Annotated in this window: 50 protein-coding genes and 1 pseudogene (1 of these 51 running past the window's edge); 9 read left to right on the top strand and 42 right to left on the bottom strand. The window is 38.5% G+C overall.

Translation table 11 applies throughout. The annotated features are described in order from the left end of the window. Positions 1-17: 17 nt before the first annotated feature. The 4 genes from AC3WJG_RS08530 to AC3WJG_RS08545 form a co-directional block, all read right to left on the bottom strand. Positions 18-1391: a sigma 54-interacting transcriptional regulator gene (locus AC3WJG_RS08530; protein WP_492588129.1), complete on the bottom strand. Its 1374-nt coding sequence runs from the start codon at positions 1389-1391 to the stop codon at positions 18-20. A gap of 219 nt (positions 1392-1610) precedes the next feature. After that, complete coding sequence (locus tag AC3WJG_RS08535; RefSeq protein ID WP_102813226.1) at positions 1611-4163, bottom strand: cyanophycinase; 2553 nt, start codon at positions 4161-4163, stop codon at positions 1611-1613. A gap of 92 nt (positions 4164-4255) precedes the next feature. Next, on the bottom strand, positions 4256-5428 hold the full coding sequence (gene iadA / locus AC3WJG_RS08540; protein WP_337133370.1) for a beta-aspartyl-peptidase: 1173 nt from the start codon (positions 5426-5428) through the stop codon (positions 4256-4258). Between the two features lie 63 nt (positions 5429-5491). Then, positions 5492-6913, bottom strand: coding sequence for a YfcC family protein (locus AC3WJG_RS08545; protein ID WP_098433718.1), 1422 nt, complete (start codon positions 6911-6913; stop codon positions 5492-5494). A 434-nt stretch (positions 6914-7347) separates the two neighbouring features. Between AC3WJG_RS08545 and AC3WJG_RS08550 the strand changes: the two genes are divergently transcribed. Further along, positions 7348-8418, top strand: a complete 1071-nt coding sequence (locus AC3WJG_RS08550) for an isocitrate/isopropylmalate dehydrogenase family protein (RefSeq protein ID WP_337133371.1) — start codon at positions 7348-7350, stop codon at positions 8416-8418. A gap of 39 nt (positions 8419-8457) precedes the next feature. Next, positions 8458-9396 (top strand): nucleoside hydrolase, encoded by a 939-nt coding sequence (locus AC3WJG_RS08555; RefSeq protein ID WP_098248912.1) that lies wholly within the window; start codon positions 8458-8460, stop codon positions 9394-9396. Between the two features lie 85 nt (positions 9397-9481). Here AC3WJG_RS08555 and AC3WJG_RS08560 read toward each other — a convergent pair whose 3' ends face one another. The 8 genes from AC3WJG_RS08560 to AC3WJG_RS08595 all read right to left on the bottom strand — a co-directional run bounded on the left by AC3WJG_RS08560 (position 9482) and on the right by AC3WJG_RS08595 (position 17168). Continuing rightward, positions 9482-9646, bottom strand: coding sequence for a hypothetical protein (locus tag AC3WJG_RS08560; protein ID WP_164797590.1), 165 nt, complete (start codon positions 9644-9646; stop codon positions 9482-9484). Positions 9647-9649: 3 nt separating this feature from the next. Further along, positions 9650-10081 (bottom strand): MarR family winged helix-turn-helix transcriptional regulator, encoded by a 432-nt coding sequence (locus AC3WJG_RS08565; RefSeq protein WP_098332358.1) that lies wholly within the window; start codon positions 10079-10081, stop codon positions 9650-9652. A 189-nt stretch (positions 10082-10270) separates the two neighbouring features. Further along, a complete protein-coding gene (locus tag AC3WJG_RS08570) occupies positions 10271-11254 on the bottom strand; it encodes an agmatinase family protein (protein WP_337133372.1) in 984 nt (327 codons plus the stop codon). Beyond that, positions 11229-12518 carry an imidazolonepropionase gene (hutI, locus tag AC3WJG_RS08575; protein ID WP_337133373.1) on the bottom strand — a complete coding sequence of 430 codons (1290 nt, stop codon included), beginning with the start codon at positions 12516-12518 and terminating at the stop codon, positions 11229-11231. Before hutI ends, AC3WJG_RS08570 begins: the two co-directional genes overlap by 26 nt. A gap of 16 nt (positions 12519-12534) precedes the next feature. Next, a complete protein-coding gene (hutU, locus tag AC3WJG_RS08580) occupies positions 12535-14196 on the bottom strand; it encodes a urocanate hydratase (protein WP_337133374.1) in 1662 nt (553 codons plus the stop codon). Positions 14197-14246: 50 nt separating this feature from the next. Then, positions 14247-15758 carry a histidine ammonia-lyase gene (hutH, locus tag AC3WJG_RS08585; RefSeq protein WP_098248917.1) on the bottom strand — a complete coding sequence of 504 codons (1512 nt, stop codon included), beginning with the start codon at positions 15756-15758 and terminating at the stop codon, positions 14247-14249. A 356-nt stretch (positions 15759-16114) separates the two neighbouring features. After that, entirely contained in the window at positions 16115-16939 is an 825-nt protein-coding gene (locus tag AC3WJG_RS08590; protein ID WP_060747550.1) for an aldo/keto reductase, read from the bottom strand. Positions 16940-16976: 37 nt separating this feature from the next. Next, positions 16977-17168: a hypothetical protein gene (locus AC3WJG_RS08595; protein WP_034275619.1), complete on the bottom strand. Its 192-nt coding sequence runs from the start codon at positions 17166-17168 to the stop codon at positions 16977-16979. A 306-nt stretch (positions 17169-17474) separates the two neighbouring features. Here AC3WJG_RS08595 and AC3WJG_RS08600 point away from each other — a divergent pair, with 306 nt between their 5' ends. Next, the gene (locus AC3WJG_RS08600) at positions 17475-17948 is read left to right on the top strand and encodes a YbaK/EbsC family protein (protein ID WP_060747549.1); all 474 of its coding nucleotides are present in this window, start codon (positions 17475-17477) and stop codon (positions 17946-17948) included. Positions 17949-18829: 881 nt separating this feature from the next. Here AC3WJG_RS08600 and AC3WJG_RS08605 read toward each other — a convergent pair. From AC3WJG_RS08605 to AC3WJG_RS08660, 12 genes and pseudogenes are all read right to left on the bottom strand, one after another. Further along, a complete protein-coding gene (locus AC3WJG_RS08605; RefSeq protein WP_337133375.1) occupies positions 18830-19138 on the bottom strand; it encodes a DUF5634 family protein in 309 nt (102 codons plus the stop codon). Positions 19139-19368: 230 nt separating this feature from the next. Further along, positions 19369-20164 (bottom strand): annotated as a pseudogene (gene map, locus AC3WJG_RS08610) (type I methionyl aminopeptidase). A 194-nt stretch (positions 20165-20358) separates the two neighbouring features. Continuing rightward, the gene (locus tag AC3WJG_RS08615) at positions 20359-23937 is read right to left on the bottom strand and encodes a glycoside hydrolase family 32 protein (protein WP_337133376.1); all 3579 of its coding nucleotides are present in this window, start codon (positions 23935-23937) and stop codon (positions 20359-20361) included. Positions 23938-24023: 86 nt separating this feature from the next. Continuing rightward, a complete protein-coding gene (locus tag AC3WJG_RS08620; RefSeq protein WP_013056298.1) occupies positions 24024-24851 on the bottom strand; it encodes a mannose/fructose/sorbose PTS transporter subunit IID in 828 nt (275 codons plus the stop codon). 26 nt (positions 24852-24877) lie between these two features. After that, positions 24878-25687 carry a PTS mannose/fructose/sorbose transporter subunit IIC gene (locus AC3WJG_RS08625; RefSeq protein WP_028408130.1) on the bottom strand — a complete coding sequence of 270 codons (810 nt, stop codon included), beginning with the start codon at positions 25685-25687 and terminating at the stop codon, positions 24878-24880. Between the two features lie 12 nt (positions 25688-25699). Continuing rightward, entirely contained in the window at positions 25700-26194 is a 495-nt protein-coding gene (locus AC3WJG_RS08630) for a PTS sugar transporter subunit IIB (protein ID WP_160203412.1), read from the bottom strand. Continuing rightward, complete coding sequence (locus tag AC3WJG_RS08635; RefSeq protein ID WP_253352568.1) at positions 26191-26631, bottom strand: mannose/fructose/sorbose PTS transporter subunit IIA; 441 nt, start codon at positions 26629-26631, stop codon at positions 26191-26193. Before AC3WJG_RS08635 ends, AC3WJG_RS08630 begins: the two co-directional genes overlap by 4 nt. 254 nt (positions 26632-26885) lie before the next feature. Further along, positions 26886-29672, bottom strand: a complete 2787-nt coding sequence (locus AC3WJG_RS08640; RefSeq protein WP_253352567.1) for a sigma-54-dependent transcriptional regulator — start codon at positions 29670-29672, stop codon at positions 26886-26888. A gap of 352 nt (positions 29673-30024) precedes the next feature. Then, positions 30025-31476 carry a glycoside hydrolase family 68 protein gene (locus AC3WJG_RS08645; RefSeq protein WP_253352565.1) on the bottom strand — a complete coding sequence of 484 codons (1452 nt, stop codon included), beginning with the start codon at positions 31474-31476 and terminating at the stop codon, positions 30025-30027. A gap of 591 nt (positions 31477-32067) precedes the next feature. After that, positions 32068-33528 (bottom strand): protein adenylyltransferase SelO, encoded by a 1461-nt coding sequence (locus tag AC3WJG_RS08650; protein ID WP_102813240.1) that lies wholly within the window; start codon positions 33526-33528, stop codon positions 32068-32070. Positions 33529-33800: 272 nt separating this feature from the next. Next, positions 33801-35258 carry a glycoside hydrolase family 32 protein gene (locus AC3WJG_RS08655; RefSeq protein WP_028408126.1) on the bottom strand — a complete coding sequence of 486 codons (1458 nt, stop codon included), beginning with the start codon at positions 35256-35258 and terminating at the stop codon, positions 33801-33803. A gap of 21 nt (positions 35259-35279) precedes the next feature. Next, positions 35280-36521, bottom strand: a complete 1242-nt coding sequence (locus AC3WJG_RS08660) for an MFS transporter (RefSeq protein WP_028408125.1) — start codon at positions 36519-36521, stop codon at positions 35280-35282. A gap of 327 nt (positions 36522-36848) precedes the next feature. On the opposite strand from AC3WJG_RS08660, the gene AC3WJG_RS08665 reads away from it, so the two are divergent. Both AC3WJG_RS08665 and AC3WJG_RS08670 read left to right on the top strand, forming a co-directional pair. Beyond that, the gene (locus AC3WJG_RS08665; protein ID WP_028408124.1) at positions 36849-37832 is read left to right on the top strand and encodes a LacI family DNA-binding transcriptional regulator; all 984 of its coding nucleotides are present in this window, start codon (positions 36849-36851) and stop codon (positions 37830-37832) included. A 90-nt stretch (positions 37833-37922) separates the two neighbouring features. Then, the gene (locus AC3WJG_RS08670; protein ID WP_013058452.1) at positions 37923-38132 is read left to right on the top strand and encodes an alpha/beta-type small acid-soluble spore protein; all 210 of its coding nucleotides are present in this window, start codon (positions 37923-37925) and stop codon (positions 38130-38132) included. An 89-nt stretch (positions 38133-38221) separates the two neighbouring features. Here AC3WJG_RS08670 and AC3WJG_RS08675 read toward each other — a convergent pair whose 3' ends face one another. From AC3WJG_RS08675 to AC3WJG_RS08685, 3 genes are all read right to left on the bottom strand, one after another. Beyond that, complete coding sequence (locus AC3WJG_RS08675; protein ID WP_028408123.1) at positions 38222-38422, bottom strand: hypothetical protein; 201 nt, start codon at positions 38420-38422, stop codon at positions 38222-38224. Between the two features lie 155 nt (positions 38423-38577). Then, a complete protein-coding gene (locus AC3WJG_RS08680) occupies positions 38578-38799 on the bottom strand; it encodes a hypothetical protein (RefSeq protein WP_013056286.1) in 222 nt (73 codons plus the stop codon). Between the two features lie 156 nt (positions 38800-38955). Next, a complete protein-coding gene (locus AC3WJG_RS08685) occupies positions 38956-40341 on the bottom strand; it encodes an amino acid permease (protein ID WP_337133377.1) in 1386 nt (461 codons plus the stop codon). Between the two features lie 461 nt (positions 40342-40802). Here AC3WJG_RS08685 and AC3WJG_RS08690 point away from each other — a divergent pair, with 461 nt between their 5' ends. After that, positions 40803-41534, top strand: a complete 732-nt coding sequence (locus tag AC3WJG_RS08690; RefSeq protein WP_337133378.1) for a ZIP family metal transporter — start codon at positions 40803-40805, stop codon at positions 41532-41534. 96 nt (positions 41535-41630) lie between these two features. Here the strand turns inward: AC3WJG_RS08690 and AC3WJG_RS08695 are convergent, their stop codons facing one another. The 4 genes from AC3WJG_RS08695 to AC3WJG_RS08710 all read right to left on the bottom strand — a co-directional run bounded on the left by AC3WJG_RS08695 (position 41631) and on the right by AC3WJG_RS08710 (position 44123). Continuing rightward, a complete protein-coding gene (locus AC3WJG_RS08695; RefSeq protein WP_028408120.1) occupies positions 41631-41855 on the bottom strand; it encodes a hypothetical protein in 225 nt (74 codons plus the stop codon). Positions 41856-42003: 148 nt separating this feature from the next. Further along, complete coding sequence (locus tag AC3WJG_RS08700) at positions 42004-43590, bottom strand: DNA-binding protein (protein WP_337133379.1); 1587 nt, start codon at positions 43588-43590, stop codon at positions 42004-42006. A 181-nt stretch (positions 43591-43771) separates the two neighbouring features. After that, complete coding sequence (locus AC3WJG_RS08705) at positions 43772-43918, bottom strand: hypothetical protein (RefSeq protein WP_157842256.1); 147 nt, start codon at positions 43916-43918, stop codon at positions 43772-43774. Between the two features lie 64 nt (positions 43919-43982). After that, entirely contained in the window at positions 43983-44123 is a 141-nt protein-coding gene (locus tag AC3WJG_RS08710; RefSeq protein WP_169305218.1) for a hypothetical protein, read from the bottom strand. 218 nt (positions 44124-44341) lie between these two features. Between AC3WJG_RS08710 and AC3WJG_RS08715 the strand changes: the two genes are divergently transcribed. Next, entirely contained in the window at positions 44342-46015 is a 1674-nt protein-coding gene (locus AC3WJG_RS08715; RefSeq protein ID WP_028408118.1) for a ribonuclease J, read from the top strand. Between the two features lie 226 nt (positions 46016-46241). Continuing rightward, the gene (locus AC3WJG_RS08720) at positions 46242-46394 is read left to right on the top strand and encodes a YpzG family protein (RefSeq protein ID WP_014460817.1); all 153 of its coding nucleotides are present in this window, start codon (positions 46242-46244) and stop codon (positions 46392-46394) included. Between the two features lie 43 nt (positions 46395-46437). Here AC3WJG_RS08720 and AC3WJG_RS08725 read toward each other — a convergent pair whose 3' ends face one another. From AC3WJG_RS08725 to AC3WJG_RS08735, 3 genes are all read right to left on the bottom strand, one after another. After that, positions 46438-46578, bottom strand: coding sequence for a hypothetical protein (locus tag AC3WJG_RS08725; protein WP_013082476.1), 141 nt, complete (start codon positions 46576-46578; stop codon positions 46438-46440). Positions 46579-46648: 70 nt separating this feature from the next. Further along, entirely contained in the window at positions 46649-47992 is a 1344-nt protein-coding gene (locus AC3WJG_RS08730; protein ID WP_098332351.1) for an amino acid permease, read from the bottom strand. A 119-nt stretch (positions 47993-48111) separates the two neighbouring features. After that, positions 48112-48735 carry a LysE family transporter gene (locus AC3WJG_RS08735; protein ID WP_028408116.1) on the bottom strand — a complete coding sequence of 208 codons (624 nt, stop codon included), beginning with the start codon at positions 48733-48735 and terminating at the stop codon, positions 48112-48114. A 174-nt stretch (positions 48736-48909) separates the two neighbouring features. Here AC3WJG_RS08735 and AC3WJG_RS08740 point away from each other — a divergent pair, with 174 nt between their 5' ends. Next, positions 48910-49146, top strand: a complete 237-nt coding sequence (locus AC3WJG_RS08740) for a hypothetical protein (RefSeq protein ID WP_028408115.1) — start codon at positions 48910-48912, stop codon at positions 49144-49146. Between the two features lie 137 nt (positions 49147-49283). Here the strand turns inward: AC3WJG_RS08740 and AC3WJG_RS08745 are convergent, their stop codons facing one another. The 8 genes from AC3WJG_RS08745 to AC3WJG_RS08780 form a co-directional block, all read right to left on the bottom strand. Further along, a complete protein-coding gene (locus AC3WJG_RS08745; RefSeq protein ID WP_028408114.1) occupies positions 49284-50132 on the bottom strand; it encodes an MBL fold metallo-hydrolase in 849 nt (282 codons plus the stop codon). 153 nt (positions 50133-50285) lie between these two features. Further along, positions 50286-51725: an aldehyde dehydrogenase family protein gene (locus tag AC3WJG_RS08750; RefSeq protein WP_034653242.1), complete on the bottom strand. Its 1440-nt coding sequence runs from the start codon at positions 51723-51725 to the stop codon at positions 50286-50288. 316 nt (positions 51726-52041) lie between these two features. After that, positions 52042-52332: a putative quinol monooxygenase gene (locus AC3WJG_RS08755; protein WP_028408112.1), complete on the bottom strand. Its 291-nt coding sequence runs from the start codon at positions 52330-52332 to the stop codon at positions 52042-52044. 203 nt (positions 52333-52535) lie between these two features. Beyond that, positions 52536-53201 carry a type 1 glutamine amidotransferase domain-containing protein gene (locus AC3WJG_RS08760; RefSeq protein WP_337133381.1) on the bottom strand — a complete coding sequence of 222 codons (666 nt, stop codon included), beginning with the start codon at positions 53199-53201 and terminating at the stop codon, positions 52536-52538. Positions 53202-53459: 258 nt separating this feature from the next. Beyond that, the gene (locus AC3WJG_RS08765; protein WP_028408110.1) at positions 53460-54680 is read right to left on the bottom strand and encodes an MFS transporter; all 1221 of its coding nucleotides are present in this window, start codon (positions 54678-54680) and stop codon (positions 53460-53462) included. Between the two features lie 354 nt (positions 54681-55034). Beyond that, on the bottom strand, positions 55035-55499 hold the full coding sequence (gene hutP / locus AC3WJG_RS08770; protein ID WP_013056267.1) for a histidine utilization transcription antiterminator HutP: 465 nt from the start codon (positions 55497-55499) through the stop codon (positions 55035-55037). Between the two features lie 210 nt (positions 55500-55709). After that, positions 55710-56669, bottom strand: coding sequence for an L-threonine 3-dehydrogenase (locus tag AC3WJG_RS08775; RefSeq protein WP_028408109.1), 960 nt, complete (start codon positions 56667-56669; stop codon positions 55710-55712). Positions 56670-56706: 37 nt separating this feature from the next. Then, positions 56707-57671, bottom strand: partial view of a glycine C-acetyltransferase gene (locus AC3WJG_RS08780; protein WP_102813249.1) — the 3' portion only. Its footprint extends 226 nt past the window's final position; only the last 965 of its 1191 coding nucleotides appear in the window; the start codon falls outside the window, past its right edge — the gene reads right to left on this strand; it ends in the stop codon at positions 56707-56709.

Consider the following 57671-nt stretch of genomic DNA (forward strand, 5'->3'; position numbering starts at 1 on the left):
GCAAGGTGGTAAATGGGTTAAGCGCAGACTCCCATCTCTTGTCTAAGGAGATTCTCTATATGCCCGTATGGGCGCACACCAATTTCATCCAGGAAGATCGTACCTTTATCAGCGCTCTCAAACAGCCCTTTTTTGCCGCCTTTTTGGGCTCCTGTAAAGCTGGCTTCTTCATACCCAAACAGCTCACTTTCTAGCAATGTATCGGTCATGGCACTGCAATTCACGGCTAGAAACGGTCCGTTTTTACGTGTAGAATGATTATGGATAGCCTGAGCAAACAGCTCTTTTCCTGTACCGGTTTCTCCTTGAATTAAAATAGGGTACTCAGTAACCGCCATTTTCCGGGAAATTTCAATCGTTTTAAGCAAAGCTGGGTGTTCTCCAATAATATCTTGATAATCATACTTAGCAGAAAAACCGTTTTTTCTAAGTTCCGACTGCGCTTTTCCTTCTATTTCAACAGCTTGATTCACACTTTTAAACGTTGCTACCGTAGTATTGCTTTCCTGAATCATAGACTTATAGATAACCATTTCGTATCCGTTTACGTTAAAGTACTGATTTTTCTCGTCGGACGATGTAATAAACTCCACAAGGCCTTCGTTAGAAATGACATGTTGAATTTCACGATCTACAACATCAGAAGAAGATAGCTGAAACAATGATTCTAACCTTTTATTAAATAACGTAATTCTTTTATTGAAATCCACGGCCAGGATCCCATCTTCTACTACATTTACAACACTCTTTACATGGAGGTGAAGTTCTTTCATTTGCCCTTCTGCTTCTATTAGCTTTTTTTGCAGCTCAATAATATTTCGCAAATAGCGATCCCAAATAATTGAATGATTAGACTGATGAAAACCAAATGATTTTATAAGTTCAAAAATGGTCGCCATATCAAAAAGCCTAACGCCTATATCAATTACATGTTTTACATATGGCGGACATAAGTGAATCTCACCTGGAGAAACAGCAATTTCCACACCTTCGTAATAGGTCTTTTGCTTTTTAAAAGGAATAAACTGAACATGATTAATACCTACTTGATAGAGAGATTCTATTAATTTAAGGGTTTCTTTATCGTCATCGTTTACAATTAATACTTTTGTATGGGCAGGGATTTGCAGCAATTCATTTATATGTTTATGGTGAATTGTTCTATTTCCTACAATTTCATGTGCATGCTGAACGTCTAATCTGTCCTTCATTTCGTGCTTTATACTCTCTGATGAGTAGAGTACAACATCGCCATCAATTTCACCCGGTAATTCTTCGTCAATCGCAAAGCATTCAATAAAAATGTAATCGTCTAGCAGCTCTTTTAATTGATTGTGCAAAATGATTCTAGTTTGCTTGCTTCCTGTTATTAAAACTAATTTCTTTTTCATCGTATGAACACCTTTCTACAGGCCTTTAAATTTGCTTGCCTTCAGAGATTAGTCTTGGGATACTGTACCTATCATTTTATACGTTGCCCTCCATTTCATCTAGCGGACGTTTGTCCCTATTGTAAATAAAAACAAGTAGAAAAAAGTGCCTCCGCTTTAATAGGTGGAGGCACAATATGCTAAAGTGCTAGATGCATTGAATTACTGTCTGTTCTCTTTTTATTTAATAGCTACTTTTATTGGTTTGATATCTAAGGCTACCTTTACAATGGAATAATCGTCTTTTTGACCGTCTGTATAAGCCCAATAACCATTGCTTTCGGGGCTTTTTCGGAAGGTAAGCTCAAATCCTTTGTTTTGGTTAAACGCATAGCTCTTTATTTCTTTGCTCTGAGCGTTATCAATAAGATCGTAAGCTAAAAACTTTCTTAATACACCGTGTGGAGAGAAAAGACCTGTATTTGGTCCAACCTTTTCACTGTAGTATTCATTTTTTCTAGTAGACGTTTTAGCTGGGTTTATGACGATTTCTTTTGTTGTGATATTTACTTTATCGCCTGGAGTAATACAAGAGATAACAATATTTTTGTAATCACTCGGAAATTTGTCATTTGTCTGTACCTTCGCTAAGTCAACTAGCGTAATACCGCCTCTTCCCACAACTTCTATTTGTTTTTCTTTATTATTTACCACCATAGCAGTATCTTCATCAATTCCGTATGAAAGCTGATTTTTATTTCCTTTTTCATATGCTGTTGCAATAAGCCGTCCCAATCTTGCTTTGTTGTCAAAATGCTGATCTACAAGACCGTATTGAAAGAAGCCAAGGCCTTTTTCCAAATAAGCAGGCCCTTGTTCTTGCTGAGTCATATCATCATATGTGTCTGTAAACCCGTACGAAAGAGCTCCGTAGCTATCCCCGCCAGCGAGCATAGTATTACTCATAATTGCAGCTCCGGCGCTCGTACCGCCAAGTACTGCTCCCTTTTTATACGTATCCCATATAGCTTGTAAGACTTTTGAGTCTGAACCATTTTCATTACGCAAGGAGCCCGTAATCAAGGTTTGATCTCCTCCTACAAACCAAATGCCCGTTAGCCCTTTAACTTTTTGCGCTAGTTTATCACTGTTCATATTTGTTTTCCAGGTCGACTCATTTTCAGAAGTTCCTTTAAAGTCATGGTTCGAAATAGGTAAAATCTCTATATTTTCTGCTTTCACTCCGTATTTAATTAAATCACTTTTAAACTGATTAGAAGAGTCGAACTTAGTACTCGCTGCAGGCACAATTCCTATTTTGGCTTGTTTTCCTCCTGCAAGATTAATAAACTTGTTATACACGCTTGAATTGCTGCTGCCAAGCGCTCCGCCTGCAATTAAAAGATTACCTTTGATCGAATCGTATGCAGGACTTTCAGATGAAGAAAAAGTAGATTTTTTATACGTTAAACTAGTTTTTTTATCCGGCTGGAATTTGACGGTTTTGGGCGTAATATCCATTCTTACATTTACAATGGAATAGTCATCTTTTTGTCCGTCAGTATATCTCCAGTAGCCGTTTGTATCATTCTCCTTTTGAAAAGCAATTTCGTAACCAGACCCTCTACTGTCATAAACATAGCTGCTAGCAGATTTCATCGATTCATTGTCAACAAGAGAATAGGATAAATAAGCCTTTAATCTTCCATAGGGTGTAAAAACACCCGTAGCAGGCAGCGCGTTAAAGGAATTATATTCAAATCCCTTCGTTTCTACTTTCTCTTTTGGAAATTCAAATGATTTTAAATGATAGTCAATTTGATCTCCAGGAGATAAGTAACTAACTTTTATGTTCGCTAAGCCTGAACGAGCTTTCTGCTTAGATACAAGCTCAGCTTTGCTCATATCCAAGACGGCTACTCCGCTTCGTCCAACAACTTCAATCTTTTGATCTTTATTGTTAACAACCATAGCTGTATCTTCGTCCACACCGTATGCAAAGTTTTTTTCTTTGTCACGTTCAGAAGTATATGCAGCTACTGCAAGTCGCCCAAGTCGTGCTCGTTCATCCATGTGCTGATCAATTATGCCGTGTTGGAAAAACCCCAGCCCCTTTTGAACTGATAAAGGCTCGTACTCTTTTTTACCATCTTCCCCTTCATTTACATGCTTATTTGCCTTGTTTCCTATACTTTCTTTTAAAGCTCCTAGACTGTCTCCCCCCGTAATCATGACGTCACTCATAATCGCAGCTCCTGCACTTGTACCTCCGATTACTGCACCTTTACGGTATATATCCCAAATAGCTTTTAACGCTTCGGAATCGCTCCCATTATTTTGCCGAAGGGAATCTACAATTTTTGTTTGGTCTCCTCCTACAAACCAAACTGCCGTTAGTCCTTTAATTGTAATGGATAACTTCTTATCGTTTACTTGACTCTTCCAAGTTGATTCATCTGTTTCTGTGTCAGAAAAATCGTGATTTGAAACGGGAAGTATTTGAATAGAATCTGAGTTTGCTCCGTATTTCACGAGGTCTTCCTTAAACTTTTCAGAAGACTGCAGCGTGGTGCTAGCAGCTGGAATAATCCCTATTCTGGCTTTTTCTTTTCCTCCAGCAAGCGAGAGGAATTTTTCATATATGTCGTCATTGGATGTTCCTACACCTCCGCCTGCAATAACAAGGCTGCCTTTAATGTCTCCAGTATTTTCTTGTGCTTTTGCAAGCAGCGGTGTACTCAAAGAAGAAAGTAATGTAAAGCTGATAAGACATGAAACAAGTTTCTTTTTCATTTGAAAGATCCTTTCCACGCAAATTTTAATACCTTTTTCTAATTAGCTCGTATCCTTCCGCGATACTTTCGTTAAATGATGTTTAAAACCTGTTATTCAAACGTTCCTTTCACAACAGGGACACCGTCTTTTACCATTACTTTACCTTGAGCAAAAACTGTTTTAATTGTTAGTGTCTCTTTGTCTAAAAGGACTAAATCTGCATCTTTTCCAGGTTGAATATGCCCTTTATTGTCCAGTTTTAATACTTTGGCAGGATTAGACGTAATGACTTGAAGAGCTGTTTCTAACGGCACTGATTCTTCTAATACTGCATCTCGTACTTCTTGAAATAAAGAAGACACTTTTCCAACTTGAAGCCCTTTATAGTCTCCGTTATCATCAAAAAACGGCAGGCTCGCTTGTCCATCGGATGAGAACGTAATGCTCGAGATTGGAACTTCTTCTTCAAGCATGATGCGTAACCCTTTGCTGCACTTCACTTCCCCTTCTTCTAAAAAATGGGGAATGGTGCTAGTCGTCAAATCTACATATCCGCCTCGTTTTGCAAATTGAATTCCTTCTTTAAAAAGTTCTTCATTTCGATTAATATGTGTAGGATGAAACTGACGTATTGGCAGATCTGTTTTATCTGCGATTTGATTTAATAAAGATAATTTCCGTTCCCCGTCTCCTACATGAACTTCTAATATTCCGGCTTTCCCTGATAAAATCCCTCCATTGCGGGCAGCAGAAGCCGCCTTTACCAGTTCTTCAAATGTCGGTTCAGAGGAACGGTGGTCAGAAATGGCAATTTCACCTACTCCGATAATTTTATCAATTAAAATAAGATCTTCTTCGATGCTGGTAGTTAACGTTTTTACTGGTATTTGATAAGAACCTGTGTGAATAAAGCAGCTAATTCCTTCTTCTTCTAATCCTCTTGCTTTAGCAAGAAGACTTTCCATTCTTCTTGTTGTACCGTCTGTTCCAAGTACACCTACAATAGTTGTAACACCGGCAGTCGTTGCATCGGTTAACATTAGTTCAGGCGTGCGTGTTTTATATCCGCCTTCTCCTCCTCCGCCAATAATATGAACATGTGAGTCAATAAAGCCTGGAGCTATAACATCATTAGCAGCGTCTACAACATGAATAGGAATGGACGTATTTACATGATCAATACAATCCTCTATAAGGATGATTTTGCTGTTTGCAAGCAATACGTCTTTTTTCCCTAAATACTCTGGTGCATATACTTCTGCGTTTTTGATTAAGGTTAACAACTTCTATTCCTCCTACTAGTAAGCTCAACTTACGAATAACATTTTTCTATATAATTTTAATGCTTAAAATGGTCCGTAATTGATAAAATAAGCAATCACAACGGCGATTAAACCAATCACATATTGAATAAGGACTAACGGCAGCACCCATTTTGCCCACTTTGTCCATGAAATTCCCGCAATCGCTAAGCCAGCCATTAATGTTCCAGCTGTCGGGAAGATAATATTTCCAATGCCGTCTGCAAAAGAAAAAGATAATACTGCTGTTTGCCTTGTAATATCAAGTAAATCTGCAAGAGGCGTCATGATTGGCATCGTCAGCATCGCATGACCTGTTCCAGATGCTAAAATAAGATGAATCAGCGCTTGGAAGTTATAGATTCCGATGACGCTTAAATATCCCGGAATATGCTGAATAGCTCCAGATACTTGATGAAGCATAGGGTCTACAATATGTCCTTCATTTAAAACAACAAGAACAGCACGAGAAACTCCGATAACAAGCGCTCCTCCAACTAGTGCTGCTGCCCCGTTTGTAAACGACTTAACCGTATTTTCAACAGAGAGCCTTCCAATAATCCCAATTACAACTGTCAAAATGACAAATAAAGAGGCAATTTCAGTAATGTACCATTTGTACTTAATAACGCCAAAAGCAAGAATTACATAGTTAACAAGAAATGCTGCCATAATCCATTTATGCTTTCTAGTTAACTTGGCATCCGAGTTTAAAAGTTTATTTGCGCTGGTTATGCTGTATTTTCCGTACGTCCCAATAGAAGGACTTTTTTTCACTTTCATCGCATATCGGTAGACAAACCAAACTGAAACAGCGTAAACAACTACAAACAAGATGAGTCGAAAGCCCATTCCAGAAAACATAGGAAGCTCTGCTACTCCTTGTGCAACACCCACTGTAAATGGATTCATAACTGCCGTAGTAAAACCAGCCGATGCGCCAATTAAAACAATAGCAGTCCCTGTTAATGCATCGAATCCAAGAGCAAGTGCCAGGGGAATTAAAAGAGGAATATAGGCTAGCGTTTCTTCCGCCATCCCCATTAAAGAACCGCCTACTGCAAAAAATAGCATCATAACAGGAATTAATAATTTTTCTCGGGTAGCAAGCTTTTTAGCCATCGTTGTAATTAATACATCTACTGTCCCTGTAGCGCTTAGTACACCAAAGAAACCGCCGATAATTAATACAAAAAAGATAATGTCGGCTCCTTCTACCATTCCTGTATGTATTGCTTTGACCATATCAAAGAATCCAACAGGTGTAGAATCAATCCATTTAAACGATTGAGGATCTACCGTTGTTCTCCCGTCTACTTCTACACGCGCATATTCTCCAGCTGGCAAGATATACGTTAAAATGGTAGCAATCACAAGAAAGCCTAACAATAAAGCAAAAACGTTTATTTTCCTCTCTTTTTTTCGTACATGATTTAATGAACTCATTTCCTTTTGCGGTTCACTCATCCTTCTTCTCCCCTTCATTGTGAAATAATAACTTTAAACAGACATCTCGTTCTTTAAAAGCAGCTTCCTTATCTGCGACTACATATTGCTCCTTTCTTTTGTATTCCTCATATACAGTACAAGCAATTTTCGTGCCAACGTAGAACCGTTTAATTTTCTGAATTATGATATAATTAAATCGTGTTTTAGGTGTTAATTGGGTGTTTTTAAAAAATCAACAGCGCCAATTAAGATGTTGGTTGATAGAAAATCTGAAGCACGAAGCATTAGCTAGTTCTTTTTTTAAAAAGCCACAAAAAGAAAGATAAAAGAATTTAATCTATAAACATAAAAAAATATTATTTTATTATTGTCTTTTCTTTAAGTAGATTAATACTATAAACCTTCAATCTATTTATAAAAGCATTGCGCATAATGAAAGGGTGTTCAAAACAATGACTGTTTATCGTTTCGGGGTATTGGGGGGTGATGGCATCGGGCCGGAGATTGTCGATGCCGCAGTTAAGGTAGTTAAAAATGCTTCTTGCAAAGCAGGAGTAAAAATGGAGTGGATTTATCTGCCGATGGGGTGGGAAGGAATTAAACAATATAACGATCCTCTTCCAGAAGTAACGATAGATGCTTTAAAACATACGCATGGATGGATACTTGGCCCACACGATTCTGCGGCTTACCCTCTTGAACACAAAGAAAAGCGTAATCCTAGCGGAGAGCTTCGTCACAGTTTAGATCTTTACGCAAATATTCGCCCTGCTAAAACAATGCCAGGCATTAAAAGCGTCGTGAAAGAAGCAGATTTAGTGATCGTCCGAGAAAATACAGAAGGATTTTATGCCGATCGTAATATGTATTCTGGACACGGCGAATGGCAGATTACAAAAGACGTTGTGGTGACATCGGGGGTATTTACGCGAAAAGCCATAGAAAGAATTGCACGTGAAGCTTTTGCATTGGCCATGCAGCGTCGTAAAAAAGTAACAATCGTACATAAAGCAAATGTTTTAAGATTAAGTACCGGACTATTTCTAAACGTTTGTCGAGAAGTAGCTGAGCAATATCCTGAAGTAAAAGTGGACGACTACCATATCGATGCCATGGCTGCTCATCTCGTACGTCGTGCAGCCGATTTCGATGTCATTGTGACAGAAAACATGTACGGTGATATTCTTTCAGATTTAGCCGGCGAGCTTGTAGGAAGCTTAGGATTAGCCGCTTCTCTTAATGCAAATGAACATATCGCTATGGCACAAGCAGCTCATGGTTCTGCGCCAGATATCGCAGGTTTGAACATAGCAAACCCAACCGGTATTATTTCTTCAGCAGCCATTCTACTGAAATGGCTGGCTGAAAAACATGCGGATCACAAACTTACAGAAGTGGCTGCTACAGTAGAACACGCACTTTATCAAACGCTCCAAGCTGAAGTGAAAACGAAAGATTTAGGCGGACATGTCTCTACGTCGGAGTTTACAGAAGCTATTTTAGAAAAAATAAAATCCATGTAAAATTAACAGCAATTTATCCATTCTATAGAGGTGATCATAATGAAAAAAAGAAAGATTATTATGGACTGTGATCCAGGTCATGATGATGCTATTGCTATCATCTTGGCTGCCGCACGACCGGAATTAGATATTTTAGCGATTACAACTGTTTCAGGAAACGCAGAAATTGAAAAAACGACGATGAATGCTTTGAAAGTGTGTGATTTAGTATCGTTACATAACGTAATGGTTTCAAAAGGAGCAAGCGAACCAATGATGCGCAGACGTGAAAACGCGCCTAGTATACACGGGGATTCAGGATTAGACGGCCCTGAGTTCCCGGCTCTCTCTCGCAGCTGGAGCGAAGAACACGGAGTAGATACTATTATACGAATGGTCAAAGAGTCAGAAGATCCCGTTACGCTTTTGCCTACCGGTCCTTTAACGAACATTGCTTTAGCTTTAATAAAAGCTCCAGAAATGAAAGAAAACATTGAAGAGATTATCCTTATGGGCGGTGGAACCTTCGGGAACTGGACGCCAACGGCTGAATTTAATATTTGGGCAGATCCAGAAGCGGCTAAAAAAGTGTTTGATAGCGGCATTCCACTCGTAGTAATGGGGTTAGATATTACGCATCAAGCCGTTGCAACAGATAATGTAATTAACCAAGTGATGAACATTGATAATAACGTAGCAAAAAAGGTGGGTGAATTATTAGCATTTTTTAAATCTACCTATAAGGAAACGTTTGGTTTTGATGGCCCTCCTGTTCACGATGTATTAACCGTTGCTTATTGCATAGCTCCAGAACTATTTACCCTAAAGGAAGTTAATATCGTAGTAGAAACACGCGGAGAATATACCGCTGGAACAACTTCAGTTGATTTGCTTGGAGTTACAGGAAGGAAAGCAAATGCGAAGTTTGGTTTAACCCTTGATGTCGATGGATTTTGGGATCTGATGCTTGAAGCTCTTAAAACGTATTCCGCTTCGTAAAATTCATCTAGAAGATAAATTTTATAGAGGCAGCACCAGAACGTCGAGTTCGCAACTTGCTGGTGCTGTCTTACGTTTATTCATACTATCTAGCTGTTTTTTTCGCTTTTTGATTGAGCATTACCGTAATGATTGAAGCAACAATAACACCTGTAATTAAACAGTTTGATATATCTTTATAAATTACTCCCATTACTGTCCCGCCTATAACGCCTACACTAATGAGTGAAATTCGTTCCCTTTGATTCATGATTTATCCCTCCATCTTTTTTAATAAAACATTTAATTTATGAAGAGCAAACTGCAGGTCTAATTGCTCTTCGTCATTTAACTTCGCAAGATTTGTATGAAAGTTACTATAAACCCCTCTCCATTTTTCCTCTTGAATACTTTTTCCTTTAGACGTTAATGAGACTAAAACTGCACGCTTATCTCGCGGATCAGGCATTTTGATTAAATATCCTTCATTTTCTAATTCACTGATAACATTCGTTAACTGTTGTTTGGCAATATTTAATCCATTACTAATTTCCTTAATATTCAAATCTCTTTTTTTCATATACATAAATTCAACTACGTGATTTTGTAAATGTGTTAATTTCACTTCATTTTTATTTAAGTTCTTGAAATTTTCAAATAAAACCGGTATTAAAGCGATATATTCCTTAGCCAGTTTTTCCTTCATGAGATATCCACCTTCTTTAGTAAATATATTATTACTAAATTTGAATAAAAACAATAAAAATCGTTTATTTTAGTAAAAATATATTTATTAAAATCCATACATACTTCTAAAGTTATTTTATCCCAATCTCAACAATCGTTTATGAAGCTTATAAAAAGAGCCATAAAAAAAGTAAGGAAGCACACTTCCTTACTTTCTGTTTGCAACGCCCGTTAAAAAATTCAAAAACACGTGTACGCCTGCTTTCACGGTAATTTCTCCTACATCACGCAGCGGATCTAGACATACAATGTCCATTGCTTGAACAAGGGGATGACTCCCCGCGGTGTATACTGCTTCAAATAACTCATCTGTCCTCATTCCGCCTGTCGTTCCCGCTGGAACTCCCGGTGCGTAAGCGATATCCAACACGTCCATATCAACTGTTAAATAGATCATATCTACCTCTTTGCTCAGCTGTTTTAATGCTTCTTTCACGGTATGATTTATTCCTGCTTTTCTTGCTTGCAGTAACGTTACATAATGAACGCCTTTGCTATCTGCATATTCCTTTAACGATTTGGAATTATAAAACCCGTGAAGTCCGATATTCCATACATGAGCTGCATCAATCGTGTTGCTTTCGATTAAATTTCGTATAGGGGTTCCGTTAGAAGGACCGTTATCTTCTAAGCTGCGTAAGTCAAAGTGCGTATCAAACTGTAAAATCCCTATTTTCTGTTCGGGATGTGACTCTTTCCACCCTTTTACTAACATAGCTGTAATAGAATGATCTCCTCCAAGCATAATAGGCAGCGCATGCGGATGACATTTCCGCATAGACGTCATCGCTTCTTTTATATACTGATGAGACTTCCCTATATCCGTTACGTGCTGTTTGACGTCTCCTAAATCCAACACTGACAAGGAAGTCAAATCCGTATCATACTCAATATGATACGGGTTAAAGGATTTCCAGAGCTTCCTCATGGCCATTGGCGTCTCACTGGCTCCAGAAGCGCTAATGGAAGATCTTGAAAGAGGCACGCCCAAGACCGTAATATCTATCGATGTAAAGTCGAAGTTGCTCCCATCTTCAACTGTCTGAATCCAATCACTTACTTTGGGATCAGAAGTACTTTGACGCTGCCAGCAAAAAGGCGGTCGATCAAGCTGTGGGTACGGATAGTTCATGTAAAACACCGCCTTCAACCACAACTTTTCCAGCTTTTAATACCGTGTCTACAAGATTTACGGCATAGTTATACTGCAGCGTTTGGTAATTGGGAGCGTCAAATAGCACTAAATCGGCTTTTTTACCTACTTCAATACTGCCGATTTGATCCCCTTTGCAAATGGCATGAGCCGCGTTGATCGTACAGGCGGTTAAAACTTCTGCTGGCGTCATCTTCATCGTTAAACAAGCTAAATTCATAATAAACGGCAGCGATTCCGTAGGAGAAGACCCTGGGTTTCGATCTGTAGACAAAGCAACAGGCACTCCTGCTTCGATCATTTTCCTAGCACGCGCCGGCTCTTCCATTAAAAAGAATGCAGTACCCGGCAATAGAACGGCTATAACTCCCCTTTCAGCCATTTGCTTAATTCCTTGATCCGATGCTTTTAACAAATGATCCGCGGACACAGCTCCCACTTTAGCCGCTAATTCTGCCCCGCCAAAAGACACAATTTCATCGGCGTGGATTTTAGATTTTAGTCCGTATGCTTTTCCAGCTTGTAAAATACGATCTGACTGTTCAACTGTAAACACGCCTTCTTCACAAAATACATCACAAAACTCCGCTAGCTCTTCTTTTGCAACGATTGGTATCATTTCTTCGATAACGAAACGAACAAACTCATCTTCATTTCCTTTGTACTCAACTGGCACCGCATGAGCTCCCATAAAGGTTGAAACAACATCTACCGGATGCTGTTCATTCAGTTTCTTCGCTACTTTTAATTGTTTGATTTCATCTTTAAGATTTAAACCGTACCCGCTTTTGGCTTCGACAGTTGTAACTCCGTACTGCAGAAATTTATTTAAACGTTTTGTAGATTGCTTGATTAGCTCCTCTTCCGTTGCTTGTCGTGTACTAACGGTTGTTTGTAAAATTCCTCCTCCCGCTTTTAAAATATCAATATACTTTGCCCCGTTTAAGCGCATTTCTAATTCTTTTTCACGACTGCCTCCAAACACAAGGTGAGTGTGGGGATCAATTAACCCAGGCGTTACGATTTTTCCTTCGGCATCAATTATATTAATAGGTTCATCAATATGCTCAAGGTATTCCTGCGCTTTGACGTCAGGTCCAACAAATACAATTCTTCCATTTTTCACGAGTACGCTGCCATTTTCAATGATTCCCAGATCTGACATTTCTTCCGCTCGTCTAGGCTGACTTCCACCTTTAACCGTAATGACTTGTGCAGCGCATTTGATATACGTAATAGTCATACGTATCCCTCCTTTTTTATTCATGTAACGCGGGAATTTGTATCCCTTTTTCTTTTGCAGTTTGAATGGCCTTATCATAGCCGGCGTCTACATGACGAACAACACCCATGCCAGGGTCTGTTGTTAAAACACGTTCTAGACGTTTGGCGGCATCTTCCGTCCCGTCTGCTACTACAACCATTCCAGCGTGAAGAGAATACCCCATGCCTACTCCTCCTCCGTGGTGAACAGATACCCAGCTTGCGCCTGCTGCCGTATTTACTAATGCATTCAAAATCGGCCAGTCTGCTACTGCATCACTGCCGTCTTTCATCGCTTCAGTTTCACGGTTTGGCGACGCCACAGAACCGGCATCTAGATGATCTCTGCCAATAACGATAGGCGCCGACAGTTCTCCGGACGCCACCATATCATTAATAATTTTTCCAAAGCGCGCTCTTTCTCCGTAGCCTAGCCAACAAATACGCGCAGGCAATCCTTGAAACTCAATTTTTTCTCTCGCCATTTTAATCCAGTTGCAAAGATGCGTATTATCCGAAAACTCACGTAAAATGACTTCATCTGTTTTATAAATATCCTCTGGGTTTCCTGACAAAGCGACCCATCGAAACGGTCCTTTTCCTTCACAGAACTGCGGACGGATATACGCTGGGACAAATCCCGGGAAATCAAATGCATTCGTGATGCCTTCATCAAGCGCCACTTGGCGAATATTATTGCCATAGTCAAAAGCAACCGCGCCTTTTCTTTGCATCTCTAACATGGCTTGAACGTGGATAGCCATACTTGCTTTTGATTGTTTTATATATTCATTTGGATTTGTATTCCGCAAACTTTCTCCTTCTGCTAAGCTGACTCCAATCGGCAAATATCCGTTAAGTGGATCATGTGCCGATGTTTGATCCGTCACAATATCTGGGATAAATCCTCGCTCTATCATTTCAGGAAGAATCTCGGCTGCATTTCCAACTAATCCAATGGAAAGCGCTTTGCCCAATCTTTTTGCATCTTCAGCTAACTTGATTGCATCAGCTACACTTTCGACTACCGTATCGCAATATTTTGTTTCGATACGTTTTTCAATACGCGTGCGATCAACATCAATTCCAATTACAACGCCGCCTGCCATCGTAACCGCTAGTGGCTGTGCACCTCCCATTCCTCCTAATCCAGCTGTTACCGTAATCGTTCCTTTCAAAGTTCCGTTAAAATGCTGGTTGGCACACTCAGCAAATGTTTCATACGTTCCTTGAACAATGCCTTGGCTTCCGATATAAATCCAGCTTCCTGCAGTCATTTGTCCGTACATCATTAACCCTTTTTTATCAAGCTCATGGAACGTCTCCCAATTTGCAAAAGCAGGAACAAGATTCGAATTCGCTAATAAAACACGCGGTGCATCACTGTGGGTTTTAAAAACCGCAACAGGCTTACCGGACTGTATGAGAAGCGTTTCATCATCTTCTAACTCTTTTAACGCTGCGACAATACGCTCGAACGCCTCCCAGTTACGGGCTGCTTTTCCGATTCCTCCGTATACGACTAACTTTTCCGGATGCTCCGCTACTTCAGAATCTAAATTGTTTAGAAGCATGCGAAGAGCAGCTTCTTGTACCCAGCCTTTTGTCGTTAGTTCCGTCCCACGAGGTGCTTTCATCCCACTTTGTTTTGTCTCCATTTTGTTTTCCTCCTCTATAAAAATGAAAAACTGTTAAACGAACATTTTTATTACAGCGCTAGTTCATAATTAGTATCTTGCACAAAGGTTTTGAAATCAGCTGCTAACACTTCAATATCACGTGAGAAAATTCGATCTTTAGTAATGGTTGGTACGGTTTTTCTAATTCTGGAATAAATTTTTCTTGTTTCCGAAGCCAGTTTATCCACCCCTTGAATATCGGCTGCTTGAGCCGCACAAATTGCTTCAATCGATAGAACCCTTCGTGTATTTTGGATAATTTGATAAGCATGACGTGCAGCAGTCGTTCCCATGCTGACATGATCTTCTTGATTCGCTGAAGATGGGATAGAATCGACACTTGATGGATGCGCTAATACTTTATTTTCGGAAACTAATGAAGCAGCAGCGTATTGAGTAATCATGAGCCCGGATTCTAAACCAGGATCTGCACTTAAAAATGCCGGCAGCCCGCTAAGCTGAGGGTTTACTATTCGTTCAATGCGCCGTTCAGAAATATTCCCAAGCTCCGCCATTGCAATTCCTAGAAAATCCATAGCAAACGCAATGGGCTGCCCGTGAAAGTTCCCTCCAGAAATTACTTTGCCGCTGTCGGCAAAGATGAGCGGGTTATCGGTTGCTGAATTAATTTCAATTAACAGCTTTTCTTTTACATAATTTAAAACTTGATAAATAGCACCATGAACTTGAGGAATGCAGCGCAGTGAATAAGCATCTTGCACTCTTATTTGACCTTGAGAAGTAGTTAATTGACTGCCTTCTAAATATGAAAGAATTCGGGCAGCTACCTGCTGTTGTTCCGGATAAGGTCTTACTCCATGAGACTCGGGCATGAATGCATCTAAAATGCCTTGCAGGCCTTCTAACGTCAGTGCTGCAATCCCGTCAGCAAGATCTGCTAGCTTTTGAGCTTCAAGGTACGAAACTACTCCTACAGCTGTCATTGCCTGAGTGCCGTTGATTAAAGCTAGCCCTTCTTTTGCTTGTAATTGGATAGGCTCAAGCCCCGCTAGCTTTAAAGCTTCTTCTCCTTGCATTCGCTGACCATTATATACAGCTTCTCCTTCTCCAACTAACAGCAGCGCTAGATGTGATAATGGAGCTAAGTCACCGCTAGCTCCAAGTGAACCTTGACTTGGGATAACCGGCACTACATTTTGGTTTAAGCAATCGATAAGCAGCTGCAAGGTTTCCAGTCGTATGCCTGAATACCCTTTAGCCAATGCATTTGCTCGTAAAAGCAGCATCACTCTGCTTACCTCTAAAGAAAATGGTTCTCCTAGTCCGCAGGCATGACTCCGAATCAAGTTAATCTGCAGATCAGCTAAGTCCATTTTTGAAATAACCGTATCGCTAAACTTTCCGAATCCAGTATTTACTCCGTAAATTACGTTGTTGTTCGTAATACTCTCTTCAACTAACGTTCTGCTTTTTTGGATATGTTCAACTGCGTGATCGCTAATTTTTACGGAGTATCCTTGGTAAATAACTTTGTAGATTTGGTCGAACGTCAGTGAATTTCCGTCGATTTGAATAAACATCATACCCGCTCCCTTGTTAAACTGTAGACTACTTTTTTTTGAACACAAAAAGGGGCTATATCAAAGAGGAAACAAGCTCCTTTTGATATAGCCCCCTATAAACTAACCTACCTACACTATGGGCTTTTATTAATAATTGGCATTTCAACTTATACATACAAACAATCGCTAAATGACTAAATCACTATACACTTTAAGCTGTACAACTTAAAGCAACTAGGGTACCTACACTAAGTATTACGCTGAATTAATCATTTGTCAATTGTTATTTAAGAAAATTTTAAATAATCTGAAATAAACTTATTATTTCTTATAACAGCGATGATTCACGGCTGCACAATTTTATTTTTCAAACGTTATCGGACGTTCATGTCACTTGGGTGCGGACCTTTGCGGCGATTGCTGTTTAACCCATTAATCTCTGCCATATCATCGGCAGTGAGTTCAAAATCAAACACGTTAAAGTTCTCTTCTATTCTAGACGGTGTAACTGATTTAGGGATGACAATTGTGTTGTTTTGTAAGTGCCAGCGCAATACAACTTGAGCCGGAGTTTTGCTATGTACTTCAGCAATTTTTTGAATGACCTCGTCTTGTAACACTTCTCCTCCTTGATCAAGAGGGCTCCATGCTTCCACAAAAATATTATGTTTGGCGCAAAACTCTTTTAATTCATTTTGAGCTAGATACGGATGGCACTCAATTTGGTTTAAAACCGGTGTTACATCACATTCGTTTAACAAGCGCTCTAAATGCTCAATTTCAAAGTTGCAGACGCCAATTGCTTTTACTTTTCCATCGTGATAAAGCTTTTCTAATGCTTTATACGTCTCCACATACTCATCATATTGAGGCGTAGGCCAGTGAATTAAATATAAATCGACATAATCAAGTCCTAATCGTTCTAAGCTTTCATCAAATGCACGTAATGCATTTTCATAGCCTTGGTCGCTGTTCCAAACTTTTGTTGTAATAAACAGCTGTTCTCGAGGAACAGAAGATTCTTTAATAGCCTGGCCTACTCCTTCTTCATTTTTATAAATCATGGCTGTGTCAATAGAGGTGTACCCAACTTCAATTGCTTTTGACACTGCAGCTGCTGCCTGGTTATCTTCTACTTGCCATACGCCAAATCCAAGCTGAGGCATTTTTAAACCATTGTTTAATGTAACAGTATTCATTTTACACGTCTCCTTTTTTGTTAAAAAATTCAAAGTTTTAATGATGGTGCCAGCCGATCAGCATAGCAACCTGTCCCATTATAATGCCGACTGGGATTCCTATAATCATGGCTCCAAATCGAAATTTAAAAGACCATGCGCGCGGCACAAGGGAAAACAAATAAATCATACTCATCGTTGCCATACATGTACTGCTAAAAAAACTGACGACAGTGTGTAAATTTGGCATTACTTCTCCTCATTTCACTAGAACGTTTGCGCCTTTTCAATTTCATCATTTATCTTTCGTTCTAATGCCTATGTTTTCGCAGCCGACATAGTTACATTCGTCAAATGGTTCCGTAATCCTGCTTTAATCAGTTAAAAATACTTTACCTACGTAACTTTTTTAATTAAAACGAATATGTGCTTTTAACTTCAAAGTTGTGTATAATTTCTGTATATTAAAATAATAAGATTTTTCACTGTAAAGAACAACTGCACGTTTTCTATAAGGCAATCATACATATTTGCAAGAAAGGAATGGATATAAAAAATGTCGATTGGAAAAGTAAAAGCATATTTTAAACAATATGGTATGGAGAATCGAATTATCGAAATGGATGAGTCCAGTGCTACTGTAGAACTAGCAGCGCAAGCTTTAAAATGCGAGCCGAAACGGATCGCAAAAAGTCTTTCTTTTAACGCCGAAGGAACTGTTCTATTGATTGTGGCAGCAGGAGATGCGAAAATTGATAACCGAAAATACAAAGAAGAGTTCGGAACCAAAGCAAAAATGCTTGGAGCAAGTGAAGTAGAAACGCTGATTGGTCATGCTGTAGGCGGAGTATGCCCTTTTGCCGTTAATGAAGGTGTTCACGTGTACCTAGATGAATCTCTGAAACGTTTTGTCACCATTTTCCCTGCCTGTGGAAGTGGAAATAGTGCAATCGAATTAACAATACCTGAACTAGAAGAATTTTCGAAATGCTTAAAATGGGTTGATGTATGCAAAGGATGGAATGAATAATTTAGGTAAATTACGGTACAACTATACATAAAATAAATAAATCAGCACGCCCACAAGCTGAAACAGTTTTTTGTTTCAGCTCATTGGTGTATCTAAACGAATTTATGAAACAGCTTAACCCAACCTAGGTAAGAAACCCCTAAGAGAAATACAAAAAGAAATAGTAAAGGAATGTTCCTAGGGATAAAAAGCCAGCCGTCTAACGTATTCCACAGAAATTCACTTTTATTTGCTTTTCTCATCATTTTCACCTCAAGCAGATTTACTATTTTGTCTTCAAAAATTCTTTTACATAGTTATATACAGTATCTTCAACTTATGACCTTTTTTCAAGAAAAACGTGCACGGAAAATTGATTGAATGTGAATCTTTTGAATTTATCCTCGCTATGTACTCATTCGTCATCTTAGTTTCATCTGTAAAAAAGAAGAAGCCTACATTTTTAGATGCAGGCTTCTTCTCGTTGATTCAGTCTTTCCTTTGTTTGCCTAGTCAGGCCCTTTCGTTACGTATATCGGTTCATAACCAAAGTGCCTTGTGTCAGATACGAATATCTGCTTTCAATTTGCGGTAATACATTTGCTGAAGTCGCTGTTAAGCCTTTCAAAACTAATCAGTCCCTTCATACGCTAAGTATTTAACCTTTCACAACAACCATTTGCATGATAGCTGCTGTACTATATGTGTACCCCGTATTTATATAGTAAAACCTTAAAAAACAATTTTTTATTATATAATTTTTCTAGACTTCAAAGCAAAGAAAATTTAGATAGTATAGATGAAAGACACCCCTCACCTATTAGCGCTTCTACTGCTCGTACTCAAGCGTTCAAAGAAAAGCATCCGCAGTGAAATTCATCAAATTTATTTATCAAATTTATTTAATGTACGATTTCATCAATTTTTTGAAATGCATCTTCAAGTGAAGTATATCCATTTGTTTCTCCTTCGTTACCTTGAACGGTCCATTCTTGCTTTTCTAATGCTAGTTTCCCGTCTTTATCTTTTAGATAAGGTCTGTTAAGCATAAACACATGATCATTCTTTTTTACTGTGTAGCCAAGATAATAGTGATTACCTTCTCCTTCTTCTTCATATACGGAGACGCCTTGAAGGTTATATTTGTTTAAAATGTCATCCATGTGATGCGTCAGTTCACTTATAGCCGTTTCTCTTTTTACATATTCCACATTTTATACCCCTTTTCATTTTGATTTATGTTTAGCATTCCCTTGAGCATATTCAATTACACTATCTTTCAAACGTTATCTGAACAAAGCAAATCAATATGATCATCATTCATTGCATAATAAATCAAAAAAGCCACCTCACTATAACACAATAAAAAAACATTGCTAAGTGAAGTAGCTTTTTATTAATTAATGGAATCTATAAAAATAAGAAGACGTGCGAAACTTGATTATAGTTCAGTTAAAATAATCGGTTCGCCGTTTGTTACCACAATCGTATGTTCACACTGTGCTACAAGACTATTATCAGGTGTAACAAACGTCCAGCCGTCGTCTCCGCGTTCAATGATATGATCAGCTTTCATAGAGATAAATGGCTCGACAGCAATAACAAGGCCTTTTTTCAAAAGGGCTTTATCCATTGGATCATAATAGTTTAAAATATGGTTAGGAGCGTCATGCAAGCTGCGGCCCACACCGTGACCCGTTAAGTTTTCAATAACAGCATATCCATTTTGATGTGCAAAGTTAGAGACAGCGCGACCAATTTGGTTTTGTTTTGAACCAGCTTTTACTTTTTTCATTGCTGCCCAAAATGCATCTACTGCAGCTTGGCACAGCTTTTCTTTTTCTTCGTCTTGCCCAATAACAAATGAAATACCCGTATCTGAATAATAGCCGTCAAGTACGGCAGATACATCCACATTGACTAAATCGCCATCTTTTAATACTCGATCTCCCGGAATACCGTGAGCCACTTCTTCGTTTACACTAATGCACGTTACACCTGGGAAATTATATTCTTTTTCAGGTGCAGAAATAGCACCGTGTTCATCCAATATTTTTTTACCGATCATATCAAGCTCTTTTGTTGTCATGCCTACTTTTGCTTGGTTTTTCATCTCTTCGCGCGCAAGTGCAACGATGCGTCCAATTTTGCGTAAACTTTCTAAATCTTGTTCGTTACCAATAATCATAAAAAACACTTTCCTTCCTCGAAATATATATCCTATCCGATTTTATCATATTTTTATGAGGATTTTTCAAAAGACCTTTTAAGAACTAAAATGTACAATTAATTAGACTAGTAAGATATTTATCATATGTCAAAATCCTCTTCACTAACCTATGGAATTCAAAAAAGCATGCTACTTTACCGCAGCATGCTTTTTTATGGTATATAAAAGCTCCCTCAAACAAGCAGAAGCTTTCACAATTCCTTAATCCACTGTTTCAAACTTCACATCATTAAACAAACTAGTAGAATTCCACACGTTCAACCCCGCATAGCCTTCTGAAAAGGTATGGTCCACTGCATCAATCACAAGTTTATCATTGAGATAAACTTGAATGTGTTCTCCTTCAGCCGTTACTTTCAAGCGATAATCCGTATTTGTCTTTAAATCCAGCTTTCCCCCATCATTGTAAATAATGAGGTCCTTTCCTATTCCGTCTCTAAACGCAATGAGTTTTACTTGATTATTAAGCACATCTACATTCGCAGCGTAAGCGTTATTTGCCTGTTCATCCGAACGGAATACTAGCGCTCCTGCTCCTGTAGAATTTGAAACAGGATCGTCTAACACCTTTATCTTTGCCTCATATATAAATTTTTTTGCTTTTTCTGATGATAAAGCAAAGGCATCTTCTTTGCTTCGTCCTTGTTTTCCATTAATCGTATCGGCCCATAGTCCGCTAATGCTTTTCCACCCTGATAAGTTTGTTTCAACAGGACTTTTATTCCAAATAGATTTTAATGGATACATCTTCAAGGAATTCAATTTCACAGCTCCTCCTTTGCTATAAAGCCTTATTTTATTACTTGAAAGCGTCGGAAAGAGCTGATCTGTTATTACTTCTGTGCCGTCATTACCAAATACTTCTACAGATGACTGGTCTACAAACATATGAAGCTTAACCTTTCCGTCTTTTGGAAGCATGGAAGCAGAGTGTTTGCCTTTCACATCTTCACCAAAATCAAAACTTCCAGAGTTTGTTCGGTCAACAAATAATCGCTGCTTGTTTACGTTATAGCTGACTTTTGTATTTTCACTGCCTTCTTTTTGAATTTGAAAACCAAATTCTTGTGCATCTGTATTAGAAACATCAAATTCTGCCATAATTTCATATTTGTTTTCCTGTATGCCTGAAAGAAGATTTTTATTTTCAACGACCATCAGATTCTTTAACACCTTTTTTTCTTGCTTATTGCGAATTGAATCAATTGAAACAGGTGTTTGTTTTAAACGAAGCCCTTTTGCTGTGTTGGTGAGTTCTATTTTTCTTGGAATTGACATAGAACTTCTCCAAGTAGTAGTTGGGGTATTGTTGGCATATTGCCAGTTGCTCATCCAGCCTAGCCAATACTTTTCTCCGTTATCTCCTTCAACTCCGCTCCAATCTACAGCAGCATAAAAGTCGGCACCATAATCTGTCCAAAGCACTTCCTCTGGCGGGTTTTCATTTTTAAATGTTTTCCCGTCAAAATCACCAACAAAGTACTGCATACCTGAACCTCCAGCTGCCGCTCCATCATTGATGCTGACTTGCAGCACCCATTTTTTCTTTGTACTGTCTCCATCAACCGGCAGTTCGAGTAAAGTAGGACACTCCCAAATCCCTCCGTTGCTTCCATGAGTTGATTCCACCCATTCTCCTGACACAGTATTCCAATCTGAAAGCTCTCCGCTTTCCCTTTGTTTAACTTCCTCCGGTTCTTTTGCTACACTGTCTATTTTCTCCGGCATTTTTTCTGTATTAAATACATTAATATCATCTAGATTAATGTGCCCCCATCCGCCTACAGCTTGATCAACGGCTTTAACGTACAATACTTCTCCTATATACTTAGAAGCATCCCATACGTAGCGCTGATACTTTTCATCTGCAAACTTTGTATTCGCTTGACGAATCAATTCTTTATCGTCAGAGGCCCTGACTAAGGAGACATAGCGGTTTGTGGGGTCGTTTCCGCCTCCCATTAACAAATTGATTTCACCTGATCCGCTCAATTTAAAATAAGATGAATGTAATTCTCCAGTGGCATTATCGCCGTCTTGCTTATCGGAAAATCCCCATAAATGATACTTTCCTTTTTGTTCAAAGAGACCGCTCCAATTTGCGGTGGCATCCGTTACATGATCGTTTGTGAATGCATTTCCTTTTATCGTTTTCCAGCCGGTGAGATCGCCTGTTTCAAAACTTTTATTTTTAATTTCCTTTTCATCTGTATCAATAAACTTGGTCATGTTAACATCTTGAAACCGGACTGAGGATTGATGAACATGTAATCCAAACAATCCTTTTGAAAAAGTTTCATCTTTTGCAGTAAGGGTGAAGTTATCGTCTATATACAAATCAAGTTTATTTCCCGAGGCAGTTACTTTTACTTGATGTGATTTGCTCGCATCAATTTTTGCGTTGATTTCGGCAAGGACAGTTGAAATGCCATTTTGAAGCTTTACTAGTTTGATTGTATCTTTAGAAGTATCCACGCTAGCTATATATCCGTTTTTGGCTTCCGCGTCTGCCCGAAAGAGTAGTGCACCTGAACCAGGATTTCCATCTAAAAATGTCATATTTGACTTAAAAATGAACTGATCTCCCTGTTCTTCACTCATGATATATCCATCGCTGTCAGATTTACCGGTTTTTCCATCAGCAGTATCATTCCACGTTCCCGTAACAGGTTTCCAGTTAGATAGATTGGTTATAAAATTAGATTGATTCGTAAATTTAACATGACGAAAGACAGCTGTGGAATTCCATGCTGTTAATCCAAACTGACCATTTTCAAAAGATGCATCACTGCCTTCTAGAACCTGTTTTCCATTTAACAGTACCTTAAAGTAGTGACTATTTGTTTCTACTTTTACATGATATGCTTGTGATGTATCAAGCCTCATCGGCTTTGAAACAACGGTCGTTACGTTTCCTTTCTCCACTTTGTTAAGTGTTAAGAGGTTCTTTTCTGCATCTAAATTGACGGTATATGCGTTTGTTGCGTCTTTATTAGAACGAAAAACAAGACCGCCTGCGCCTGCGCTTCCATTCTTTTCTACAAGCGTAATTTCTCCCTCCAGAGTAAAGGATTGACCTTTTTGTTCGGATAAAGTATATGAGTAGGCACCATTTTGACCGTTTGCTTGGATGCCTCCATCAGGTCCAAACTCACTTGCGTATTTCCAACTTTTCAAGTCAGGTGATGTATAAAACATAATTTTATCTTTAGCAGCTAAAGACATCACCCACTGGTTGGTTTGCTCGTGCCAAAACACTTTTGGGTCGCGCCAGTCAGGAACTGGGGGATTGGGCATAACAGGATTTCCTTCATACTTGGTCCACGTTCTTCCGCTGTCCTTGCTGTATGCTAGACTTTGCACTTGTCCTTTTCTGCCAGAGTGTGTAAAGATAGCTACCATTGCTTCTTTTCCAAACCCTGCGGTATTATTCCAATCGATAACGGCACTTCCTGAAAAAATCTCTCCGTTCTCGTCTGGAGAAAGAGCAATCGGCAGGTGTTTCCATTTCACTAAATCTGTACTAACTGCATGCCCCCAGTGCATAGGTCCCCAAGTGGTACCATAAGGATAATACTGATAAAAAAGGTGATACTCTCCGTTATAATAGACCATTCCATTTGGATCGTTCATCCAGTTCGCTTCTGGAGAAAAATGAAATTGATTCCGGTATTTTTCTTGATAATACCCTGTATTATCAGCTAATACAGGGTATGCAGAAAACAAGCTTATGGAACAAGCGACTCCAATCATCAATAACTTTTTAACGATTCTTTTCATCTTCCTTTCCTCCTTTATTTGCATACTGGTTATGTAAAACATTTTCACCAGCAGATGCTAGAAGAATAGATGACTCCTCTTATTTATCACCCTAAAAAGCCTATCCAATAACCCCCTATACCAATTAAGAAAATACCGAAAATAATAAGCAGCGGATTTGTGCCTTTTCGAAGCATCCATGCTACTAATAGAGTTAGAGCTAAAGGAAGCAGCCCCGGTAGAATACTATCAAGTACGTCTTGCACGGTTTTTACCACAACTTTACCAGAATCATCTTTGATCCTAGAAACAACCACTGGTATATTAATAGTGGTCCATTTCGAAACTAACGCTCCCATTACGAAGAGTCCCAAAATGGATGCACCTTCCGTCAGTTTTTGAATTCGATTGCCTACTAAATCTTTTAAAATTTCTGTTCCTTTTAAGTAGCCATATTTTAATCCATAATATTTTGTACTTAATCGAATTGCATTAATTAAGATGAAAAACAGCAGTGGGCCGGCAATATTCCCGCCTAACGCAAGCGATGCGCCTAGGGCCGCGAGAACTGGTCGAAGCGTTCCCCAGAAAATAGGGTCTCCTACACCAGCAAGCGGGCCCATTAATCCAATTTTCATTCCGCTGATAGCTTTTTCATCAAAATCTTTTTTGTTTGCCATTTCTTCTTCCATTGCTGCCGTGACGCCGAATATAGGTGCAGAAATCCATGGGTGTGTATTGAACCATTCTAAATGACGCTTTAATGCTGCATTTCGCTGAGCTCCCGGTCCATATAAGCGTTTGATTGCTGGAATCATGACATAGCAATAGCCCATTGCTTGAACACGCTCAAAGTTAAATGAACCGAGTAAAAAATTCGAACGAATGAACATGCTAAAGATATCTTTTTTCGTTAATCTTTTTTCATTTTCCATCTCTATCCCTCCCTTAAGTTCGCCATTTAGGCATCTAAATCATCATCGTCATCATCATATACTTGTTCGCTCCCTGTAGCTGCGGGAACGCCTGCCGGCTGCATTTGATTTCGCTGCTGCATTACTTGTTGATAAAGAAGTGCTAAACAAAGACCCAGCGCTCCAAATCCTACCAGGTTAAACCCTGTAAATGCCGCCAATAAGAACCCGATATAGAAAAAGGGCTTTAAATGAGGAATGTTCATCATATTGATAACCATGGCATATCCTACGACTACGATAATGCCTCCCCCAATTTGCAGGCCTTTTGTAATAACTTCCGGAATATTTCCGAGGAAAGTTTGCACGGCGCTTACGCTGATTAATGTAACAATTAAAGTTGGAATCATAACGCGGAGAGCCTGAAAACCCATAGCAGTAATATGCATAATTTCAATTCCTTTAAAGTTTCCTTCTTCCGCGTACTTATCAGCCCGATGAATTAAAAATACTGTGATGGTACGAACAAAAATGGTGAGTACTTGCCCTGCAGCTGCTAAAGCTATGGCTACCGCAATGCCTTCACCAATCCCCTGACCAGCTGTGATAACTAAAATAGTTGAAATAACAGAAGCAATAGCCGTATCGGGTGCCATCGCCAATCCAACATTCATCCATCCAAGAGCCATTAATTCCAGTGTTCCACCTAAAATAATGCCGGTTTTTAAATCTCCAAGCACCAAGCCTACTAACGTACAGGCAATGAGAGGACGATGGGATTGCCCTTCGTCCAACACGCTTGCGATACCAGTTACTGCTGCAATGACTAATAATAAAATAATTTGTATGGAAGACATAAACTCATCTCCTTATTTGATTTTTGTTTCGTTTCTCAGTAGTTGAATAAAATTTTCACTAGAATCTGAAGGTAATTGGCGCAGCTCAAGCTTTACGCCTAGTTCCTGCAGTTTCTCAAAAGCATCGATATCTTTTTTGGTAACGCTTACAGATTTAGTGATTTGTTTTCGGTCATTAGCAAAACGCATGCCCCCTACGTTTACTGTCTCAATAGGTACGCCCGCTTGAACAAGAGCGACAATGTCTGCGGGGTTTTCAAACAGCAGCATGGCTGTTGTATCCTGATAGCGAGGGCTGTGAAATGCTTTTGTCATTTTAGAAATCGACACAGCGCTTGCCTTTACATTCGAAGGAGCCACAGAAAGAATAAGCGTTTTTCGCATTTCATCCGCTGCCACCTCATCTGAAACAATGATAATTCGATCTGCTGCATTTGTTTTGATCCATCTTGTTAATACTTGCCCGTGAATAAAGCGGTCATCAATTCTTGCTAAAACGATTTTCATAATAATCCATCCTCTCCGATTTGGTTTGCTTGCTGGATTTTCTCCAAATGTTCACTGCACACTTGAAAACTTTCTTCATTCACCTGCTTTAATCTTCCTAGCATCTCTTTTAATGTAACGTGTTCCCTCATGGCTAACACTTCTAATAGCATAGGCAAGTTAACTCCGGATACCATATCCGCTGTTTTATTTTTAAGGATATATGGAGTAGCCGCATTGTAGGGTGTACCTCCGAAAATATCGACTAAAAAAAGCACTTCATTTTCTAAGGGCACCTCCTCTAGTGCCTGCTTATATTTTTCTTCAAGGGTTTGGATACCCTCGCCTTTTAGAAAAGGTACGGCTACTACGTGATTCTCTTCACCAAATATCATTTTGGAAGACCCCTCTAACGCTGGCGCGAAATCACCATGTCCACTAATAATGACTGAAATCATGTACACTTGCTCCTCTCTTTTACGTTCTACACTTATTTATTGCAAGTATCGTGCCAACAAAGAGTATTAAGCGCTTTCATTTATTTTTCAATACCTTTTTCTGCGTTGTTGATACAGGTTCCTTAAAATAAACAAACCTGTATCAAAACGTCATTCGTTTTAATACAGGTTTTTCTGTTATTTTAAAAATGGGATAAAAAAAGAAACTAGTGGCATATAAATCAAACTAGTTTCTCAGAATTATAATATGATTTTTACATTTCATCCGCAAAAATGGTGGCAATAAATAATTTTTCATCTCTTGTTAAGGTAAGTTTCAGCTTTTTTTCGACGGCTTGTAATGTTTTTTCCGTTTTTTGATAAATGTTTTCTAACTGGTGAGTGATTTCTTCATCCTCGGGAAAAGTAAGAGGTTCATTTTTTATCATTCTTTCTAAAGCAAAGGCTGTATGCATCACAATTCGAATCATAACAGTGTTGCTTAATTCCATTTCTAACTCATCTTGTACATGACTTAACCATTCTAACAGAATTTCACTTATGAGGTACGGATTAATAAATAGAAGGTACTTTCGCAAGTTTTCTTCGCAAAGTTCACGCACCACAATATTCGCTTCGGTTTTCTCATCATCATAGCTTATCGTTTCTTTTGTAATTGCCTGTTGAAGTATTCGCTCTCCCTGCCCTTCAATGAGGACTTCTAATGATACATGAGGCGCATCAATCCTTGGATTTTTAGTGCCTGCCGTTGCAACAATTTCATATTCTTTTTGAATTTCTCGAATGTTTGCTGCTAATTTAATAGAAGAAACGGTTAAAATTTTAATAGGTTCTTGAGATACTTTGCGTGAAATAATCGTTAAGATTTTTTCTAATTGTTTTGCTGTACCGCTTCCTGTTGTACAAATAGAAACAAGTGCTTTCTTCTTTCCAAACACGTGCTGCTGTTTATCTATAAATTCCATAAAGTCTTTTTGCACCGAATCAAATATGGCATATAAATTTAAATCTAAATAATTTACTTTTCTAACGGTGTCTAACACCATAGACGTCGTCACATTGCTGATGGTTTTAATCTTAGTCCCTGTTTTTTGTTCCAACTTGCTTTCTAACATGGCAAGCGAACCCATGTCCACAAGCATTAATACGCCTTCTCCTTCATCTACTTTCTTAATTCCTTGGATTAACCTGTCTACAATTTCAACTGGAGATACCGTCAAAGGCACATCAATAGCTATAATAGGAGTGCTTCCTAAAAGCTCCGTAGCAACTTCAACCATAGAAGTTGCCGTGCTGTTTCCATGGGCAGCAACTACAATTCCTACTCGTTTATTTTCTTCTAACGTTCGAATTGATTGAATAACCATTGTGAGATAAATAACTTCTATTTCTGGCACGCAGATGTTAAACCACTTTTCAATTCGATTTTTAAAAAGCAGTGCTACCGCATATTCTTTTGGATATGTTTCGCGAATTTCATCTATCTCCTTTGTATTTAATACGTCTACTTGTTTTTTTCGCTTTAAAAAGGATTCCATATGCATACTTAAAAAATGAATAAACCTGCGATCAAATTTACAGTTCAATTCTTTTTCAGCCAACTGTTTTAATTCTTTTGTAAGCTGAATCACATGGTCTTCCACAAACTTCATTAAATTAGAACTCTGGCCATTTTTTTGATTAAAAAAGCTTCGAACATTCAAATGAATGTCGGTAAGAATATACTGATTGATGTCTTCTTGAGATAAACCTTCTTTTGTTAAAACATCTACTTTTTCTTCTATTAACTGATATAAATTAAATGATACGTCTTCCTCCATTTTTATTTCTTGGCTCTCCATAGCCGGGGAGATAATCGTTTTAAGGTTTACATATTCAGAAATTTTTTTGCTACGCTCCATATTTTTACTATTTGAAATCCAATCTCGTTTAATATCGTCAGGCAGATCTCGCACTGTAAGTTCCACCATATGTTTACTATCAAGGTTATTTAAAAATCCGTGTGCGCAAACGAGCTGCACATTCGACTTTAACTGCCCTACATTCCCGAATTTTTCAGTGTGGATTAAAGCATTTAATACATCAATGTGGACACTTAGCTTTTTATTAATTCGTTTAGCCTCCTGTTCTAAAAGAAACGTGGTGAGGCGAATTTTTTCTTTTAAAGACCTCTCTTCTAATGAGGGAATATGGATAGTCATCGGAATTCTTCTTAAGAAAGTTTGCAGTAAGGCTGAACCGGGATTTTCAGTTGTAGCACAAATAATTAATACCTTAGACGTTCGCTTATGATCTGTTTCCCCTAGACGGTTATACGTACCTTGATCAATGAGATAGAAAAGCATTTCTTGGCCTTCGGGAGGAAGCCGGTGTACTTCATCCATAAAGAGAATACCTTCATTTGCTTGTTCTACTAAACCTACTTTACTTTCAGTTGCTCCGGTGAAACTCCCTTGCTTATGACCAAATAACTGAGAAAGAAGTAATTGAGGATTATGGTAATAATCAGCGCAGTTAAAGGTAATGAACGGGGCATCTGTTTTTAGCCTCTCTGAATATAAGGCAAATTGATAGATTCGTTTTGCAAAAAGAGATTTTCCCGATCCCGTGGGACCTAATAGCAGCATATGTAATCCATTAGGCGGGTAAAGAACAGCAGCTTTTGCTTGAGAAATCGATTTTTTCAAACTTCCGGTAGCTCCAATCATTAATTCAAAAGGATTAGCAGGAAGAGCTTCTTCTTTTCCCCCATTAGATAGCTGCTCTAGCTTTTCTACTTCCATCTTATTCGTATCCCACTTTTGACGACAAATGATTTCAACAATCTCTAGCGGAACGTAGCGAACGGGGAACATTTTAATTTTGATTACTTTTTGCATGCGGACAAGTTTGTTAAGCTCAAGACTTACATTAGATCTCTCTAAATCTAACTGTTCAGCAATTTCAATCGCTGAGCTTCCTTGTTTATGTAAAAGTTCCACTTCTGTAAACTCTTGAAAATTACTCAACAGCTGATTGTATACCTTATCAATTCGTTTCATTAGAAGCACCTTCTTTATTTTCAGTTAACGATTGGAATTTTCTCTTTCAAAGAAATGATCATTCCCTACTACTACAAGCTATTTCATCTACAAGTACCCTCATGTCATACTAATCTATGAAAACGTTTCAAACCATTATATGTAAATATATTAAGTTAGTCAAACCTGCATGTCAACCGGTTTCATTCTTAAAGTTATAGTCTGTCCGAATGTTTCATTTTCTTTAAATAACTATCAATGTGTACACTGCTTTTTTATTTAATCAGCACTGCGGTTACAGCACATTTTTGATTAAATAATAAAACGAAAGAAAACAGCAGCAGTTACCGCCATCTTCTTTCGTTTTTAAAAATTATTTGTCCGTACTTAATTGCCCTTGTGGTAAAAAACTGTTTTTCACAACAGCTGTTTTTGATCCTTTAATATTTAATAAGAAGCTAGGAGCAAAAGTAGAATGTTCCTCTGAATAGAAGCCTCTGTTTGTCATGTAACTTGTAATTACGACATTGTCTCCTTTCACTTGTGGAACTGCAAAATGTGAATACGTAAACGTTTTGTCATTAGGATCGAGGTCCATATGTAAAACAAGTCCTGTATCATTTAGCGGCTTGTATTTTCCTGTCAGCGTATTTGATACGTATCCTAGCATATATACGTCATCTTGGCCGATACCATCAATCGTCATTTTAGATCCGCGAGAATCTGTAAATAAGTACCATTTTCCATCTTTTTTAAATACATTTGCGCGTTCAATTTCATCTGTCACCGTGTTTGAAGTAATCAGTGGATCCATTACTTTTTTCAAGGTATAATCGTTATTTAGTTCAACAATACCTAATGCACCGTTTGCTAAAGAGGCTTTCTTTTTATTAGAGCTCTGCAGTAATTTCTCTTTTTCTGATTGGAAAAATGGATTATTTCCACCGTAGTAAGCTCGATTGTAAAGGGAATCTTCACCTTGATAACCATCTTCAGTTCCTGTGTTTGCTTCAAATACAAGGTATTTATGCCCTTTATCCTCTACATAGTGAGGATCTCTCAACGTATGATTATCTCCTGAACCATATGCGCCTTCGTCAATAAACTGCTGAATATTTTGATACTTTTTACCATCACCATCAAAAATGGATTTATGATCTTCAACACCTTCAATTTTTAACGTATCTCCACCCGGCTGGGATACATTTACTTGAGCCGTTGTTAAGGTTTGTTTTCCATAGTTTGTACCTGAAAAGTTAGTATAGAATAAGCGTATTTTTCCGTCTGATGTTAAAGTAGCAGATCCTGACCATTCTTGGGTTTGCTTTTTCAAATGAGGATCATTCGGTACGAATTTGTCACTGTCTTTGAACACTCTTCCTGCATTTTTCCAACTGTCAATCGAATCTTCACCGATTTTTTGATAAAACACATAAATAGATGTATCATCAGCATCTTTCGGATCACCTGCTAGTGCAAATACAACTTGGTAACCATTATAGTTGGCTACTGTTCCGTCAGCATTTTGCAGAGGCCAGCTGTCCCATACGTCTAAATCAATTAAATTGCCCGATTTATCGTACCCTTTTGCAGAAGCAATATTTTTGATTGTTGATTTATCAAAAGCTGGAACTTTAAATTGTTCGCTTTTTTGCTGCTGAGGAATTTTCAGCATGTTATCACGCGTAATATGGGAAACTCCATAATTATTGTTGGTATCTTTATGATTGCTTTCAGCAGCCCATGTTTGAGATCCAGCACCTACTAACAGAGCTGTAGCAAAAGATAAAGCTGTAGTTTGCTTTGCGATTTTCTTAATATTCATCTGTTTTTCTCCCTTTTGTATAATACCTTTTCTTGTGTCACTCACAAGTAATTCATTTTCTATGTATCGAGAAGTCATATCAATCTGGCGAAATAACAGAACCGGTTCCATTACCTTTCCAAGATTACTTGCATAATATTGAAAAGTCAAATAGGTAAAATGGAGTGATTATCTCATTTTTCTCCTCTTATATTTTTCATTTGGTTATAAAGTCTTAAACCTTCAATTTTTTGATTAAATAGGCAAATCCATCGTCATATTTAACCTGCTATTTTTTTATAAACTCTTCTACAGCTATTAAAGTAGACCATTTTCAAAAAAATATCGTTAATGTATTTTTTTGTGAAATAGTGGAATAATTTATTATATAATAGTTCCTATTGGCAATAATGAGAGACCAAAGAATTAGATAATCACTTTTTATTTTGATTCTTTTATCCTGTTAAATTTTATGTAGATTTTTGCAAGAAATCGCTATCATTTTAATGGATCAATAATACATTTTTTAGAAAATCAAAAAGAGCTCTTTATAAAGAGCTCTTTTTGATTTCGTTTATCCTGTTTTTAAATACCAGTTCTTATTTAGGCAGATCAAGTTCCACAGTAAGTTTGATAAGGCTGATTAGACGGAGCAGACGGTGTACAATACTCTGGCTGACCCGGAGATTCATATGGGCTAGAAAGCACTTCAAGAAGGGTTTCCATGACGCTGTAGTCTTCTTTTTGTGCTGCGTCTAACGCTTCTTCCACTCGGTGATTTCGAGGAATGACAGCCGGATTATTATTTTTCATAAGCTCTTGTGACTCCGCTTTAGATTGTTGTTGTCTACCTAGTCTTTGCTGCCATAGCTCATGCCACTGTGCAAACTCTTTGCTTTCAAACAAGTCACTATTTTCTAGCTTCTCGAAAGTTAATGCACGAAACGTATTTGTATAGTCAGCTTTATAGGTTTTCATTATTGTAAGAAGGTCTTGGAATAATGCTTCATCTTCTTTTTCTTCGTTAAAAAGCCCAAGTTTAGCCTGCATACCAGCGAGCCAGTTTTCCCGATAGAATTTTGGAAATTCCGTCACGGCGCTTTGCGCTATTTCAACTGCTTTTTCTATATCTTGATCCAATAGCGGTAATAAAGCCTCAGCAAACCTAGCAAGATTCCACCCTGTAATGCCTGGTTGATTTTGATAAGCGTAGCGCCCTTGTACATCAATTGAACTAAATACAGTTTCTGGATCATAGGTATCCATAAATGCACATGGTCCATAATCAATTGTTTCTCCGCTAATTGTCATATTATCCGTATTCATGACGCCATGAATAAAACCAACAAGCTGCCATTTAGAAACTAGCTTAGCGTGACGCTTAATCACTTCTTGAAGCAATGATAAATATTTTTTTTCATTCTTTTCTATATGGGAAAAGTGACGTTCTAATGCATAGTCAGCTAAAGCTTGAAGGTTTTCTACCGTTCCCCATTTTGCAGCGAACTGAAATGTGCCAAAACGAAGGTGACTGGAAGCTACACGCGTCAGAATCGCCCCGGGCAGTTCTTTTTCACGAAAAATGGATTCGCCTGTTGTTACGACTGCTAGGCTCCGAGTAGTTGGAATACCAAGAGCATGCATGGCTTCACTAATAATATACTCACGCAGCATAGGTCCTAGAGCTGCCCGTCCATCTCCTCCGCGGGAATACGGAGTTCGGCCTGAGCCTTTAAGCTGAAGGTCTACTTTCTCACCCGAAGGCGTAACTTGCTCCCCTATCAGCATAGCCCGACCGTCTCCTAGCATGTTAAAGTGGCCAAATTGATGCCCCCCATAAGCTTGTGCAAGTGGGAAAGCACCTTTTGGGACACTGTTTCCAGCCAAAATGCTAACTCCTTCTGGGCTTTGCAGCTGTTCCTTTTGTAACCCTAGAGATGGGGCTAAAGAGTCGTTAAATTTAACTATTTTAGGTGAACTCACTGGATTAGGATCAAGAGGCGTAAAAAAGATGTTTGGTAACTCCGCATAGCTATGACGTAAATTCCATCCTGTTTCTTTTTGATTAGTCATCGTATCTCCTTTTCTTTTTGTGTCTTAAAACATAATTTTTTCTTTACTGATCGTTGTTTTATAAGCGCAGTAGCCTTGCTCTATCCTACTTTCTTCTGGGAATCTTAGAGCAGGACAGTTTCTCTTTCATTCATTATCTCTTTTACTATTATATCGTATTTGCTCGTACTTTTAATCTAAAGTGCCTTATCCATTTATATACCTCCACTTTGTTGACGAACTATTAAATGCTCAAAAAAGAAGAAGTATTAATATACTTCTTCCTCTGTATTTTACCCCCAAATATCTTTTAAATTCCAATACGTTAACTCTTTTACGATTACGTTTCCTCCTTCAGTAAATAACTCAATTCCGAGCCTGCTTTCTTTTGGATAAATACGGCTCGTCATGGTCGCTTGTCCTTCGTTTGCAAATACTTCAATGGAAGAACGGTCCACAAATATTCGTAAAGCTAGTGTCTCACCTGCTTGTAACGCTGCTTTCCTCACTCCATCTTCTTTTCCCGAGTGAGTACAGTCAAGCAATAGCTTTTGCTCATTAAGGTTGTAACACATCAGCGTTTCTTCGTTGTTTATTCCACGAATTTTTATTCCTACCGATGAAGCTTGGCAGTCCGCTAAATCAAATACAGCTTGTATCTCTAGCAAGTCTTCATTTACTTCTACTACATAGCTGTTAGAAAGAGCTTTATTGGTTAGCATATTATACTGAGTTTTCCGAAGTGATGTAAGCTCTTGGACGGGGTTCATCAACACTTTATCCCCTCTTAAAGTTAGTTCTCTCGGAAGCGTTAGCGCACCGCACCATCCATCCTCTTTCGTTGGCATATTAGCTTCCCACATGTCCATCCAGCCAATTGCAATTCGCCGCCCTTTATCATCTAAAAGTGTTTGAACAGCGTAAAAATCGTGGCCGTAATCTAATTCAGTAAATGACCCGTGATGAAATGTATTGGTTTCATAATTATATTCTCCAACTAAATATCCCGTTTGGAAAAGGTTGTGATAGGAATCACCTTTTGCTTCTATCCCTTGAGGAGAAATCATTAACACGTGCTTTCCGTCTAACTCAAAGAAGTCTGGACACTCCCACATATATCCTAGATCTCCATCGCTTTTAGCAAGAACACCAACATATTCCCATTTTCGTAAATTTGAAGACCGGTATAAGATAACACGTCCCTCTTTTTTCTTTGTTGAGTTTCCTAGAATCATATACCAGAAATCTTCGTACTTCCATACTTTGGGGTCTCGAAAATGATGAGAACTATCTGCTGGCGGCTCAGCAATAACTGGGTTGGCCTCTGCTTTTTCAAAGGTAATGCCGTCTTTACTAACAGCTATATTTTGGTTTTGAAAAAAAGTATCCAGCTCTTTGTCTATATAATTATGTCCTGTATAAATTAACGTAAGCTCTCCTTCGTTATCCACGGCACTTCCAGAAAAACATCCATCTTTATCAAATGGATCTCCAGGAGCTAAAGCAATCGGCAAGTGCTGCCAATGAACAAGATCTTTGCTTTTTACATGCCCCCAATGCATCGGCCCCCAATTCTCGTCATAAGGATGATGTTGATAAAAAACATGATATTCTCCTTTATACTGAACCAACCCATTCGGGTCATTAATCCAGTTCGCTGGCGCCATAATGTGATACCCTAACCGATATTGATGATTCACCTTTTTCTCTGCTTCATTTAATGAATGTTGAGCTTGCTCGATTTTATTTATCGTTAACATCATCATATCCCCCTATATAATCTGCGTGTTTTCTTGTACATCTTTTCTTATAAATCTATGTTTTTTAGAGTTTAGTAATGTAAACATCGAAATAACGTTAAATACTAAAACCATACCTCCCATAATTAAATAGGTACGGGAAAAACCTACGCCATCATATAATCCTCCCGCTATAGGTGAAAGAACTGAAGCACCTATTTGTGAAGCAAATTGGAATCCAACCAAATAAAGTATAGAAGATAGGCGCGTGTCAAAGTTAGCTGCCAAATATTTAAAGATGGCAATGAGCATAATAGGAAGTTCTAATGCATGAATAAGTTTCATCGACGATATTCCGATTGGACCAACAACAAGCCCTGACCCAATAATACGAAATCCCATTAGAAACCCTGCTAAAATTAAACTGTTTTTTGCACCGATCTTATTTACAATAAACGGTGCTGCGAACATCATTCCAGCTTCTAAAAATACTTGAAACGAATTTAAGTAGCCAAATACTTGGTTACCTATCGATTCAGTAGGAAACAAAGATGCATAATAGATAGGAAATTGCTGATCGTATACCCCATATACGCATGTAACGCCAACAACATAAATCATAAAAAACCAAAATTCCTTCAATAAGAATAAACTGCCTACATCTCTCAGCGTGACGGATTCAGCCTTTTCCATTTCATAGCTGCTCATTTCTACCTTTACAGAAAAAATAATAGCCACTAAGATAATCGCTGAAACAGATGCCACCCAAAAATTAATGTGAGGATTAATATTAAATAATTGTCCTGCAAAAAACGTAGCTGCAGCCCAGCCTAATGAACCCCACATTCTAGATTTTCCGTACTCAAATTTATATTTTCGGCTGACTTTCTCTATGTAGGTTTCAATCGCTCCGATGCCCGCCAAAAACGCCACTCCTAAATATAGTCCTCCAATAATAGCTCCTATCAACACATTGTATTGAAGTAAAGGTCCATAAACAAAAATATAAAATGGTCCTACAAACACTAAAAGACAGCTAATAAAAAATAAAATGTGTTTCTTTAAACCTATCCTGTCAGATATATATCCGTACAAAGGCTGCATACACAAAGCAAAGATAGCGTTTACAGAAAAGATTAAGCCTGTTGCTGATCCGTTCAACTTAATCTCTTGCCCTAACCAGATAGAAAATAAAGAGTAGCTCGACGACCACGTAAAAAAGAAGAAGAAAAAATATGCACTCAGCTTCCAATATAAACTTTTTGAACTTTTCATTTTAGTTACCCCTTTAGCTTAAGATATAAAATCTTTTATCTAACAAAATGAAAGCACTTTCAAATTTGATTTTATGTCAACCGGTTTCATATGTCAACCGGTTTCACATTTTATATTAAAAAAAGATTGTATTAGGCGGAAAAGTGGGCTTTGTGGTATGTTTAAATTGTTTAATAAACCGTTTACAATCCTTATATAGATTTTTATCGTTCAAAAAAAAACGAACAATTAGAAAACTCTTTGCTTGATTGCAATTTATTTTAAGCCTTTTACATGTCTGATATATACTATAAAAGCAATGTTTTGGAGAAATTAGGAGGAAACTAGATGAAAGCCAAGATTAGTGATGTAGCAAAAATTGCAGGTGTTTCACCGACTACCGTTTCTCGTGTATTAAATAACCGTGGTTACATAAGCAAAGAAACACGAGAAAATGTTTATAAAGCAATGAAAGAAATTAATTATTTCCCAAACGATATTGCACGTTCATTATTTAATAAGCGAACAAATTTAATCGGTATGATCGTCCCGCAAACGAGCAACCCTTTTTTCGGAGAGTTAGCCTTTCACATTGAAAGTATATGTGCTTCCCTTAACTACAAAGTACTTCTTTGTAACAGTCTTAATCGAATTGATAAAGAAAAAAAATATGTAGAGATGCTCATCAGAAATCAGGTAGATGGTGTTATTGCCGTTACTTATAACAGAGGTATTTTTGATTCAGAAAGTCAAAGTCTTCCTGTGGTAGCAGTGGATCATTATTTATCAACAGATATTCCTACCGTATCTTCTGATAACTATGCTGGAGGAAAACAAGCCACAGAATTGCTCATTTCAAAAGGTTGTAAGCATATTGTTCATATTAACGGCCCCCTTAAACTTGAAACTCCAGCTAACTTAAGAAGGAAAGCTTATGAAAACGTGATGAAAAAGGACGGAAAACAGCCTATCACGTATGAAATTTCAAATACCTTTGACCGCAACATTCAGCGAGAAACTATTTCTAAGGTTTTTGAAGAACATCCGGAAGTAGATGGTATTTTTGCAAGTGATGACTTACTTGCAGCTTTAGTAGTTGCGGAAGCACAAAAAAGAGGAAAAAATATCCCAAGAGATTTAAAAATCGTGGGCTATGACGGAACGGAGACCAGTCAGACTTTGTTACCTGGTCTAACTACAGTTCAACAACCCATCGAATCGATTGCTCAAACAGCCATTGATATTTTACTAAAAGAAATTGAAGGAGAATTCAGCAATATACCTCGTGAAATCTGCCTTCCCGTTAAGCTTCTAGAAGGACAAACAACGTAAAGATACGTTTTTTATAAAATAAATATCAGTTTGTTGTATATTCTTCTTCTTTTATTCACACCTTAACGTTACAGAAAGGAGTTGAATACAATGGCAAACAACAAAAGCAGCAATAATAATGAATTATTAGTGTACGGAGCTGAACAAGCAATCGATCAAATGAAATATGAAATCGCTAGCGAGTTCGGAGTAAATTTAGGAGCTGACACTACTGCACGTGCAAACGGATCAGTAGGCGGCGAAATCACAAAACGTCTTGTACAATTAGCTGAGCAACAACTTGGCGGCGGACGTTTCTAAGACAATTTCATACACACCATGACTTAAGGAAGAATGGAGATCCATTCTTCCTTTTCATATATTTACTTTCCATCTTTATATAAAAATTATTATTCTTCCTCCTCTTTACTGACTGATTTTGTTTTTCCTTTCTTTAGTACAGCGCTGATTCCTAAACAACAGACAGCTGCTATCCATCCGGAGATGAGAAAATAAACGGAAGTATTTGCAAAGAGTGTGCCTATTAAAATAAACAGCCCTCCGAGAATAATAAAAAAGACGTGACCCTCACTATTTCTTTTCACCTTCATCACCTCTCCCTACCTATATAAACGAATGTTCAGATACAAAAGAAACTTCTTGATAACCAAGAAGTTTTCTTCGTGTGTTCTTTTTTAATAAAAAGTAAAGGTGTTTTCTTTTTATTTATTCAACGAAACCCCTCAATATTCTTCTCAACTACATGCTATTCAATAATTTCTGCGGTTTTATACTCTTTCATAAATACATCAATAACATCTCCTGCTTCTTCGTTCTCCTCCTCCATTTGAACGAGTATTTCGTTTTGTGCATTTACCGAAAGGATTCTGACATCCGACATTCGGTTTATATCCAGCTGCAGTTCCAAATCTCGGGCAACTTCATCAGCTTTTAGTGAATCTTTAATAATATATCTGTGGCTTCTCATAACAATCGCTCCCTTTACGTTATATGAACGACTATAGTTTATCCAAACTATCAGCGTACAATGACATTTTTCTTGTATCTTTCATTTAAACAAAACAAAAAAACGGCTTTTCTCAGCCGTTTTTTTGTTTTGCTTTTTACTTATGAAAATGCATAGTTATTTCTTTATTTGACCGTTCTCTGTATCAGGTATCATACGCTTATTTATTCCGAATGCGTAGAAACTAACGACAACAAGAGCAAGGAAAATAATTCCTACGATAAGTGAAATACGCGTTTCATCATTAAACCACATGCCTACAAGCACCATTAGTAGAAAGGCAATAGTTACATAATTCGTTACAGGTGCAAAAGGCATTTTGAAAGGATGACTATCCATTTCAGCACCTTTAACTTTACGGAAACGAATTTGACTGATAAGAATGATGAACCAAGGAATCATTCCCGGAAGCACGCTCGCACTGTATACATAAACAAATACATTAGGTGGAGCGATGTAGTTTAAAACAACACCAATTACCAATCCAATCATAACAGCGAGTGTGCTATAAATTGGAACGCCGTTACGAGAAATTTTTGTGAAGAATTTAGGTGCTTGGCCGTTTACGCCAAGTGTATAAAGCATGCGTCCTGCACTAAAAATTCCGCTGTTACAGCCTGACATCGCTGCTGTAATAACAACAAAGTTAATGATACCTGCAGCTGCCGTAACACCAACTTTAGCAAATGTAGATACAAATGGACTTCCTAAAGAATCTAATTCATTCCACGGATATACCGTCACGATAACGAAAATAGCTCCAATATAAAAAATTAAAATGCGCCAGATGATGCTTTGAATTGCGTTTCTTAACGTTTTTTTAGGGTCCTTTGCTTCACCAGCTGTAATACCAATTAGCTCGACTCCTTGATAAGCTGCAATAACAAGAGATAGTGCAAAGAAAAAACCTGACCATCCGCCTGCAAAGAAGCCGCCGTGTGCCCAAAGGTTTGATAATCCAATGGCGTCTCCCCCGTTTCCAAATCCGAAGAAAATCAACCCAAGCCCTGCAATAATCATCAAAATAATCGTTACAATCTTAATCATCGCAAACCAAAATTCAAACTCTCCAAATGATTTTACTGAAACTAAGTTTGCTGTGCCTAAAATCAACATGGCGATAATACCTGGTACCCAAGCAGGTAGATGTGGGAACCAGTAATGCATATATGCTCCTACTGCTATAATTTCAGACATCCCTACTATTACAAATTGAAACCAGTTGCTCCACGCAGCCATATAACCTGCTAATGGATGAATATATTTGTGGCCAAATGTAGCGAATGAACCTGTGCTTGGTTCCATGTACAGCATCTCGCCCATGGCACGCATAATAAAGAAAATAAACATTCCGCAGATTGCGTAAGCAAGCAATACCGATGGACCTGTCCATTGGATGGTGCTTGCTGATCCCATAAATAATCCAACGCCAATTGTTCCGCCTAGCGCGATCATTTGAATGTGACGGGATTCTAAGCCTCTTTTTAGCTCTTTGTCTGCCATTCCATTTCCTCCTCCTAAACTTGTTATAGCTCTGTTAGGAAAGATACTTTTTGTGTCTGATGGAACAGCTATCGCTTTTAAAACCTTCCATTTTTATCTAGTACCTTTACAACTAAACTATTTTTTCTATTTTTAGCTATTCGACTGTATAATTACTTATTTTATAATAATAAATTTCCCTCAGAAATACAATTGTTTTTTTCAGAAAAACACTTAACAAAACCTTTCACCTTTATTAAATCAATCATCTCAGTGAAATATTTTTTTATTTCAGTATAATTTAAATTTTATGAACATTCAAAATAAATATAGGCGTAGGATGCTGGAACACTCTATTTCTTAAGGATAACGAAATGAAATCGCTACTTGATCGAACAAATTCCTTTCTTCTCCCTTTACGTTTTCACTTTCTCTACTTAGGGAAAGTATCAATAGAAAATAGAGATGAGGAGGGATTTTTCATGTGGCAAGCTGCGATGTGGGGCGGAATCTCAGGATCAGCTGTCCTTCTTGGTGCTTTGGCAGCAGTTTTTTTGCCTATCGGCAAAAAGATAATTGGTTATATTATGGCTTTTGGGACAGGTGTATTAATTGGAGCATCTACCTATGAGCTGCTTGGAGACTCGGTTCATAACGGCGGGTTAAAAGCTACTTCTCTTGGGTTCCTTGCAGGTGCTATTGTTTTTACTTTTTTAGACTATCTAATTTCACGTCAAGGAGCGAATAAAAGAAAGAGGTCTACCAAACAAATGGCTGCGAGTAGTTCTGGAATTGCTATATTTATAGGAACCGTAATGGATGCAATCCCGGAGTCTATTATGATTGGGGCTAGCTTAATCGAAAATGGAACCGTTAGCTGGCTTCTTGTTATCGCTATTTTTATAAGTAATATTCCTGAAGGATTGTCCAGTACGACCGGTCTAGTAAAAAGCGGATTCTCTAAAAAGAAAATTTTTTTACTATGGGCAGCGGTTTTGTTCATTTCAGCTTTTAGTTCATGGACAGGCTTTGTTTTTTTAGACCATGCATCTGAGACACTTATGGCTGCTATTGCTGCTTTTGCCGGCGGCGGTATTATTGCTATGGTAGGTTCTACAATGATGCCAGAGGCCTATGAAGAAGGAGGTTCTATTACAGGATTGATTGCTGCACTTGGATTACTTGCTTCACTGATACTGGATCATTTTTCTTAATCGTCTTCATACTACTTATATCGTTTCCAAGTAGAAAACAGAAAGCCTTCTACTTGGAGACATTTATTTCAATCACATTATTATGAATATGGCTTCTTAATAAGTAAAATCGTAGTTTTCTTTTATTTCCCGAGTAAAAGCTTTCCAATCCGTAGCTTCAAATTCTGCATTGCGTGCTTTTAACTCTTTTTCCATTCCTTGAATCTCTTGAACAGCTTCTATAGTTCTTTCACTTCCTGGCCCTACTCTCCAAATTAAGTTTTTGTATTCTTTAATCTTATCCATTAGATAACCCGTCTCTAATTCTTTATATTTAGACATATTAGCTGACTCCTTTTACTTCATTCTTTCTTCTAAGATATCATATTTCTCCTTTATGGATAAGTCTCTCGTCTGACGCTTCTTTAACGCTCAAAGATAGAGAATATAACAATAAAAAAGCAAGCACAAGTGCTTGCTTTCGCTTTTATTAAGGCAATGGTTCAACCGCTACGTTCCCTACCGTTACAGCTTCTGTATATGCATTCGTACCGCTTTGGCGTAAGCGAAGATTGGCACTCCCCGCTGCATTTGGATTTAATTGGACATTCAAAACCTTTTCTCCATTTCCAGCTGCGTCCGTTGTAATTGAAAAATTGCTGCTGTATCCATACGATGACGGCCAGCTTCCATCTGCGTTTTGAACTTTAGCAATTTGAGTTCCTGATCCGTTATATGCACCTAGATTAAACGTGCTGTACGTAGTGTTAGCCGAAAGCCCGCTTACCTTTACGCGTATTTGGAATACGCCGCTCGTTGGTAAAATGGCTTGATGTTCCAATACGTAAGCACTAGCAGCTGGGGGCTGTGTGGTTCCACCTTTATAACCATATGAACCAGAGGCAAAAGTTGACGTATCGTACCATTTATAGCCTGCTGTAGGTGCTGACCATGGCTCAGGCTGAGGCTCAGTGGACTGACTTGGCGTTTCCGACGAAAGTAATGCTGTAGCCTGATCTAATTGAAGTCCTGATACTTGATTCAAAGAGGTATAGCTTTCTTGCTTCGCTAACCAATTGACCATATTTACAAGCAGTATAGAATCGTCTTGTTCCTTAAATCCGTCATATGTGGTTTTAGAAGATCCTGTATCTTCTCGTTTATATTTTGGTGTAGCATCTTCAACCGGTGAAGAATCTCCGATAAAAGCAGCTTTACCTGTCCCTACTTTTGAAACAGCAGCAAAAGGTCCCTCGGCTCTTCCTCCTCCATTATACACTCCTTGATCTACAGCATTTGACCATTTTGTCGTTGTCTTAGGAAGATACACAATTCCTTTTGCTTTGTTTGGGTCCGTAATAGCAACCGTAGAACCTGCATGCATAGCAACGGTGGAAACACCTAGCGTAATACCGAATGCCTGAGAAGGAGCTACAATATCATTGGCTGTCACATCACCAATGGCATTATAGCGAAAGCGAACACCAAAGTTACTCGCTAACCAGTCAGAGCTTGCTACGTTTTGCATTGCATCGGAGGTTGCTTCTTCCGTTGTCATGCCTTTTGCGGGGTTTGTCCATGCTCCGCGACGGTATCCGTTAAAAACTTCTGAAGAGTCCCACCGGTTTTTGTTTCGGTCTGCATTGTAATGATCAGCAATAAAAAAGACGCTTCCCCCGTTCTGAACATATTGTAAAAGGGCGGCTTGTTCAGAAGATTTATACGGAATATTCGCTTCTGGCACAACAAACACGCTATAGCCACTGAGGTCATTGTATGTAATCGGCGTAGATTTTCGCAGCTCTTTTACATCAAACCCGCTACCTGCCAGTCCTTTCCCAAAATCAGAAAAACCTCCATCAATAACCCAATCTGCTGTACCCGCAGTTTGACCATGCGTATTATCAAACAAGACTTTTTTACCGTTATTTTCATTTACGATAGAGGCTTTAATTTCTGGTGCAGGGTCAGCAGCGCTTTCTGCTGATGCTGAATGAGTAGTAAAAGGCAGTGAGATAGATAAAGCTGTACACATTGTTAAAACGGCATAACCTACGCGATTATATTTTTTTCGCATATAAAATGCTCCTCTCAAATTTTTGCAAGGCTTGTCTTTTCAAGAGGATTATAGCAGGTTCATTTATGATTTTTTTAAATTTATTGTAAATAATATATATTTTTTCAAAAAAGGTTCTTTATACCTTATATTTGTCGATAGGAGCCCTTTGAAATATGCCCATGATTATATGTAAAATTTGTTAACGATAACGACTTGAATATTCAAGAATACTGCGCAGCATTTGACGTGTACTTTTTGATTCGTTCGCGCGTTCTTTATATTCAAGAGGACGACTAGGAGTTGACATATTTTCTTCTTTATATTGAGAACTTTTGTTTTCTGACACGTTTTTTCACTTCCCTATCTCTATTTTATCAAGAGCAGCTCAATGCTGCTCTTTTGTCATTCTTTTATTTGTTATGACGGCTTACTTTTGCTTTTTGAAGCTCATCTGTATGAATATCGTTTGATAAAATACTTTTATTCACATTATCGACAGCAGCTTCACTGCTGCTGAATCCTCGGTTTTTGCTTTTATTTTGTTTACTCATTCCATCCACCTCCATGTGTAACGTCTATATTTTATGGAGTTATAAAAAGAAAATAAGAGGTAGTATTAGGAAAATGACCTTCTTTTCTTTTTGCTTGTATTCCTCCTATTTAAGTAAAAATAAAATCTCCATATTTAACAGAATGCACCAGAAATAACTGCTCATACTAAGAGTAGAAACTGTATGTGTCTATTTTGAAAATATAGGAGGAAATAAGCGTGAGTACAAATAGCAATACATTATCCATTTTTGCTTTAGGCGGCATTAATGAAATAGGAAAAAATATGTATGCCGTTCAATATGACGATGACATCATTGTGATTGACTGCGGGTCTAAATTTCCTGATGAAAGTTTATTAGGAATTGATTTGATCATACCTGATATTACATACTTACAAGAGAATCGAGAAAAAGTTCGCGCACTGGTTGTGACTCATGGTCATGAAGACCATATTGGAGGTATTCCTTATCTTTTAAAACAGTTAAATCTCCCTATTTATGCAACAAGCCTTACCCTTGGATTAATTGATATTAAACTTCAAGAGCATCAATTATCTGCTGAGACGGAGCTTATTGAAATCAACGAAGAGTCCGAAATTACATTAGGCAATATTCCGCTTTCTTTTTTTAAAACGAATCACAGCATTCCAGATTGTCTCGGCATTGTCTTTCATACCCCTGAAGGAGCTGTTGTGCATACGGGAGATTTTAAGTTTGATTTAACTCCTGTTAACGACCAATATCCAGACCTTCATAAAATGGCGAAAATCGGCAGTGAAGGTGTACTGGCTTTAATATCCGAAAGCACAAATGCTGAACGCCCTGGATTTACGCCTTCAGAAAAGCTAGTTGGCAAACATGTAGAAGAAGCTTTTCGTAAAGCAAAGCGAAAAGTGATTATTTCTACTTTCGCCTCCAACGTTAACCGCGTACAGCAAATTGTAGATGCAGCGATTAAAACGAATAGAAAGCTTGCGCTTCTTGGAAGAAGCATGGTTAACGTTGTATCAGTTGCGTTAGAGAAAGGGTATCTAACTATTCCTGAAGGGATGCTAATTGAACCTTATGAAGTACATTCACTTGCGCCTGAACAAGTCGCTATTCTCTGCACTGGAAGCCAAGGCGAACCGATGGCCGCTCTATCTAGATTAGCCAGTGGAAATCACCGACAAGTAGAAATTCTTCCTGAAGACACGGTTATTTTATCAGCAGGGCCTATTCCTGGCAATGAACGTAATATCTCTCGTATTGTCGACAGTCTTTTCACACTCGGGGCTCATGTGATTTACGGTTCAGGAAGCGCAACAGGTATGCACGTATCAGGACATGGCTATCAAGAAGAGCTAAAATTAATGGCTACATTGATGAAGCCAAAGTATTTTATCCCCATTCACGGCGAGTTTCGAATGCTTCATCACCACAGCTTATTAGCAGAATCCGTCGGGGTGGAAAAAGAGAACATTTTTATTATAAATAACGGTGATATTGTTGACATCAAGGGCGGAACAGCTTTTCAAACAAGAAAAATCCCTGCTGGCAATGTATATGTAGACGGTTTCGGCATTGGCGATGTTGGAAACGCGGTTTTACGTGACCGTAAACAGCTTTCAGAAGATGGCATGCTGGTTATTGTGATTACTTTAAATAAAACGGAAGGAAAAATTGTGTCTGGTCCAGACACAATTTCGCGAGGTTTTGTTTATACAAGAGACTCAGAGCAGCTATTAAAAGATGTTAATCGACAAGTGACTAAAATCGTAAACCAATTACAAAAAGCGCATGTTCATCAATGGAACATTATGAAAAAAGAAATTAAGACAACGCTTGGCCAATTTTTATATAACCAAACGAAAAGAAGACCTATGATTCTTCCCATCATTATTGAAGTTTAATCCCTCAAGCAAAAACTGCCTTAGTCCCCACTAAGGCAGTTTTTGCTTATAAATCCGAAGCTTAACCTAAAGTTAGAAGTTGCCTTCTGTAGTTTATGAATAGGCACTCCTTTTATATGTATGGTTAAAAGTGTTAGGTGTATTTCTTCTTTTTTACCCCATTCTATAAGAGAGATATTTCACCGCAAATATCTTGTGAAAGTATCCTATCCTTGAGGTGATTATGATGAATGATAAAAATCATGTAGATCAGCATTCAGAACTATTCCGCCACAACTGGACGAGACCGAAGCGTTCAAAGTCCCAAGTAAATGGACATACAGAGATGTCTCAAACGAACATCATCCTGCGAAGTAATGCAAAAGCTCATCGTTGGTAAGGATACACTTCAACAAAAAAAGACGCGAACGCGTCTTTTTTTGTTATTGGCCGTCTGCCCCGCTTTGAGTTATCTTGCGAATATGACCATCTTCATAATTATTTTCTCGTAGCGCTTTTGCTTTGTCATCTACTACTTGTTTTTGATCTACTTGTGAAGAAGGAGTCTGCTTGTTTTTTGGCATGATCATAACCACCTTTTATTTTTGTAATTGTACAACGTGCATAGTGTCCCTCATAAAGATTAAATATATGTTAGCTAGCGGCTTCTTCTTCTTTCCACTTATGGCGCAATTTCAAAATAACAAGACTTATAACAATTAAAAAGCCTAAGCTTGCAAAAAAGCCCGGTCTGCTTGCTGATTCCAACAGCGTGCCGCTTACTGCTAGTAAGATTAACAAGATACCAATAGCTTGTTTTATTTTATCCCACACGGTTTGTTCCATTAAACGATGAAAAGAAATTAAAATAAAGAACCAGTTATAAATCAGCATCAGTCCCGCTGCTGTTGTAATGTACTCATAAATTTTCCCGGGCAATAGCAAGGACAAAACAATAGAAATAACTAATCCCAACGTTGTTAAAAGCAAAGCCGGGAAAGGAAATTGCCGCTTTTTCTTTTTTTGTTTTGAAAATAATGCCGGAGCATCCCCATCTTCTGAAAGAGTGACAATCATTGTCGTTACGGAAAAAAAAGACGCTGACATCGTTGAAAAACCAGCGATAATCATTGCTCCATTAAAAACATGAGGAAAAAATGGAAGATGGTATGTTTCTAAAGCCGTTATAAATGGACTTTGATTTCCATGAAAATCATGAAATGGCACAATTAAAATAGCTAAACTTAGTGAAGCGATATAAATAATTCCAAGCAAAATAAGCATGCTTCTCCCTGCTTTGGGCGCATCTTCTTTGTTTTCTAAACGGACCGTCATAATTCCCATAACTTCGATGCCTCCAAAAGCATAAAATGCATAAAGCAAAGCACCCCATAAACCCCAAAAGCCGCGGGGAAATAATTCATTTATCGTTCGAGGCACTCCTTGTTGGGCACCTTCATCTAGAAATCCAAATAAAGCGAGACTAGCCAATACAATGAACATTAAAATAGCAGCCACTTTTGTAACAGCAAATACATTTTCCATTCGTTCAAAACCTTTTGTTCCGATTAATACAACAGCAATGCCTAAAACAGCATAAATAGAGGCAAAGACCCACAGTGGAATACCGTCAAACCAAAAACGTGTAAAAAGAGATAAAGCCGTGAGCTGACTCCCCATGATCAGCATCTCTGAACTCCAGTATACCCATCCGCTGCTAAAGCCTGCCCATCTTCCATAAGCTTTCTTTGCATAGGAACGAAACGAACCTTTTTGAGGATCTTGAGCACTCATTTTAGCAAGCGCATCAAACACAATAAATGTACACACTGCCGCTAATAAAAAGGCGATTAATACAGCGGGGCCGGCTGCTTTTATTGCAATACTTGATCCTAAAAAATAGCCTGTACCGATGATGCATCCTACCCCGATTAAAGACAGCTGCCACCATTTTAATTTTCCTTCAACTTGACTTCCGCAGCCTATTTTCTTTTTCACTCTATCACTCCTCACACTTCGATGTAGTGTGTGATAGTTTGAAAAATTTATGCGTAAAAAGAAGCACCTTTTCTATTATTTTTCAACGTACTGAACACACTTTAGATTCAGCACTTCTTTTAGCCTAATTGCTGTGCCGCTTGCCAACCGAAATATAGGCCAAATCCTATTAAAGATAACCCCGATACAACGGACACGGCAGTTAAAAACGTCGCTGCTAAGTATCGTCGAAACGTGCTTGCTAAAGCTGCCATCGCAATATCCCAGGCCAGAATTCCCGTAAAAATAGCGCAGCTATATAAGATAAGCTGTTCGGTTTCATATGTATTAGCTGTTTTTGCTAAAACAGAGCCATAAATGCCAAGCCAAAAAAGAATTGTAAGCGGATTCGTTAATGACAGCAAAAAACCTGAGAAAAAACACTTTAACACAGAATCACCGTTTGTTTTTCTATGTTGTGTAATCCTTCCTGCACCCATTAGCCCCTCAATACCGGTATAAATTAATACGAAGCATCCAAACGAAAAAAGAAACGTTTTCATAAAATCGCTGCTTAAAAAATGAACGGACCCAAAATAAACTACAAGCATATAAAGAGCGTCAACCGATGTTGCCCCTATCCCTAAGAACCAAGCATGTAAAAAACCATGTTTAATTCCTTTATCAAGCTGAGCGGCGTTAATTGGACCGATTGGTGCGGCTAACGATAGCCCTAATAACATATAGCTAAAAAAAACCCCCACGTACATCCCTCCCTGCTTCTGAGGTTTTATAAATTGAACTATGATAAATGTATGCAGCCTGCTTAGCTTGTACTACGTAATTTTTATTTTATTTCTAAATCCTTTTGTATAGCTGTATAGCTGCGAAAAACCAGCGCATGTTAACTGTAAATACTATACAGAAGGATGAGAAGCATGAATTCATACACTCATATTAAAGAAGCATTACAATTAGCTGAACAGGCAGTTTATCAAGGACAGATGAATCTGAATGGAGCTAATTTTCAAAATGCTCAAATGCATTTGACTATCGTTCAGCAACAAATTAATGAACAAAAAGAAGCGGCGTCTAGTGATAAAGAATTAAAACGAATGGAAGAGCACTTAAGACATTTACGAGAAGCGCAGCAGGCTATTCAACAAAATTTTTAATAAGGGTAATAACAACCTTTTTTCACTTTTATACGAAAAATTAAAAAAGCTCTACGAACTCACTGAGTTCGTAGAGCTTTTGATCTTCACCTGCAGCTTTTAGGAGCTGCGTAAAGAGTAACATTTTTTCTTTAGCCCTATACATACTTTCCGTAATCAGGACGAGCAATTTCATTGAAATTCTTCGTAAGCTTCAATAAATTAGTTGAAAGCCATTCGCCGGAAACCGGTTTTCCATGTCCGGTCACCGCCACAGACGGATGAAGTGACTGAAGCACTTCAACTGATTTTTGGGCAGATGCCCAGTCCGTAGTTAAATAACGAGGAGGACCGCTAATCTCCAATTCTTGCTCTAGTACATCCAGTAAATATTCTTGCTTAGTTGTAACAAAAGCATCTCCAGCGATAAGTGCAAGATCCTGCTTTCTAAAAAGAGAAATATGTCCTGGAGAATGACCAGGGGTGTGAATCCATTCCCATTCCGGCATATGAGGTACAGAGCCGTCGACTGGTAAAGCTTGCACATGAGAGCCTAAATCAATGGCTTCCGTTGGAAATAGTGGAGAAAGCTTTGCCACGAGCCCGCCTTCCACTGTACCATCCGGTGCAGGATAATTTTTTTCACCCGTCACATATGGAAGTTCAAGTGGATGTGCATATACCGGTATGTTCCACTTCTCCACTAGGTCAATAATAGATCCAATATGATCAAAATGTGCATGTGTAAGAATAATTGCTTTTGGTTTTTTTCCTTTTCCAAACCTTTCCTCTGCCTCTTCGATAATCATAGAAGCCGAATTAGGCATTCCCGCATCCACAAGTACAAAACTATTATCTTTATCTGGATTTCCTATAAAACATATGTTAACAATCTGTGTAGTGTAGCTGTAGATATCCGGTGCCACTTCGACTCCTTTTCCACTGGCTATAGAGCTCATGGGAATAAAGCTTTCCGTTGATGAACTTCCGTGCATCTCTCTATCCAATTATAATTCCCTCCTTTAACGTGTCACTTCATATGCGCCATACACGTTTATGCTATCCACCTTTGCTTTCGTTATTCTTTTTTTAACTAGCTCTCTTTTATGTATCCATAAAAAAAAGAAAGGAGAAAAACTCCTTTCTTTTTTTTACACCAATTATACTTTTGCTGGAACTTTAACGCCCATGATCGCTTTTGGCTCTAGATATTCTTCGATACCAAATGCTCCCCATTCGCGTCCAATACCAGATTGCTTAAATCCACCGAATGGTGCAGCTCTGTCTTGCTCGGCATCGTTAACAATGATTTGACCAGCTCTAATATTTTTAGCAACATAGTCAAGTGTTTCTTGGTCTTTTCCGACCGCATAGCCTGCAAGTCCATAAATTGTATCATTTGCAATTTCAAGAGCTTGCTCTAGATCATCATACGTAATAATAGTTGTTACAGGTCCAAAGATTTCTTCTTGGGCAATAACCATATCATTTGAAACATCAGTAAAGACTGTCGGTTTAACAAAGTATCCTGTCTCTAAGCCGTCTGGTTTGCCCGTTCCGCCAGTAAGAAGTGTTGCACCTTCGTCCATTCCTTTTTTAATATAATCCTGTACGCGATCCCACTGTTTTTCCGCTACGAGCGGTCCAGTTACGTTGTCTTTATTTAATGGATCACCAACTGGGAATGATGGTAAAACCTTCTTCACTGCTTCTTCAAATTTTTCTTTCATAGAGGCAGGAATGATAATGCGCGTTGCTGCCGTACATACTTGCCCTGTATTCATTGCAATGTGTGAAACTGCTATTTTAGCGGCTTCTTCTACATCCGCATCCTCTAATACAACTAGCGGTGATTTCCCGCCTAGCTCAAGCGCTACTTTTTTGATTGTTTTAGCCGCGTTTTGCATAATTTTCTCGCCTACAGCACCTGATCCTGTAAATGATACAAAATCAATGTCCGGGTGAGAACTAATACCGTCACCGATTGTGCTTCCCGTTCCGTTTACAAGGTTAAAGGCACCTTTTGGTACACCAGCTTCATCAATGATCTCTGCTAATATCATCGCTGCATACGGTGTAAGTTCTGATGGTTTTAATACCATTGGACTTCCTGCTGCGATAGCTCCTGCAATTTTAGTAGACGTCTGATTCGTTGGGAAGTTCCATGGCGTAATAAGTCCGCTTACTCCAATAGACTCTTTCACGACCTTGTAGCTTCCATGATCTTTTTCAAATGTGTAATCTTCAAGTGCATTAGCTGCTTCTTTAAAGTGGCTAAGTCCCATTTCATAGTGAACTTCTTCTGAAATCTTTAAAGGAGCGCCAAGCTCTTCAGTCATAACTTCAATAAGCTCCTGTTTACGCTTTTCATATCCTTTTGCAATATTGCGAAGCATTTTAATTCGCTCTTCTTTTGTTGTTCTTGAAAATGTGGGAAGAGCTGCTTTAGCTGCTGCCACGGCTTTATCTAGATCTTCTTTTGTGCCTAAGCTAATTTTACCAATTGATTTTTCAGTAGCAGGATTGATCACATCTGACGTTTCGTTTCCTGTTGATTCAATCCATTCTCCGTTAATAAAGTGTTTTAAATTTGTACGCATTGATTTGATCTCTCCTTTTAGTTTGTTAATTGTTGAACTATGTCATCTAGTTTTTATCTACCCGCCTGTCTGCTTCTCAAACACCGCTTCTATTATTTTTTGTTTCTTTCACTGTCTTACCCCTTTTCCAATCGGCTTTTCGCAGCTGCAATTATTTTTCCTCATCGCTTACCCTTCTGCGTGATCTCACTAAATGAAATCTGCATTCACCATAACCACAAAAAAATCCGAACGAGTTTGATTCTCCATCAAGAATCTTGGTTCCTCGTTCGGATCTTCCTTCAACTAAAACACTTTTATTCCCCTTCTTTTTGTATTAACGTACTTCTTGTAAACGATGTACCGCTCTGCTTTCAATTAACGGTTCTGTTTGCTGTCTGTATTGTTGATAGTGAGGTGTTTCAATGTGAGCTTCAACATCTTCTTGGCTTTTCCATTTCTCATAAAAAACAAATGTGCCTGCTTTGTCTGTATCCTGGTGGAGAGTGTATTGAATACATCCTTTTTCTTCTCTTGATGGTTTAATAACTTTTACTAACTCTGATCGAAGCTCTTCTTCTTTTCCTGGCTTGGCTTGCAAAATGGCGTTAATAATAATTTCTGACATCGTTTTTCCTCATTTCTTTAAAAATATTCTCCATAAAAAGCTTCCCTCTTTTTGAATTTATTACACTGACCATCATATTTTTTGTATGATGATTGATTTCTCTAGTTCAAGCCGGCAAAACATACATTTTATCCACATCGATCTTTCTTGATGCTGTTCATAAAAAAGCCTGTAGGCTATAAGCCTACAGGCTTTTTTACATCTTATTTCAATAAGTGTTTCACGACTGCTTTAGCTACACTGATTGTTGACTGAGGATTTTGACCTGTTATTAGGTTGCCATCTGCTTGTACATTATCTGTCCAGTTTGGAGCAGTTACTACATTTGCCCCAAGTTCACGCAGACGTGTTTCCAAAAGAAACGGCATGAAGCGGTCCAATGTTGTTTCACGTTCTTCATCATCTGTAAACGCAGCGACATCTTTTCCTTCGACCAACGGCTTTTCATCTGATAATGTAACACCTACTAAGCCTGCGGGTCCGTGGCATACAGCGGCTACTACTTTGTCTCCTTCGTATAGTTCACGAATTAAAGCGTGGAGCGTTTGATTATCTGGCAGATCAAACATTGTGCCGTGACCGCCTGGTAAGAAAACAGCATCGAATTTAGCACTGTCTGTAATGGTATCAAGTTTTAGGGTATTCTCTAGATGCTTAGCTGTATTTAAGATTTCTTGAGAAGTCTCCCCTTCAAGGCTGCGAGCATCCACCGGCGCTTTTCCTCCTAGAGGACTTGCTACAGTAATCGTAAATCCAGCTTTTTCGAACTCTACGTACGCTTCACCAAATTCTGAAAGCCAAAGGCCTGTTGGATGATTTTCTTTCATTTTGTCAGCCGTTGTTACGACCATTAATATATGTTCAGACATAGTAACGTCCTCCTGTAAATAAAGATAGTATTTTCTGTTTCCACCTTACACACCCTATTGTAAGAGAGGAATTACTATAATACAAATTAGAAAATATCTGCTTATCCATAAATATTTTTATAGATAATGTGTCTTTGTTAATAAAGCATCTGCGAAAAAACAACCGTATATCTGAATTTATTTTTTATACACTCAAAAAAACCGCCCTTTTGAATAAGCGCGGTTTTTTCCAGAAAAGCATAGAATCTATCTTTTATTTTAAAGAGCAGATTGAGCGTTCATTTGTTTCACTTTCTTTTCTCCCGTTCTTTTAAGACTTACCATAAAAATAAACGAAATACAGTACAGCCCCGCCAAGTACGTCATCGCTACTGTCATATCATAGCTTTGCAAAAGATAGCCGACAAGAATGGGTGATAACCCTCCGAGCGCTCGCCCAAAGTTAAAAATGGTGTTCGTTGCAGTGCTGCGCACTTCTACTGAATAGTGGCTGCTGATCAATGCTCCGTATCCCGCGAACATTCCGTTTGAGAAAAATCCGACCACAGCTCCTCCTATAAGCAGCCCTGCACCTCCTTCGGCATACGAGTATAAAAATACCGCACAAGCTGAAGCAAGAAGAAAGATTCCAAAAGTACGTTTCGATCCAAAACGGTCCATAAATTGACCAAATGTTAGCATGCCTATAATCATTCCCACGGCTGTACTGATTGTCCAAAGAGCTGAACTTGAAACAGAGAGGCCTTGTGATTGCTGAAGCATAGATGGAAGCCATATCATCAGTCCGTTATAGCCTGCAATTTGGACTGTAGCCATCACTGCCAGCGAAATAGTCGTCATCGCCGTCCTAGGCGTAGCGAATAATTGACGAAGCTTACCATTATTTTTAACAACCGCTGTTTTCTCTTTTTGAGCTTGTAGCCACTCAGGAGATTCGTTTAAATTTTTTCGTACGATAAAAGCAAAAATGACGGGGATGATTCCCACAAAAAACAGCGCTCTCCATCCGAAAATCGGCAGGATTAGAGAACTTAAAAGCGCCGCAAGGATCACTCCAAATTGTGCGCCAATACTAACATAGGATGAAGCTCGTCCTTGCTTATGTTTCGGCCACGCTTCTGCTACAAGAGCCATACCGATCCCGTACTCTCCTCCAGCCCCAATTCCGGCAATAAATCGCGAAGCATACACTTGTTCAACATTTGCTGCAAAACCTGTTAATGCCGTTCCGACTGCAAATAGAAGAACCGTGTAGGTAAAAACCCGCACTCTTCCAAATTTATCTGCTAAAATTCCGAAGATGACTCCACCTATCAGCATTCCTATATTCGTAATAGAAGAAATAAGTCCACCTGTTGCTAAATCAATGTGAAATTCAGCAATAATCATTGACATAGCAAACGAGATAAACATAATGTCCATCCCTTCTAACGTCAAACCTGCTACTGATGCTACAACTGTCTTGTTACGATAATTCATGTTGTTCCACCCTCCAGTGTATTCTTTCCGTATCAACGCTCTTTCTTTTTTGAAGGAATGGATAAATAACATATCTCCATTCTCTTTTGAAGCCTCTCTGGACTTCGTTTAAAAGAGGTAAGTAACACATAAAAGCCCTTTTGTCGCAGAGGGCAAAAGGGCACAGATAGGCATAGAAGCAGTAAATGAGTGATCCGTCCTTTTCGGCCTCTCTGGACCGTCTTAAAGGCAGTTATTATATTAATTATTATGTTAACACGCCGCACAGAACCTTTCAATAAGAAAAATATCTTCTTTAAAGCAGCTATGTACATCTCTCACTTTTTACATTCGTACTATTTCGTTCATTATTTTTTAAATGTGGTTAAAACCAAAGCCTAATGTATCATGTTCAAAGCCTTTTTTAGGCGCACCTATCGTTCCATACACACAAACGCTAATCCATTCGTCGCTTGATCCTGAAAACTCAATTTTTCCGCGCACGATTGAAAATGTGAGTCCTACCGTCCGTAAAATATCACCCAGCTGCAGCGTTCCTCGACTAACTCCTTGAATGGCTTCAAGTATAGCATGATAAAGAGCGTGAACTTCCCGGTACGACTGGGCATTAATAATTTTGTTTGTCTTGGCGCTCGTTTCAATTGCCGCCACGACTTTAGACAGCTCCATCGCTCCGACTTTTCCTACTGTGTAGCTGTATCCTCTCTCATTAATTTCCTTTTCAATACCTTCAGCTAGTTCCGTATTATGTAAAAGAACGAGTAAAGATGTTAATCTTCCCATTGAAAAATCATTAACTTGTTGAAATTTATTGCTCAACTGTCATTCCCTCCCTTCTATCCCCTTATTATTTTAACAGACGGTACTTACAAAGGTGCTGATTATTCAACGAACGAGCGCTCACTTAAAGGATTAGGAGATCTATGTGTACTGTCCACCACTGTTACGAAGTAGAACTTGCATAAACAAGTAACCTACCTTTCAGTAAGCGCTTACTTTAATTTTAAGGAAGAAATCATTTTTCTCTACTTACGTTAAGACAAGCTGTGATTCAACTTTTAACTTTCCCAGCATCTCTCTCGTCATTTTTTCTAGGTTATATTCTGTTTTAAACCCCCACTCTTCTATTGCACAGCTGGAATCTATATGGTTAGGCCAGCTTTCCGCAATTGCTTGTCGAACAGGATCTACTTGATAATTCAGCACAAATTCCGGAATCGTTTTTCTGATTTCAGTCGCCATTTGTTCTGGATCAAAGCTCATGGCAGAAACGTTAAATGAATTTCGGTGTTTCAGCTTAGAACCGTCAGCTTCCATTAGTTGGATAACAGCATTTAATGCATCAGGCATATACATCATATCCATATATGTTCCTTTGTCAATGTAAGAGGTATATCGCTTATGCTTAACGGCTTCATAATAAATTTCAACAGCGTAGTCCGTTGTTCCTCCACCTGGAGGCGTTACGTATGAAATTAAGCCTGGAAAACGCAGCCCTCGTGTATCTACTCCGAATTTATGGTGGTAGTAATCGCAAAGTAATTCACCCGCTACTTTATTAACACCATACATCGTGGTAGGACGTTGAATTGTATCCTGCGGCGTCCAGTCTTTTGGAGTCGTTGGACCAAATGCACCAATTGAACTTGGAGTGAAAAATTGACACTGAAGCTCGCGTGCTACTTCGAGCGCGTTTACTAATCCGCCCATATTTAGATTCCAAGCTAGAAGCGGTTTTTGCTCGGCTGTCGCTGATAACAGCGCAGCCAAGTGAATAATCGTATCAACTTTATGCTTTTTAGCGATCGTAAATAACGCAGTCTGATCCGTTACATCTAAAATCTCGAATGGACCTGAAGTCACGACATCGCTCGTCGTTTTGCGAATATCGGTGGCAATAATATTTTCTGAACCATATATCTCTCTCATTTTCGCCGTTAACTCAGAACCGATTTGCCCTAAAGAACCCGTTATTAATACTTTTTTCATGTCAATATCCTCCTCGTGTACTGCCTAGATTCAACGTTTAGATTAATTTCATTTCCTTGCCTACTTTTTTGTAGATACGAAGTGCTTCATCTAACATTTCTTTCGTATGAGCAGCCGTCGGCATATTGCGAACGCGTCCTGTCCCTCTTGGAACGGTTGGGAAAACAATTGATTTAGCGTATACCCCTTCTTCTATTAACCTCTTACTAAAAATCTGGGTTTGGTTTTCATCTCCTATGATGCACGGAGTGATAGGTGTTTCACTTTCTCCAATGTTAAAGCCTAGTTCTTTTAATCCTTGCTTTAAATACCGACTGTTTTCCCACATTTGCTGCTGCAGCTCTGTACTTGTGCTTAGGATTTCAATTGCTTTCATACAGGCAGCAGCCGTGCCTGGTGTAATAGCAGTCGAAAACAAAAACGGACGGCTTCTTACTTTTAACCAGTCGATTAAGTCTTTTTTTCCGGCTACGTACCCACCTACAGCTCCAATCGCTTTTGATAATGTTCCAATCTGGAAGTCTACTTTTTCAGATAAGCCAAAATGTTTAACTGTGCCCATGCCGTTCCCTAATACGCCCGACCCGTGAGCATCATCTACGTATGTGATTAAGTCAAATTCCTCTGCGATTTCTACAATTTCCGGAAGCATAGCAATGTCTCCATCCATTGAGAATACACCATCGGTAATTACCATTATTTTATTATATAAACCGGATTTTTGTGCTTCGCCTGCCTTTGCACGAAGATCTTCCATATCTGAATGCTTAAAAGGAATAATTTTTGCTTTTGATAGCCGGCATCCGTCAATAATTGAAGCGTGATTCAGCTCATCTGATAAAATCGCATCATGTTTATCCATAACCGCGGAGATGGCTGCCATATTACAGTTAAACCCAGACTGATAAGCTATAGCTGCTTCTGTATGCTTAAACTCGGCTAGCTTTTCCTCTAGCTTAATATGAATATCTAGAGTTCCATTAATCGTTCGGACAGCTCCAG

This window comes from Priestia sp. FW507-14D1A, from assembly GCF_058781295.1.

Excerpts from the sequence above, each read along its gene's own strand:
- AC3WJG_RS08530 (WP_492588129.1), bottom strand. The coding sequence starts at position 1,391 with ATGAAAAAGAAATTAGTTTTAATAACAGGAAGCAAGCAAACTAGAATC.
- AC3WJG_RS08535 (WP_102813226.1), bottom strand. The coding sequence starts at position 4,163 with ATGAAAAAGAAACTTGTTTCATGTCTTATCAGCTTTACATTACTTTCT.
- AC3WJG_RS08545 (WP_098433718.1), bottom strand. The coding sequence starts at position 6,913 with ATGAGTGAACCGCAAAAGGAAATGAGTTCATTAAATCATGTACGAAAA.
- AC3WJG_RS08550 (WP_337133371.1), top strand. The coding sequence starts at position 7,348 with ATGACTGTTTATCGTTTCGGGGTATTGGGGGGTGATGGCATCGGGCCG.
- AC3WJG_RS08555 (WP_098248912.1), top strand. The coding sequence starts at position 8,458 with ATGAAAAAAAGAAAGATTATTATGGACTGTGATCCAGGTCATGATGAT.
- AC3WJG_RS08560 (WP_164797590.1), bottom strand. The coding sequence starts at position 9,646 with ATGAATCAAAGGGAACGAATTTCACTCATTAGTGTAGGCGTTATAGGC.
- AC3WJG_RS08565 (WP_098332358.1), bottom strand. The coding sequence starts at position 10,081 with ATGAAGGAAAAACTGGCTAAGGAATATATCGCTTTAATACCGGTTTTA.
- AC3WJG_RS08570 (WP_337133372.1), bottom strand. The coding sequence starts at position 11,254 with ATGAACTATCCGTACCCACAGCTTGATCGACCGCCTTTTTGCTGGCAG.
- hutI (WP_337133373.1), bottom strand. The coding sequence starts at position 12,518 with ATGACTATTACGTATATCAAATGCGCTGCACAAGTCATTACGGTTAAA.
- hutU (WP_337133374.1), bottom strand. The coding sequence starts at position 14,196 with ATGGAGACAAAACAAAGTGGGATGAAAGCACCTCGTGGGACGGAACTA.
- hutH (WP_098248917.1), bottom strand. The coding sequence starts at position 15,758 with ATGTTTATTCAAATCGACGGAAATTCACTGACGTTCGACCAAATCTAC.
- AC3WJG_RS08590 (WP_060747550.1), bottom strand. The coding sequence starts at position 16,939 with ATGAATACTGTTACATTAAACAATGGTTTAAAAATGCCTCAGCTTGGA.
- AC3WJG_RS08595 (WP_034275619.1), bottom strand. The coding sequence starts at position 17,168 with ATGCCAAATTTACACACTGTCGTCAGTTTTTTTAGCAGTACATGTATG.
- AC3WJG_RS08600 (WP_060747549.1), top strand. The coding sequence starts at position 17,475 with ATGTCGATTGGAAAAGTAAAAGCATATTTTAAACAATATGGTATGGAG.
- AC3WJG_RS08615 (WP_337133376.1), bottom strand. The coding sequence starts at position 23,937 with ATGAAAAGAATCGTTAAAAAGTTATTGATGATTGGAGTCGCTTGTTCC.
- AC3WJG_RS08620 (WP_013056298.1), bottom strand. The coding sequence starts at position 24,851 with ATGGAAAATGAAAAAAGATTAACGAAAAAAGATATCTTTAGCATGTTC.
- AC3WJG_RS08625 (WP_028408130.1), bottom strand. The coding sequence starts at position 25,687 with ATGTCTTCCATACAAATTATTTTATTATTAGTCATTGCAGCAGTAACT.
- AC3WJG_RS08630 (WP_160203412.1), bottom strand. The coding sequence starts at position 26,194 with ATGAAAATCGTTTTAGCAAGAATTGATGACCGCTTTATTCACGGGCAA.
- AC3WJG_RS08635 (WP_253352568.1), bottom strand. The coding sequence starts at position 26,631 with ATGATTTCAGTCATTATTAGTGGACATGGTGATTTCGCGCCAGCGTTA.
- AC3WJG_RS08640 (WP_253352567.1), bottom strand. The coding sequence starts at position 29,672 with ATGAAACGAATTGATAAGGTATACAATCAGCTGTTGAGTAATTTTCAA.
- AC3WJG_RS08645 (WP_253352565.1), bottom strand. The coding sequence starts at position 31,476 with ATGAATATTAAGAAAATCGCAAAGCAAACTACAGCTTTATCTTTTGCT.
- AC3WJG_RS08650 (WP_102813240.1), bottom strand. The coding sequence starts at position 33,528 with ATGACTAATCAAAAAGAAACAGGATGGAATTTACGTCATAGCTATGCG.
- AC3WJG_RS08660 (WP_028408125.1), bottom strand. The coding sequence starts at position 36,521 with ATGAAAAGTTCAAAAAGTTTATATTGGAAGCTGAGTGCATATTTTTTC.
- AC3WJG_RS08665 (WP_028408124.1), top strand. The coding sequence starts at position 36,849 with ATGAAAGCCAAGATTAGTGATGTAGCAAAAATTGCAGGTGTTTCACCG.
- AC3WJG_RS08670 (WP_013058452.1), top strand. The coding sequence starts at position 37,923 with ATGGCAAACAACAAAAGCAGCAATAATAATGAATTATTAGTGTACGGA.
- AC3WJG_RS08675 (WP_028408123.1), bottom strand. The coding sequence starts at position 38,422 with ATGAAGGTGAAAAGAAATAGTGAGGGTCACGTCTTTTTTATTATTCTC.
- AC3WJG_RS08680 (WP_013056286.1), bottom strand. The coding sequence starts at position 38,799 with ATGAGAAGCCACAGATATATTATTAAAGATTCACTAAAAGCTGATGAA.
- AC3WJG_RS08685 (WP_337133377.1), bottom strand. The coding sequence starts at position 40,341 with ATGGCAGACAAAGAGCTAAAAAGAGGCTTAGAATCCCGTCACATTCAA.
- AC3WJG_RS08690 (WP_337133378.1), top strand. The coding sequence starts at position 40,803 with ATGTGGCAAGCTGCGATGTGGGGCGGAATCTCAGGATCAGCTGTCCTT.
- AC3WJG_RS08695 (WP_028408120.1), bottom strand. The coding sequence starts at position 41,855 with ATGTCTAAATATAAAGAATTAGAGACGGGTTATCTAATGGATAAGATT.
- AC3WJG_RS08700 (WP_337133379.1), bottom strand. The coding sequence starts at position 43,590 with ATGCGAAAAAAATATAATCGCGTAGGTTATGCCGTTTTAACAATGTGT.
- AC3WJG_RS08710 (WP_169305218.1), bottom strand. The coding sequence starts at position 44,123 with ATGAGTAAACAAAATAAAAGCAAAAACCGAGGATTCAGCAGCAGTGAA.
- AC3WJG_RS08720 (WP_014460817.1), top strand. The coding sequence starts at position 46,242 with ATGAATGATAAAAATCATGTAGATCAGCATTCAGAACTATTCCGCCAC.
- AC3WJG_RS08725 (WP_013082476.1), bottom strand. The coding sequence starts at position 46,578 with ATGCCAAAAAACAAGCAGACTCCTTCTTCACAAGTAGATCAAAAACAA.
- AC3WJG_RS08740 (WP_028408115.1), top strand. The coding sequence starts at position 48,910 with ATGAATTCATACACTCATATTAAAGAAGCATTACAATTAGCTGAACAG.
- AC3WJG_RS08750 (WP_034653242.1), bottom strand. The coding sequence starts at position 51,725 with ATGCGTACAAATTTAAAACACTTTATTAACGGAGAATGGATTGAATCA.
- AC3WJG_RS08755 (WP_028408112.1), bottom strand. The coding sequence starts at position 52,332 with ATGTCAGAAATTATTATTAACGCCATTTTGCAAGCCAAGCCAGGAAAA.
- AC3WJG_RS08760 (WP_337133381.1), bottom strand. The coding sequence starts at position 53,201 with ATGTCTGAACATATATTAATGGTCGTAACAACGGCTGACAAAATGAAA.
- AC3WJG_RS08765 (WP_028408110.1), bottom strand. The coding sequence starts at position 54,680 with ATGAATTATCGTAACAAGACAGTTGTAGCATCAGTAGCAGGTTTGACG.
- AC3WJG_RS08775 (WP_028408109.1), bottom strand. The coding sequence starts at position 56,669 with ATGAAAAAAGTATTAATAACGGGTTCTTTAGGGCAAATCGGTTCTGAG.